We start from the raw sequence: 57,671 nt of genomic DNA, 5'->3' as shown, positions 1-57,671 counted from the left end.
CTTGTACTGTCCATAAGAATGTTTCTTATGGGCAGATTTTTAATTTTTTAACAGTGTACCCGAAAATTGTATGGCACATTATCATAGATAGTAAGGAAGTGCAGAAAACTGGATAACATCGACACTCTAGGTTATCCAGGCTTTAAGTTTGCCTTTATAACGGGAAAAAAGTGCTTTTTGAGACCCTAAACGATTGGTCTCTTCCTAAAGATAGGAAAATAACTCACTTCTTTCCATTATAAAAAACGGCGAGCATACATATACTCCCCGTTTTACTCTATTATTTACCAGCTTGCTTTTTTCAAGCCGGGTACTTGACCTTTATATGCATATTCACGAAGGCAGATTCGACACATATCAAATTTCCTTATAACACTGTGTGGTCTGCCGCAATGCTTACACCTGCTATATTCGCGAACTGCAAATTTTTGAGGCTTTTGTTGTTTGACGACTAAAGCTTTTTTTGCCATGCGGCATTCTCCTTCTATATTTGAAATAGACAATCATTATACCATATTTTATTACTCAATGTGGGATCCAATTTATGGTAAAACTGTCATCCGGCTATGAAAGAATAAAGAGATTACCTTCCATTTTTTGAAAAAAGTATTGAAATAAGTGAGTTAACAATGGTATAATATTCTAATGGAAAATGATCAGCTATAAAATGTCACCTGGAGAGATTTCAGTAACTAACATCGAAGCAGACGGCTGTCACGGGAGTTCGTTTATTTATTTTACGGATTTTCGGGCGGTCTTTTTTACTGGTTAGGAACTGTGTTATTATGTTGGAATTTGAAAAATTTAATAGTGAAGGAGAAACGATTTCAATTGAATATAGAAAAAAATAAATATCAAGAACAGTCGTTGTTTAGTATTACGTGGCCGCTTTTTATTGAAATCTCTCTTCATATGAGCGTGGGCATTCTTGCAACATTAATATTAAGTAGTTACTCTGACCAGGCGGTAGCTGGTGTCGGTGTAGCGAACCAGATTATGAATATCTTTATCATCCTTTTTAACGTGACAGCAGTCGGAGCGACAATCTTGATTGGTCAAAACCTTGGAGCAAACCAGCTTAAAACGGCGAGGGACTATGCAAGATCTGCTTTCGGGCTGAATTTCTGGATCGGTATCGTGATGACGATTATTGTAATTGCATTTGGCGGTATATTCTTAAATTTTTACGGATTGAGTGGAGAGATATATGATTACGCGTATTCTTTCCTCGCAATTACAGGGCTTTCCCTCTGTATAGAGGCTGTAGCTTTAGCGCTTAGTGCTGTACTAAGAAGTCACGGATATACGAGAGAGACGATGTTTGTCACGGTTATCATGAATATAATTAGTATTGCCGGATACTTTATTGCGGTTCACGGATTGTTCGGTCTTCCGGTGACGGGAGTTGTCGGAGTTTCCGTTACAATCATTGTGGCCCGTATCTTCCTCGTCCTTGCTTTGTTAGGATTTGTATATAAACGGCTGGCGATTAAATTCAGCTTGCAAGATATTTTTAAAATAGATAAGACAAACATCAAAAATCTGATGGGGATTGGGATACCATCTGCTGCAGAACAACTATCCTATCAGTTTTCACAAGTGGTTATTACAAGTTTTGTTGCAATCATAGGGGACGCGGCACTTGCTGCGCGGGTTTATATTTTAAATATATCGATGTTTTGTTTTATGTTTACGATGGCAATATCTCAAGGTACACAGCTTCTCATTGCTCGCTATGTCGGAGCAGGGATGTATGAGCGCACATTGAAACGAGGCCTGAAAACGTTGCGGATAGCAGTTTCCGTTTCACTTGTCATTTCGCTTATCATCGCACTAACCGGCAAAGGACTCCTTGGAATATTCACGAGTGACCCGGCAATTATTGCGGTTGCGATTCCGGTCCTCTGGGCGATTGTGTTCATCGAGCCTGGCCGGGCGGTGAATATGGTCTTGATGGGGTCATTAAAATCAGTAGGGGACGTTCGTTTCCCTGTTGTAATTGGTGTCATCTCCATGTGGGGGCTTGCGGTTGTCCTAAGTTACGTATTCGGTATTCATTTCGGACTTGGCTTACTTGGTGTATGGATTGCGCAAGGTGTGGACGAATGGTTCCGTGGCATCTTCGCCTACCGTCGCTGGAAATCCCAACCATGGTTGAGGAAAAAGTTAGTTAAAACAAAAGCAGAGACAATATGATCAAAGGCGCAAGCGCCCTTACCGGCTAAGAACGCGACGTCCTGTCGCAACGCCTGTACTAGCACATCCTGTGCGTCGTAGCAACGTACAAACTGGAGCACTCTGGAATGAGATAAAGGAAACATGCCCCTTTAGGGGTATGCCGCTGTTGGGCTTTAGCCCGTACTTAAGCGGCCTTCCTTTAGTTTTGAGTTGATGTTGACTTATCGATTGGAGGAGTGTGAAGTTTGATAGTTGCTGGGCGCAGAGCGGACGTGGCTAGCCCTGGATACCTAAGTTATCACAGCTTTTTATTTTATAGTTTCTTATACAATAAAAAAGAGGGGAGCAGTACCCCTCTTTTTTTATATTTTAATCGGTGCTCTTTTTGTCAATGTCCGGATAAGGATTAATGGAATGAACATGATGACTACAAGAAGAATATAGGCAACCCGGCTTGGTACTGCATCAAAGAAGGCATAGGTTTCAAATAACGGCAAGTCCATTGCGATACGCTGCATGGAGTCTTTTGCAACAATTAGGACGATGCTGATGGCGATAAATAAAATCCCACCAATCACCCCAAGCCGATAAAATGCTGCACCAATCAACCAACCGATTAAATAAAAGGCAAAGATATTTAAACTAAATACAGCAAAAGACAGCAATACATTCGCCTCCATATCAACATAGGGCGTAATTAAAATGCTTTGTAACAGATCGCCAATGAAATTGCCATCTGCAGCAGATTCGATATTGAAATTCGGTTCTTTAAAATTACCCAATATCAATTTCTCGAAAATAGTGAGTACATAAGCGAAAACTGGAATCAATATGGAAAGGCAGATACTTGCGATTGCATTCCCGTAAAAATAATTTTTTCGCGTTACTCCCATCTCAACGAAATAGGGCATAAATGAAATGACAATGATTCCGATAACAAGCATATATACATTACTAGCAACGAAGCTACTATTGTAAAAGGTATCTATCCCGTCTGCACTGAATATCAGCCTAACGATATTTACAAGTAGCAGAATCCCCATATACCAAAGTGTCCAAGTAAGCTGTGCTTGTAACATGATGAAGGCCGCTTGACCGATTTGTACTGGCTTATTCATTATCTTCATCCTCCTTTGTCAGCTGTATAAACAAGTCTTGCAGTGAGATATTGCGAACTTGCAGACCTCTTTCTCTCGCTTGTTGCCGCTCCATATCATTAAATTCTCCGTATAAAGTCACCGAAAAGGTATCTCCCAATTGCTCATGATGAACAATTTCCTTATTTTTGCTGAAGGCATCTATTGCTTCTTTGCTGCCGATCAGATTAACCCCGCGAGAGAGCAAATCTTCATATGCTTCATGAAGAAGGAGTCTACCTTCTTTTAAAATAAGCACTTCATCAAACAGATAATCCATTTCAGAAACAAGATGTGTGGAGAGAATCATAATCCGTGGATGACGTTCCTGTTCCTTTAGCAACTCTTTATAAAATAAGTCTCGTGCCGGTGCATCCATTCCAAGATAGACTTCATCAAAGATTGTAATCGGTGTTCTGCTAGCAAGGCCAACAATCACATTGAAAGCAGACTGTTTCCCAGTGGACAAATTGGATAAATTTTCCTTTAAATCCAATTTAAATTTCTTTACTAATTCAAGCGCGTATTCATAATCGAAATAGGGACGATAGATTTGTAAACCTTTTAACAATGTCTTTACAGAATCCGTTTCTCCGCTATTATCTTTATTGTAGAGGAAAGCAACCTGCTGCATGATTTCCGCATTTTCAAATGGTGCTTCTCCGTTAATGAGCATTTTGCCGGAGGATGGTTCCCGAAATGAGCCGATGATGGAAAGAAGTGATGTTTTCCCAGCACCATTTCTACCTAGGAGACCATAAATCTTTGGTTCGTTCAGCTCAAAATTAATATCTTGTAACACTACATCTCCACCATAAGAGAAATGAAGGTTTGTTGCCGTTATATTCATTATTTCTCACTCCCTTTAACTTGTTTAATAAACTTTAGTATTTCTTCTTCTGTAATTTCCAGCTTCTCGGCCTCTTGTACGAGGGTGACTATATAATCCTCGACGAACATTTGCCGCCGTTTTTCAAGCAACTGTTTTCTTGCTCCTTCTGCAACGAACATACCAATCCCTCTTTTCTTAAAAAGAATTCCGTCTTCCACAAGTTGATTGATTCCTTTCGATACCGTCGCATGATTTATTTTATAAAAATTCACAAGTTGATTCGTGGAAGGGGCCTGGTCTCCCGCTTGTAATTGTCGATTGATAATTTGGTCTTCGATTTGTTCACGGACTTGAAGATAAATTGGTTTATCATCCAGTAACAGATGTTTCAATGCCAGCCCTCCTTTTTATGTTTTAGTGTTACGGTTATATACTAATGTATATAACCGTAACAGCGATTAATTATTTTGTCAATAAACTATTTGAAATAAAGAACATTGGCAGAAGCCCCTTTACAGTAAGTTTCGCGATTCGTTTCACGGGCGCCTAGGACTGCGATTACTCATCCCGCCAAAAGATCTGCTCGTTGGGGCGTGTTGTAAGCTTATTCAGTGAAGAAAACTCCTCGCAAAGTGACAAAAGGATTGGTCATGGAAGCTAACTCAAGAACTATTTTATATTGGGCTATGCTGGACGTGGCTAGAGATGGATCCCTAAGTATCTACAGCATTTTTTCCTATGCAATAAAAAAATCCTTCCTACACTTAAGTAGAAAGGATTTTCATATCTTAAATTTTTATTTTTTATTTACAGAAGCGTCATAAATTGTTTCCACTGCATCGTCTAGAGTTTGGTTAAAGCTTTCATCACTTTGATTGACATTGAGGTTTTGCGTGAGGGCTCTTGAGAAGCTTGCGATGATACCCTCATTCTCTTTCAGTTTCTCATTCGCCTCAACGAGTGGGTAACCTCCTGATAAAGCGACAATTCGGATGACTCGTGGATGGTCAACAATTTCTTTATAGAGATTAGCTACAGTCGGGATTGAGAGTTTCAGCATAACATCTTGTCCATCAGCTAATTCATTCAATTGCTTCAATAATTCTTCTTTCAAAATCTCCTCTGATTGGGATTTGTCTTCACTGAAAATATCTACTTCAGGCTCAATAATTGGAACTAATCCAGCAGCAAGAATGTCTTTACCGATATCGAATTGCTGTTTAACGATTTTTTGGATACCTTGCGCGTTCGCTTGCTTAATGACAGAGCGCATCTTCGTACCGAAAATATTCCGCTCATTTGCTCGTTGCAGTAATTCATCCAGGTCTGTAATAGGCTTCATGAGCTGGACTCCATCTGCTTCATCAGCAAGACCTTTGTCCACTTTTAGAAATGGAACGATTTCCTTCTCTTCTGCTAAATAGTCAGCGGTATACTTCCCTTCAATGTGACGGTCCATCGTCTGTTCAAATAATATGGCGCCAAGGATACGTTCAGAGTTAAAGGCTGGTGAAGTTATAATCCGGGTGCGCATGTCGTGAACAAGATCGAACATCTTGTCTTCATTATCGTACGCGTCTTCCGCTATGCCATAATTTTTCAAGGCTTTCGGTGTACTTCCGCCACTTTGGTCAAGTGCTGCAATAAAACCTTTTCCATTTCGAATTCTTTCCAAATGTTTTTCCTGCATGCATTCCACTCCTCTTTCCATTGTATTAAGCGCTAGAATATTCAGCTACTATCTATTGTATCATTAATTATTGTAAACTTTTACCCGTTTGCAAAGTTTTCTTTTCTTTTTCAATTTGCAACCTGCTATTCTCAAAGGAAGGAGACCTATGCCAACTCACTTTAGGGAAAATGAATGTCCAAGGCATGCTCGTCTTCCGCTGAATATTCACCTGCGGAAAGGTAAAATCATGTTCGGCGATTAATTCATCAGCTTCTAGGTACGAAGCATAAACATTTCTAAGGGGAAAATCCTCATTCGAAAAGTTATGGATGAGCACAATAACAAGTAAATCTTCATTATGATTAATTGCTTGGCTTATCGGAATAATTTCCACATTTTTCTTGTTTTCATTCGTTGTCTTCTGGAATAGAGACGTAATATTATCTCTATCAATCGGAGCAATCGTCTTATCCCAAGCTGCTTCAAATATAAGTTGTTGCATGTAAACATCGCCTCCTATATTTAACGTAACAAAAAAAGGAGTGGAGAGGAACTAATAAGTATGCATTGTCAATGAAAATTAAAGCTAGTACGATAAAGGAAGTAGAGATGGAGGGGTTAGAATGGAAGAGATTCTTTTAGCACATCAAAAAAGGTATGCTGAAATGGAAGCAATAGATTACTATAAATTAATCTATCAACAAACATTTGGTAGTTACGATGATCAGATTAATGAAAAAGATAGTTTGGAAAAGTTAACCGAGGAGTATAAAGGAATAGACAAAACGAAAACCCGAGTATTTCATGAACCGATTGGGAATGGCTATGTCCGTGTTCATCTTGGTGCAGAAAAGATAAGCGAGACGACATTATCCCTTTTAAACAAATTTTTTATCCGGTCAACAAATAGGCGATCGGGAACCATTGAGCAACTGGAAGAAAGACTAGAACGTGCAGTAGAATTAGCTGAAGAAGAGAAGCTTACGGTTGATGCACAAGACCTAGCAGGAGTGTTCCAGTTTTATAAAGAGAGGTGCTATCCGCCGGTAAGTCATAGTAAAGTTTATCACGAACAATACGATCCACATTACCGTGTTCTTGCTGCTAGTTATCTCGAATATTTGCCGGTGCTAGAGTACTTGGTAGAGCTTGCAAAGGGAGATACACCGAAACTCATTGCAATTGATGGAAGATGTGGCAGCGGGAAAACCACTTTTGCTCAGGTTGTAAAAGAAGTACTGGATTGTAATGTTTTCCATATGGATGATTTTTTCTTGCCTATCGAAATGAAGACAGAAGAACGGCTCGGTGAACCAGGAGGAAATGTCCATTATGAACGGGTACTTGAGGAGGTCATCCAACCGCTTATGAAAAGAAGGGAAGTGAAGCTTGTTCCATTCGATTGCTCCATTAATGATCTAGACAAACTGACAGTTATTCCGTATAAGAAGTTCAATGTCATTGAAGGAGTATATTCCTTCCATCCGGCACTCGAGGAATACTATGATGTTAAGATTTTTGTCACAACGGATCCGGGAACACAGATTCAGCGGATTAAAGAGCGGGGACATGAGGCTAAGCTTCACCGTTTCATCAATGAGTGGATTCCACTTGAAGAAAAATATATTGAAAATTTACGAGTGAATGAGTTGGCGGATTTCGTAATCCACACCGGCGATAAAAGAATGAGAGCTGAAAAATAAGAAATACTACGACTTTTCACCAGTCAAATCCATTTTTATTTTATAGTTTCTTATATTTCTAACAAATAGGTATTCTGACCTGTTGTTATTAAAAACAACAATGTATATCATTAATATCGAATATTTACTATATTTAGGAGGGACAGTTTAGTGGTCAGACGCAACCGATTATTAATGGTAATTTTAGCACTAATGATTTCGATTTTAGCTGCTTGTAGTAATGGTGAAAATGAAAAACAAGTGGAAACGGAAAATCAAAACAATGCGAGTGCACAAAAGGAATCAGAATCAAAAACTGAAGATGAAGAAGATTCAACAGATAGTACGGAAGAAGAAGTTTCCTTTGAAGTGAATCAAGGACTAGAAGACCAAGGTGATTTGGAAGTGAAATTTGAAGGGGATATCCATGTTGAAAACAAAGTTGTTTCTGTCAAAGGAACAACAAATCTTTTACCAGAATCACAACTTACCCTTTTGGTTGATTCAGAGGATGGTGTACTAATTGGAACGAGTGATCGAGCTCGAGTTAATGAGAATGGATCCTTTGAATTAGAAACTACTTTGCCGGATAACGTAGAAGGAATATTACATATTGAAGTAAAATTTGAGCCAACAAGTCAGGATGTAGAGGAAATAAAAAATCATTATTTAAACGAGCTTAGTGGGGGCTTTGTACGAAACTATGTAGAATTAGATGAGACCTATCAAAAGGCATCTTTCCAACAAACAATCACTCTAGATGAGGGTGAAGAACAGACATTTGCGATTACGGAACCAAGCTGGGAAATACCGGATGATTATGGAGAAGCAACGGTATGGATCGAGCCAGAAATAGAGAAGCAAGGAGATTATGTTGCTGTAAAAATAAATAGCAATATTATCGATGGAACGTTTATTCAAGCAAGAGCTTCCATTCCTAATTATATTACATGGGGAATACAAGGCACCGGTTATATAAATCCTGATGGCTCGGCAGTCCTATATTTTGAAGACCCAGAAAAAGACAGTAGAATTAAAAATCTAACTGAATATGATATTATTATTACAATGGAGCCATCCAATGGCAGCAATGGTCCGCATGTTACAGAGGTATATGGGGAGAATGGACAAAATCTGGCAGGCGATTTTGTTGATGATACTGAAGATGGTTCGAAAGTGATTAGGCAAACCATAACAGTTACGGTGGAAGAGTAGAATATATAAAAGGCAATCAACACTATCATGCGGGGAGTGTAGACATCCCCCGTATGATAGTGTTTTTTTGCTTACTGATAGGGCAGAGACGAGAATAAGGTTTGGTCCTAATAATTTTGACCTAGTGAGGGATTGTCCTATTAGTATTACTAGTAATTTCACCATTTAAGTTACTTCTCCATCTCGTGATTTAGCACTTTACTACTGATTCTATGATAAGTATAGCAGTACATTATGAAGCCAATGTAATATTTCCGTAAATATTTTTTTGATGTTTTCACAAAATGTAATAATTATGAGTTATAATAGAATAGATCTTATGTTTAGGAGGATTTAAGAATGACAACCATTAAAAAAGCCGGAAATAAGTTTTATGTAGGCGAAGATGTGAAAACACCGCTTGCTGAGATAACATATGTGGAATCTAATAGATCATTAGTAGTCATCGATCATACTTATGTCTCTGATGAGTTAAGAGGTCAGGGGATTGCTGGGGAATTATTGGAACAAGTCGTTTTATACGCTCGTGAGCATAATAAAAAAATTAAACCCCTTTGTGTATTTGCCAAGAAACGAATGGAAGATACAGTAGAATACCATGATGTTCTTGCTCAATAATAGATAAGACATCGTAATAATATAAAAGAGGCGAGCGCTGACGCTTGCCTTTTGTGTGTTTGTTTAAATGGAAATATCCGTGTTTGTGAGATAAACTTAATAGAGGAAGAGTAATGAACGGAGGTTGAATCATGAATAAGCTGTTAGTTACGCAGTTAGGTATGATAGCGGTCGTTTGGCTTGGAATGTTTTTCTTCTATAATGAGATGACAGGTACAAGTAAAAACATTTTTTATGTTGTAACGTCATGGTTGTTGTTTTTAATTGTAATGGTCGTCAAAAACCTGTTGAAAGTAAGAAAAGAAAAAACCGAATAGGAAGGATTTTTTATGCTAACTGCTGAACAATTATATAAGTCGTATGGAGATAAAGTGCTTTTTGATTCGATCCATTTTACCATTTCCCCATCTGAAAGAATTGGTCTGATTGGTGTAAATGGGACTGGAAAATCCACACTCCTTCGTACGATTGCTGGGCTTGCAACCTTGGAAAAAGGGACGATCGCTCATGCGAAAGATTACGAAATAGAATATTTAGCACAGGATCCAGAACTAGATCCAAACCTTACCGTGATTGAGCAAATCTATTACGGGGAATCCGCACTTATGAAGTTGCTCCGGGCCTATGAGCAGGCCCTGTTAGAGCTTCAAGCAGAACCGGAGCAGGAGAGACTGCAAGAAAAATTATTGAAACTGCAGCGTCAAATGGATGAACAAGATGCCTGGGAAGCGAATACGCAGGCGAAAACAATTTTAACGAAATTAGGGATTACCGACTTCGATAAATTAACAGGAGAGCTTTCCGGAGGCCAAAAGAAACGGATCGCTTTAGCGAAAGCACTAATTCAACCAGCAGAATTATTGATTCTCGATGAACCGACAAACCATTTGGATCATCTGACAGTAGAGTGGTTGGAAAAGTATTTGCAAACTTATCCGGGAGCGCTTTTGCTCGTAACGCATGACCGTTACTTTTTAAATCGGGTGACGAATCGAATTTTTGAATTGGATAAAGGGAATCTATATTCGTATGAAGGAAATTATGAAGTTTTTCTCGAGAAGAAAGCGGAACGTGAAGAACAGGAACGGGAAAGTGAAGCAAAACATCATAATGTCCTCCGCCGTGAACTTGCTTGGCTAAAGCGCGGTGCCAGGGCCCGCTCAACAAAGCAAAAAGCGAGAATTGGACGAATAGAAGAATTGCAAGAGAAGCAGTTCGACACGAAAAAACAGGGAATAGAAGTGCAAATTGGTTCTCATCGGCTTGGTAAAAAGGTATTGGAACTCGAAAATATTTCGAAATCTTTCGTTGATAAACAAGTTCTTAATGATTTCAATGAACTAATTATCCCTGGAGACCGGATCGGTATCATCGGACCGAATGGTTCTGGGAAGACAAGCTTGCTTAACATTATGGCCGGGCGTCTTGCGCCTGATGCTGGAAAAGTAGAAGTAGGGGAAACAGTTAGAATCGGTTATTATACACAAGGTGACGAGGAACTGGATGGTGAACAGCGAGTTATCGATTATATTAAAGAGACAGCTGAAGTCGTCCATTCGGTAGATGGTAACGTTATTTCGGCTGAGCAGATGTGTGAACGATTCCTCTTTTCCCGCAGTGAGCAATATACGTATATTAGGAGACTTTCTGGTGGGGAGAAGCGTCGCCTTTATTTACTCAAAATCTTAATGGAAGAGCCGAACGTCTTATTCCTTGATGAGCCGACGAATGATTTGGATACACAGACATTAAGTGTCCTAGAAGAATATCTCAGATCTTTCCCAGGTGTTGTCGTTACGGTTTCCCACGATCGCTATTTCCTTGATCGGGTGGCAGATCGGTTAATTATTTTTACCAATACTGGAAAAATAGAGCGGTATATTGGAACATACAGTGAATACTTGGAAAACGTCCGAGAGACTGAGCCGGTAGAAAAGTTACCAAAACAACGGGAAAAACAGAGCGTGGAAGAAAGAAAACAAAAGAAGCTGACTTACCGTGAACAGAAAGAATGGGAAACGATTGAAGATGATATAATGGGATTAGAGGAACGTGTCTCCGTGTTGGAACAACAGATTGCAGATGCTGGCAGTGATGCAGGAGAAGTTCAGCGTCTTTTCGCGGAGCAGGAAGATGTACAAGCGGAACTTGATCAGAAAATGGAACGTTGGGAAGAATTATCTTTAATGGTTGAAGCATTTGAAAATAGATAGGTAAAGGTTTAGAAACATTGATTCTAGTGAATCATGAACAAATATAAGCGTTTTTTGACTAAAAAAATCAGGAGGTTGGATATGAAGTTATATCAGGTTCGTAAGGGACAGTTTGTTTTTTATAAAAATGAGTTGCATAAAGTATACTCCGTTAAGCCGATGTTCAGACAATCCGTCCACTTATATCGTCTGAAAGATATGGAACAGATTCTTACAAGGGCAGCTGATATCGAATTGTATCGACCAAAACATAATGATACATTTATTTTCTACGGACAACGGTATACAATCGATCAGTATAAAAAGCCGGAACCGGGTGATTACATTTTAATTACGAAGCCTGCACCAGACTTATTTGATCACTATTCATTAAATGAAATTGAAAAAGTTGAAGAAGTTCATGAAAACAGTGTAACGACGACAAAGGATAATGGTGTAAAGCATCATGAATATGTCATGCTCGTTCCTGGTAAGAGTGAAGCGAGTCAAGAGATTGCCTACTATGATAAGGAACTGGTGCCAGAGGAACAACGCTTGAAAGATGAGTCGATTTCTTATCTAGCTGAGAAAGATGTAACACTGCAGCCTTATGTTGGGGATATTTATCTTGATAAACGAAATAATACGAAGGCAATGGTTGTCGCAGTGACAGAATCAGAAGTAACCTTTGGTCATGGAATCCACGTCCACATTGCAGAACTGCTAGACGAAGAAAGCTTTGAACTCATCTATCGTTACAGTACGGATTAATACGCAACTCATTGGAACGAATAAAAGGCTCTAGCTAGTAGCCTTTTATTCGTTTTTTTGTAAATACGCGTCTGCAAGTAGTTCGATCACTTTTTTGCGGAGGGTGATATGTGGAAGCAGTGGTACGATTAAAACTTCATCGGCCTGAAATAGACGGATGAGATCGTCTAATTGTTTGGTCACTTGTTTCACATCCCCAGTTATCATCCGTTTGCGGTTTGCCTGGATGCGCGCTCTCTCCTCGTCTGTATAGTTGTAGTTCCTTGCAGTTTCAACAGATGGAAACTGTTTAAACTGGCTGAACCGGTCATTTCCGAGCAACCATAAGTCCAAAGCTTGCCGGTATTCATTTGCTATCTTTTCTGTTTCAGCTGCAATAACAAAAGAGGCAAGAGAAACTTTAGGCTCTTGCATGAATCTGGATGGGGCGAATTCGCGCCGGTATGTCTCGACAGCTTTTATTCCGATATCAAGCCGGTCCGTACCCCGGAGGAAAAATCCGTAAGTGAATCCTACTCCAAGCTTTGCAGCTATCTTTGCAGTGCGGATACTCATAGATAGGAGCCACATTTCTGGAACAGTTGGGATAACCGGATTGGCTGAGAGTCCATGGAAGCGGTGATCGTTATTTACTTCATCGGTTAAATACGTTGCAATGTCTGTGATACTCGCTTCATAGTCGAGCTTCTCTCGTTTATTTTCATTCATCGCCCGATTGACGAGAGCCGTTCCTACTGTATTGCCAATACCTAAATCAATACGGTTAGGGTGGAATGCTTCAAGAATCCGGAAATTTTCAGCGACTTTTAACGGACTGTAATGGGGGAGCATCACTCCACCCGAACCAAGACGAATACGCTTTGTAGCGTTTGCTAAATGCATCATAATCATTTCGGGTGAACTGCCAGCAAACGCTGGAACATTGTGATGCTCTGCCATCCAAAAGCGGTTGTAACCTAAGCTTTCAGCTAACTGAGCAAGTTCGACTGTTTGCTCCAGCGCTTCTTTTTCGTTACTACCTTCATCAATTTGTGCGTAATCTAATATTCCTAGTTTAACCAACTTCATCCTTCTTTCCATATACTTTGGCTATCCATTTAAAATAAAGCTAACAAATTCATCTTTAATTCTCAAATCATACAATCCGTAAATTCTCAGACGGTCATACATGGCTTCATAGTTCGGATCCTTTAAGAGTAACCTGCATATACCCGTCCCTGTTGTACGGTCATTGCGCGACCGGATATTTTTTTGCTGTCTAAAACAAAATTATTCCGTATGGAAGTATCATTTCGTTTAGTTTACACAAAACTCATTATTTAAATAATGATGTCTAGCTACATACTTCAAAGACTACGGGCGTTTGTTATAGATGATTAGCTTTCATATTTTAGGTGAAATCAAATGTTGATTAGTCGAAGTCATCCCATAAATTGGTGTCCATATCAATTAGCCAATGGTTTCGGAGCGTGAGAGCACGTTCAAATGCTGCCAAGGCCCCGGAGATAGCTAGGAACGTATTTAACCAGCCTGGTAGCATAATAGGAGATTCGAATGTCCCGATATATTCCTGGACAAAGGGAATTTCAGTAATAAGGGCGATAAGTTGAGGTAATCCAAGTATAATTGATGCAAGCAAAATAATAATAGCTAGGATTCCAATTGTCTTGCTTATCCTTGGAAAGCGCTGATCAAACCTCATCCGGAGTCCTTCTGTAGAGCCGGGGTATGGACTAAGTTGTTGTTCGCTTCCTTCCTCAGGAATAAAATGCATACGGCTCAGTCCATAAGTCGTCGTTGCAACTTCAATAAATCCCCCGGGCACTGGAAAAGCTGCAGGCAGCTTAGATGTAGCGATATGTTTACCATCGCGGTACATATCGGCTTTCGATTCTTCACTAAAATAATTGACGTCAACCGTATAGGTGTGAGAATTCCCATCAATTTCATCTAATCGGATATAAAAAAGTGACCGGGAAAGCAAGTGATAAAAGCGGTAGGCTTTTAAAGCGTGTCCATCACCGGGTTTAACTTTACCTATTTTCCGCTGGTGACGCCAATTCCGTAATAGACGCAACATAATAACAGCCCCTTGTATTCAATCAATTTTGGAGGATAATGATCGTTATCTTTCTCTTTTGAATACGAAAAAAAGAGTGGATTGGTTTCAATAATAAAGAATCTTTCCATGAAGTTTCAGGATATAAATTCATTCAACGTAAGTATCTTGCTCGGCTATTATTTTAGTGCCCTGATTACCGTTCAGTTGCCCGGCGGACGGATACTTTCCCAATTAAGTAAGATAATCATACGTATGGGAAAATAGGAATCGTTTGTTTTCTTATTAGAGCAAGGTAAGCGCGCTAATAGGAAAATAATTCCCTATTGTTTTCCCGTTAAAGTAAGAAGAACATCCTAATGGGAAAATAACCCTCAGTTGTTTTCCCATTAAGCCAGATGAAACGGTAATGGGAAAATAAAACTGACAGTTGCCAGAGGAGGTGAGGCTCACCAGCCGCTCAGCAGGTGCGAGAGGTTTCGGGACTGCGGACCTCCAGAAATTAGTTATTATATTTTTCAATCAAAATTATTAGTTTGTGTATTTTGGGTAAAAATGTGGTATTATAATAGTAACAGAACATATAATAAAAAATGACCACAGCTGTAACTGTGGTCAAGTAGATATCCATTCTCTTAACAGGGAGTGGCGTTATCTAATATACAAAGAAAAAATAGCCCTTAGCCATTTGGCGAACAGGGGGCTATTTTTTTGTGTTAAAAATAGCGACAAGGACTACGATTAACGCAATGATCATAGTAGAAAAAGAAATCATTAAAGATTGGAATGTTGTCGTAGAAATCCCCCTTTTTCGCGGTAACTCCAACCGCCCTGTCCTTCATCAAAAAATTGATAAAGTGAAGAAATGTAAGTTTCCATTATACCACAAAAACCCCTAGACTATCTTTCTATCAAGAAAATCCTGTTACATCAAGGCTTTTTCTTTAACTAAAACAAAAACTTCAGACGTTAAAAATTCAACTTCATTTCCCTTTCCAGTCAAGCATTCATTGCAGTATAATAAGTGTATGTATTTTTAGAAAAGTTTAAAAAGGAGGAATCATATGCTTGATAAGACATTAGTTGAAAATGTAATTTCTGCCGCACTTACAACGGGTGGAGACTTTTCTGAAGTATTTGTGGAAGACCGCTTTACGAATAACATGCATCATCAAGGCGGGAAATTAGAAAAAAGCTTAGCTGGACGTGATTTTGGTGTGGGGATTCGGATTTTTAAAGGGCTTCAGAGTGTCTATGCATATACAAACGACTATTCCGAGGAAGGGCTTGTAAAAGCTGCAAAAACAGCAGCAAAAGCACTTCAAGGGGCGAACAGTAAAAAGGACATCATATTACCACTGGAAAAACAATCGTTTGAAACAGCACATCCGATTCAGTTGATGCCGAACAGTGTGGAGAAAAACCGTAAATTAGCTGTATTAAGGGATGCAAGTGAAATTGTAAGCAATTATGATCCAGCTATCGCTCAGGCAATTATCAGGTTGATCGACGAAGAACAACATGTATTAATCGCTAATTCAGAAGGGATTTTTGTAGAAGACAAACGAGTACGAAGCAGGATGGCGATTGCAGCTGTTGCAACGGACGGAACTGACATGCAGACAGGATTTTATGGGCCGGGTGCATATCAAGGGTTTGAATTCATCGAAGGACTGGATCTCAATCATTATGCAAAAGAAGCAGCCCGGATAGCTGTCACAATGCTTCATGCAGACCCTGCACCAAGCGGGAAATTCCCGGTTATTATCGATAATGAATTTGGCGGTGTTATTTTCCATGAAGCATGCGGTCATGGATTAGAGGCGGAAGCTGTTGCGAAAAATAATTCGGTATTTGCAGGTAAGATTGGTGAACAAGTTGCCTCAGACCTTGTTACATATATTGATGATGGTACGATACCGAATGAATGGGGATCCATTAATATCGATGATGAGGGGGAAAAGGCAAGAAAGAACGTACTGATTGAAAATGGAATTTTAAAAGGATATATGATTGATAAATTTAATGGCAGAAGAATGGAAGCGGAATCGACCGGTTCGGGACGAAGGGAGTCTTATAAATTCGCTCCAACGTCTCGAATGACGAATACGTATATCGCGCCAGGAGAGTCTACACCTGAAGAAATCATTGCAAATACGGAGCATGGCATCTATGCGAAATATATGGGTGGCGGCTCGGTCAATCCAGCAACGGGTGATTATAACTTTGCTGTAAATGAAGCATATATGGTGAAAAATGGAAAGATTGACAAGCCAATACGTGGAGCAACCTTGGTTGGAAATGGGGCAAAAACGATTCAAAAGGTAGATATGGTTGGCAATAACCTAGGCCATGGTGCCGGTATGTGCGGTGCATCAAGCGGAAGCATTCCAGTTAATGTTGGCCAGCCGATGCTACGCGTAAGTGAGATTACTGTCGGTGGAAGGGAGGCAAACTAAATGGATTTAACAACATTTCGCAAGCAGCTTTTTACAGAAGGTGAAAAATTAGGGTTTACAGATTTAGAATTATATTATGAGAAACAGGAAAAATTCTCTGTGAAAATCTTTAAAGGTGAAATAGACGGGTATGAATCATCGACTGTAAACGGTGTTTCTGTGCGTGGGCTCTACAACGGGCAGATGGGTTATGCCTATACTGAGAAGCTGGATGAGGATTCTATTGCCTTTTTATTAAAAAGTATTCAGGAAAATGCGCCGTTACTAGAAGGTGAGCCCGAAGAACTTTTTACAGGTGAAGGTGCAGATTACCAAAAGACAGATTATTACTCTACAGCATTACAACATGTAACAGCGGAAGAAAAAATTGCATTCCTAAAAGAAGTTGAAAAGAAAATTTATGCCTATGATCCCCGGGTTTCTCAAACGGATTACGCTGCGATACAGGATGAATCGATTGAAAAAGGATTGTTTAATAATAAGGGATTAACGCTACACGATCGAAATAATTTCTTATCCGTCATCTTTTCTGTCGTCGTAAAAGAGGGCGAGGAAATTAAGTCTGATTTGTATTTTAAAATAACAAAGGACTTTGCTGCACTAGATGCCGAAAAAATAGCGAAAGAAGCAGTTGAAAAGAGCTTAAGCCAGCTTGGTGAACAGGCTTATCCTAATAAAAATTATCCAGTCATTCTAAAAAATACTGCTGCAGCTTCACTCGTCGCAACCTTTGCATCCTCTTTCTCTGCAGAAGCGGTTCAAAAGGGCGAGTCAAGATTAAAAGGAAAGCTGGATGAAAAAATAGCATCAAAACAAGTTACATTATTGGATAATCCCTTTTTACCGGAGGGAACGCATAGTGGGAACTTTGATTCAGAAGGTGTGCCAACAAATGAACTGAACTTAGTAGAGAATGGGAAACTGGTATCCTTTTTCCATAATTTAAAAACAGCAAAAAAAGATGGTGTTAATTCTACAGGGCATGGGTATAAATCATCTTATAAAGAAACGATTGGTGTCAGTCCATCGAACTTGTATGTCGTGCCAACGGAAAAAATGTATGAAGCGTTATATGGAAATCTGGAAGAAGGTATCATCATAACTGATTTAGCCGGACTCCATTCTGGGGCCGATCCAATTTCTGGTGATTTCTCCCTTGCAGCTAATGGATTTTATGTAAAGAACGGAAAAATCATTGGCCCAACGACACTTATGACGGTTGCTGGAAACTTTTTTGAAGTTTTACAAGATATTGAAGAGGTCGGGGCGGATCTTGAATTTTCACCAATGAGTAGTTCTGGTTATATTGGATCCCCGTCCCTTAAACTTAAGGGCTTGGCAGTTACGTTTGATTAGGATGTGAAGAGGGAAAATGACCGCTCCATACGAGGCTGAAGTATGGACGGTCTTTCTCCTTTCTGTTCTATTAATTCTCTCCAAAAATCGGCCATTGTTTCGCTTTGGCCACTTCACGCATCCCATCCTTTGGGTTAACGATAATCGGTTTATCGACAAAATGGAGGAGGGGAATATCACTTTCACTATCTGCATATGCCCAAATCTCTGTTTCTTCGGGATCAAGTTGAAGTTTATCCAACCAATTGGCGACTGCTCGTACCTTTTCTTCTCCGTTAATGACAGGACCAGTTGCCCCAGTGCATCTTCCATCTTGATCAAAGAGCAATTCTGTACCGATTGTTGTAACGGTAAGCCCAAGTTTTTCAATCAATGCATCTAAAAATGGCTTTAATGCCCCGGATAAAATAATGACTTGTTTGCCGCTTTCTTGATGTTCTTTTATTTTATGTACAAGCGGTTCATTAATCTGATTTCTTCCAGCTGCAATCAACTCATCGAAAAAGCTAGCAAGCTCTTCTTCCGTTTTACCTTTGAAGGTTTTGGCGAACGCTTGGAAGAAATGAATCCGAAGCGCATGTTTTCCTCTTGTTATTCCTAGAAATAAGGCTTGGGCTGTGCCGATTAATACGGTTGCCAATTCCTTAATACCGAACTCTTTCCTTCCTGCCTGGAACATTAGTTTAAAAGAATCCCCTTGAAATAAAGTTCCGTCAAAGTCTACCGTAACAAGCTGCAACATTATTCCTCCCTTGAACTTGAATAAGCGTGATTTCCGTATATTTCCGTTAGGCTTATTGGTAATTTTACACAGGAAACAGGAAAAAGCAAAGAAATATCGAATATAGTATATAGGGTTGTAATCGCTTTCAGTTGAGGCTGCTAAAAAAACTAAAGTTTGAAGCATGCTTTCCTATTATAAAAGTAGAATATAGAAGGAGGTTTTTTAACATGGAAGAAAAAGTATTGCAAAATTATATTGCTGGTGAATGGGTAGATGCGGAGAATCGGACGTCTGTATTTAACCCCGCAACAGGTGAGGAAATCGCCCAAGTGCCTCTGTCGGAAAAAATAGACGTTGACGAAGCGGTAGCAGCAGCGAAACTCGCCCAGAAAAAATGGGCGCTCGTCCCAGCACCACAGCGAGCCGAGATTCTTTACCGGGTCGGTTCACTCATGAAGGAGAAAAAGGAGCACCTCTCCCGTCTCCTTACAATGGAAAATGGTAAGGTGCTGGAAGAGGCAAGAGGAGAAGTCCAAGAGGGAATTGATATGGCGTTTTATATGGCGGGGGAGGGAAGACGATTATTCGGTCAAACGACCCCAGCGGAATTGCCGGATAAATTCGCGATGAGCGAGCGGGCGCCAATAGGTGTTGTAGGCATTATTACGCCGTGGAATTTTCCGATTGCGATTGCGACATGGAAGTCCTTTCCGGCGATTGTCGCAGGAAATGCCGTCGTCTGGAAACCGGCAACAGAGACACCAATCATGGCTTATGAACTGGCGAATATTTTTGATGAGGCTGGGTTACCTAAAGGGGTGATCAATGTTGTGTTTGGGACAGGTCGTACAGTTGGGGATGCAATGGTGCATCATGAAGATATCCGGGTGATTTCCTTTACGGGATCGAATGAGGTTGGTCGTAATATCGCTGTTGATTGTGGAAGGCAACTAAAGAAAGTGTCTCTTGAAATGGGCGGAAAGAATGCGGTTATTGTGATGGATGATGCCGATCTTGATTTAGCAGTTGAAGGGGTCGTTTGGAGTGCATTTGGGACAAGTGGCCAGCGCTGTACAGCATGCAGTCGGGTTATTGTCCATGAAGCGGTGAAGGAAGAATTTGAAACACGCCTTTTAAAGGCGATGAAAGGTTTGACGATTGGTGACGGTTTGGAAGAGGGTATTAAAGTCGGACCGATTATTAATCAAGCAGGTCTTGAAAAGATTGAGCGTTATATCGAGATTGGAAAAGAAGAAGGGGCGAGGTTACTCGCTGGCGGGCGCGTACTTACAGGGAATTCCTATACGAAAGGATATTATTTTGAACCGACATTATTTACAGATGCTACTAGTTCGATGCGCATTGCCCAGGAAGAAATATTTGGACCGGTTGTTTCCATTATACCTGTAAAAAGTTTTGCGGAAGCGATTGAGGTGAATAATGGGGTAACGTACGGGCTATCAAGTTCAATTTTCACTCAGGATGTTAATCGAGTCTTCCAGGCGAAGCGGGATTTGGATACAGGAATTGTTTACGTGAACGCAGGAACAACAGGTGCTGAAATTCATTTACCGTTTGGGGGAACAAAAGGAACGGGGAATGGTCACCGTGATTCTGGTGTCCAGGCTTTAGATGTATTTACCGAATGGAAAGCGGTCTATGTTGATTACAGCGGGAAATTGCAGCGTGCCCAAATTGATGTGGAAGAATGATAGTTTATAACACCTACAAACGGGGGGATGCAGATGAAAATCGGTGTTCTTGGTTCTGGATTGATGGGGACAGAAGCAGCAAGGGATTTAGTGAACAATAAAGACGTACAAGTTGTAGGACTTGCGGATGTTGATTCGGGGAAGCTGAAGCGAGCGGAGCAAACAATTGATTCGAAAAAACTTGCTACGGCTAAGGTTGATGCAAGTGACTCCGGTGAATTAGGCAAGTTTATGAAGCGGTTTGATGTCGTCATTAATGCGCTTTTTTATTCCTTTAATGAAATGGTTGCCAAGACGGGAATAGATGTTGGTACACATGTGGTAGATTTAGGTGGGCACATTGGCGGGATGACAGACCGGGTTTTAAGTTTAGATGACAAGGCGAAGAGTAAAGGAGTTACAATTATTCCTGACCTAGGTGTCGCGCCAGGGATGATTAATATTCTTACGGGCTACGGGGCAAGCAAACTTGACCAACTTAAGGAAATTAAGCTTTACGTGGGCGGGATTCCAGTTCGTCCCGAGCCGCCACTTGGATACAATCATGTATTCTCGATGGAGGGAGTTTTTGACCATTATACAGATCCGTCACTCATTATCCGTGATGGAGAGCAAAAATTAATCCCTTCCTTATCAGAAGTGGAGGAAATATATTTTGAAAAGTTCGGTCCATTAGAAGCATTTCATACGTCAGGGGGAACTTCGACGTTAACCCAGTCGTATTCGGATGTGCAGACATTGGAGTATAAGACGATTCGCTATCCTGGTCATGCGGAAAAGTTCAAATTACTCGTTGACTTGAATTTGACAAAAAAAGATATGGAAGTGGAAGTAGAAGGGAAAAAGGTGAATCCGCGCAAAGTTGTCTTACAAGCGATTGATCCAATTGTGGATCTTCGGGACAAGGAGGATGCGGTGTTACTCCGGGTTGCCGTTACTGGAATGAAAAAAGGGGAGCCGCGAACGTATCAGTATGAAATGCAGACGTTCAAGGATACGAGCAGAAATATAACCGCGATGGCACGGGTGACAGCAAGTACGATCTCGATTGTCGCTCAGCTAATCGCTGCAGGAACGATTGCAAAGAGGGGAGTCTATCCGCCTGAGCGTGCAGTCCCTGGTGAAGTGTATATTGCTGCGTTAAAAGAAAGAGGGATAGAAATAAAGGAAATGCTCCTTTAAGTAATAGAATGAAAAAGCCTTCCAAGCGTAATCTGCTCGGAAGGCTTTTTATTTTTCGAGTGGGACAAATGCTCTGACCCCCATGTCCCGTTATTTTGCTGCTTTTTGTAGTTTGTTGATGATTTTTAGGGATTTGCCTGTGCCGATTGCGACTGCTTCAAGCGGGTTTGGTGCCATGTGTACTGGGACATTCAGTTCGCTTGCAAGCCATTCTTTCATACCCTGCAGCAAGGATCCTCCGCCTGTTAAAACAACGCCGTGATCGACAATATCTCCACTTAACTCCGGTGGACAGTTTTCAAGTGTAGCCTTCACTGCATCAAGAATTTTAAGGAGTGGCTCTTTAATCGCCTCATGAATCTCGGTTGACGTAATATCAATTGTTTTCGGCAAGCCTGTCACCATATCCCGGCCGCGGATACTCATCATGTCCTCTTTATGGTTCGGATGAGCATAGCCGATTTCCATTTTAATATTCTCGGCTGTCCGTTCCCCGATTAAAACATTATAGGTTTTCCGGATATAATGAATGATTTCTTCATCTAAATTATCTCCTCCGACCCGAATCGAGTTCGAGGAAACGACTCCACCAAAGGAAATAATCCCGACCTCCGAAGTACCTCCGCCGATATCAACGACAACACTTGCAAGTGGTTCGTCTACTGGGAGGTCCGCCCCGATTGCGGCTGCAACTGGTTCTTCAATTAAGTGTACTGTTTTTGCGCCGAAGCTTGTGATTGCATTATGAATTGCTCGTCTCTCAACAGCAGTGCTGCCTGCTGGTGTACAGACGACAACAGTTGGCTTCCGCATGGAGACGCCGATTTTCTTACTTACTTTCTTTAATAATACTTTAAGCATCTGGGCGGTAACATCATAATCAGCAATGACTCCGTCCCGGAGCGGGCGAATTGGGATTATGTTTTTCGGTGTTTTCCCGATCATTTCTTTCGCTTCTGTACCAACTGCAACAACATCTTTAGTATTCACATCAATCGCTACAACAGACGGCTCATTTAAAACGACACCTTTTGTTTTTGAATAAATAAGGATATTTGCGGTTCCTAAGTCAATTCCAATTTCTGCATTTGAAAACATGTTAAATCCTCCAATGTGTAATTTCATCTATTCTTGTTGAATTAATCAATACATTAATGAGATAGTCCTCTTGCAATTATAAACTGCCTCTCTTTAACGTAAAACAGCTTAGGGGGGGAAATCAAGTAACATTTCAATTACATTTTCTCATATCTTGTAATAAAAAATCATCTTTTTTGTAATAAAAAGTCGATATTTGGAGGGTGTCAAGGGTGTATTTCTAGCAAAAATTGCCATAGCACTTAGCAATTTCCTTTATTCCAATTTTTATACGGACTCTAAAACGATAGGAATCTTATGTTTTTCGCAAATTCTATAACCTCTAGTAAAATGGAAGAATCAATTGGAAATCTCTCCCGTAAATATTACAAAAAAGCTGTGATATGATGATTTTGCAAGCAAGGCAACACAAAAATAAACATACAAGGAGAGGTAAACATGCTTCGCAAAATAACAATCATTACTGCAGCAACTGCAATCTTGACATTTGGAGGTGGTGCGTTCACATCTACTGCAGATGCCAAGTCTGTTGAGCAGCAGTCACCATATAAAATCCATTACACTATTAATGGAGAGTCAGGAAGCCTAACACAGGAAGAAGTTTCTAATCTATTAAATAAAGCTTTCGATAAAGTTCAAGCGAAATGTCTTACAAACTTCGATTGGGAGCGAATTGAGAAACTCATTGGAGTAGGGAAACAAGAAATAGAGAAAGAACAAGTTGAAGTGGAAGAACCTGCTAAAGAAGCAGAGCAGCCGGAACAAGAACAGCCAGTTGAAAAGAATAAAGAAGTAAGTAAGCCACAAGAGAAGGCACCGGTCCAAGAACAACCGGAAACACCTGAGGCACCAAATGCGACACCACAACCGCAACCAGAGCAGCCGCAGGAGTCCCAGCAGCCAGCAGAGGAAGCAGGACAGCAAAATGAATTAAGTGAATTTGAAGCTAAGGTCGTTGAACTTACAAACGCAGAACGGGCAAAACAAGGACTTGCACCGTTACAAATCGATAATGAACTAAGTAAGGTAGCTCGCGACAAATCAAAAGACATGGCTACAAATGGTTACTTCGATCATAATAGCCCTGTCCACGGTTCACCATTTGATATGATGAAGAACTATGGCATCAACTATAACGCAGCTGGAGAGAACATCGCTCAAGGTCAGCGTTCACCAGAAGAAGTAGTAAATGCTTGGATGAACAGCCCCGGCCACCGCGAAAACATTATGAACAGCAGCTTCACCCACATTGGAGTTGGCTTTGTTGAGCAAGGAAACCACTGGACACAGATGTTTATTGGTAAATAACATAAGAGGAAAAATGAGGAGGCTGGATGCAGTCTCCTCTTTTCTTTGTCTTAAATGATGGAAACTTGCTACAATAGAGGTAAAATTGTCGCAATGTATCTGTCTGTTTCACTCCCGCATTTAGAGGAACTAAGGTGTTGGAGCCGGACGTGACTAGCCCTGGATACTTATTACAGCATTTTTATTTTATACTTATCTTTTAAAAAAGGTCAAAAAACGAAGCGGGAGATTAACAAATAGTAACGACCTGATTCGTTCAACTAATAATCAGTGGGGAAGGAAAAAAGCACCCCACTGCCTGAAATTTTGCTTTATGCTAAATGATGGAGACTTTTGCAGCAGATCGCGTAAAATATAGTAAAGAAGAGGTGATGGTGATGGTGCAAGGTTCTACAAATCTAAATACAGAGCTGACCCAGGAATGGCTGCAGAATTATGTCGACGACTGGGTTAAATTTTACCGGAAACATACAACGGACGGTAAACTTGCTTCCTATATTCCACAGTTAGAAAAAGCAGATCCAAATGCCCTAGGAATCGTTATTATCGGTAATAATGGAATGACCATACAATCGGGAGATATCGATACAACATTTTCTATCCAAAGTGTTTCGAAGGTCTTTGCTTTTATTGTTGCCTGCATGCAACGTGGTATGTCTTATGTACTGAACCGGGTGGATGTGGAGCCGACGGGGGAGGCATTTAACTCTATTATGCACTTGGAAATGAAAAAAATCGAAAAACCATTCAATCCACTAGTGAATGCTGGTGCAATTACGGTTACTTCTTTACTGGAAGGCAAAACGTCAGATGAAAAGTTGGAAGGTATTTTTCAACTGTTTGAAAAAATTCTTGGCCACCGTCCGGAATTGGATATTGAAGTGTACGAATCTGAACGGGAAACGTCAATTCGCAATCGGGCCATTGGTTATTTCCTATTAGAAACCGGTGTACTTGAATCGGATTTGGAAATAACATTGGAAACGTATTTTAAGCAATGTTCGATTGAAGTGTCAGCGGAAGACCTTGCAAGATTAGGACTGATTCTCGCTAATGACGGTATAGATAGGATGACTGGGGAAGAAGTAATTCCAACGCAAATAGCAAGACTGGCAAAAGTGTTAATGCTTACTTGTGGAATGTACGATGCATCTGGAAAATTTGCTGCCTATGTTGGGATTCCTGCAAAAAGTGGTGTCTCGGGTGGTATAATGGCTACAGTACCACCGCGGGCAAGGGATGAGTTACTGCCATTTATGGATGGCTGCGGAATCGGGGTATATGGTCCAGCTCTCGATAAACAGGGAAATAGTACCGCGGGTATCCGCTTGTTGCGCCATATTGCGAGCCACTGGGATTTGAGTATATTTTAAGGAGAGGATCTCTATATGTGCGGCAGATATACACTACTAGGGGATCAATTGGAGCTTCTAGATGAATTTGCATTGGAACAACCGATAGATGATTTTCATGAAAGTTATAATGTAGCACCAGGTCAACAAGTGCTCGCAATTATCCATGACGGAAAGAGAAAGCGGGCCGGCTATTTACGCTGGGGACTTGTACCTTCTTGGGCAGATGACCCGAAGATTGGTTATAAAATGATTAATGCAAGAAGTGAAACAGCTCATGTGAAACCGAGTTTTAAACAGTTGATGGCGAAAAGACGTTGTTTGATCATTGCGGATAGTTTTTATGAGTGGAAACAAACGGACAAGGAGAAAATTCCGCAACGGATTCAAGTGGAAAATAGGAAGTTCTTTGCTTTTGCCGGGCTTTGGGATAAATGGACACAAGGTGACGAGACGTTATTTACTTGTACAATTTTAACAAAGGATTCCCATGGATTCATGAAGGATATCCATCACCGAATGCCAATCATTCTACCGAAACATGCAGAAGATGAATGGGTTCAGCCGGTGCAATTCGCTCCCTCCCAAGTAAGTGAACTTTTAAAACAATTTGAAGACCCAACACTCACAGCCTACCCCGTCTCCACCTACGTTAACTCCGCCAAAAACAACGACCAACAATGCATTGCGTCATTAGCTTAGTGGGACATGGGGTCAGAGCATTTGTCCCATTCCGAACTGGGACAAATGCTCTGCCCCCCATTAGTACATATGGTATGGAGGTGTATAGATTGAGGAGTCGAAATTTATTCTGGATTGGTTTATGTCTGCTCTTACTCGCTGCTTGCGGGAATAACGAAGATACAGTTGCAGCTAAACATAATACGAATGATGAAATCGATCAGCAAATACAAGAAAAGCTTCCTATCGATTGGGTAATCGAGGAAGATGAAGAAGAGACGATTGAAGAGGAGAAGAAGGCGAAAAGTGCTTCTATTACAACTGAGATGGAAGAGAATTCGGCTTCAGATACAGAGGAAGATGACACGACACCAGAGGACGAGAAGACGGATTCACTCGCATCTTACACGAATGAAGAGATTGAATATGCACGCATTTGGTTGCAACTTGGACCGGATCATGAGATCGATGAATTAAACGTCCGCCATATTGCAGAAGGGGAACCACTTAATCCAAATTGGGAATCAAGTGCTACTTATCCGGAAGATGTCATTCAGTTGACGGGTAGTCGCTTAGTTGACGGTTCAATAACTTATAGCGGAAATGGCGATGGCACGATTAATCGCTACTATGTTCCGTTACGCTGGGAAACGAACATTCCAAATGATTTTAGTGAAGAAGATATAAAGATTTTCACGGAGTCGTTTATCACAACTACAAAATTAATCACCATCGATCCAGCAGAAGGGCAAGAAGTCATCTCCCTCATTGAAAAAATAAACTATGGTTCTTAAAAGCCAGATAGAGGGGCGGAACCACAATTTCGGTTTAACATGAAATGGCAATTCCATCAGATGGTCATACGGATGGAATTGCCATTTTTTAAATTAACACTTATTAAGAAACTTTTGCCCTTTTCTCTGCTGCCTTTTCTTCTTTCGCAACTTTGAGGAATCGTTTCGTCTCGTATGCAACTACCCCAGACAATCCAAGCAGTCCTATCAAGTTAGGAATAGCCATCAGTGCATTGAAGATATCCGAGAAAAGCCAAACGATATCAATTAGCGTAATGGAACCGAAAAGTACGACAAAAACCCATACCGTGCGATAGATCGTGATGGCCTTTGTACTTTTAAAGAGATAGTTAAAGCATTTCTCACCGTAATAAGACCAGCCAATCAGTGTGGAGTAAGCAAATAAAATTGTTGCGATACCAACGATATACATGCCAGGCGTCCCGAGAAAGACGGCAAAAGATTCACTTGTTAGAGCACCGCCATCAATCCCTGTCTGATGCAAGTCAGCCATAACAATTGTAATTCCAGTAATACTACAAACGATAATCGTATCGATAAATACTTGTGTCATAGAAACAAGTCCTTGTCTACCCGCATAATCGGTCTTGGCTGCAGCAGCTGCTATCGGTGCAGAACCAAGGCCTGCTTCGTTGGAGAAAATACCCCGGGCAACACCATAGCGGATCACCGTACCTAAAATACCTCCTCCAATCGCATTTGCCGTAAAGGCATCGGTTAAAATGATATTGAAAGCAGTTGGTACTAAATCAACGTTCAGAATCATAATAATTAAACCGCCAAAAACATAAAATACAGCCATAACCGGTACAAGGTAAGCTGTTACTCGTCCAATGCTTTTAATCCCGCCAAGAATAACAATCGCAGTAATAATAAAAAGAACAATACCAGTAACCCATGTCGGGATATTAAAAGTGTTTGAAGCAGCAGCTGAAACGGAATTCGCTTGAACCATGTTTCCGATACCAAACGCAGCGATTGAACCGAAAATTGCAAATAAAATTGCAAGCCACTTGGCATTTAATCCACGTTCTAAGTAATACATCGGACCACCGGCCATTTCACCTTTCGCATCTTTCACCCGATACTTTACTGCAAGAACCGCTTCCGCATACTTAGTAGCCATCCCAAAAATCGCCATAACCCACATCCAAAATACAGCTCCGGGTCCACCCGCGATAACTGCTGTGGCAACTCCAACGATATTTCCTGTTCCTACCGTTGCCGCCATTGCAGTTGTTAATGCTTGATAATGGGTGATATCCCCTTCAGATAATTTGTCTTGCTTCCTACGGCTAAAAGCATTAATTAAAGCAGTCGGCAGTGCTGTAATCTGGACAAATCCAAGTCTAAAGGTGAGGTAGAGCCCTGTACCAACAATGAGAATCAAGAGAGGCGGTCCCCATACAAAACCACTTACCTTGTCTAGAAAATCTACCATTTCATCATCCCCCTATCCTTTTTGTAATTCAATTTATACTATCTAATATTCCGAATATTTATAAATAAGTCAAGACTTTTTTGAATTTTTATTTTAAATTTTATAATGGTGTAATAAAACGGTGTAGTAAAACGAAGAACTTCGATAAAAAAACAGAGATTATTACAGCTTTCATTGATTCATCTAAATTAATTCGCTTATAATATAAGATAATGATAGAACATGGTATGATAGAAAAAGAATTGGAAAAGGAGAGAACAAAATGGGACAAAAGAAATTAATCGCTGGCGTTGTAGCAGGAGCGTTACTTGGTGCCCTCGCAATGCAATTTGATAAGGATGCACGCAACTATACGAAAACCTGTCTGAACAAATTAAAAGACAACTCAGGTGACCTGTTAAGCAATCCGACGGAAACGGTGCATAAATTACGTGATTCATTCGATAAATTGAATGCGAATATTTCTGTTGGGGCTGAAAATACGATCAATGCGCTTGAGCAAGTAGAATCCACACTTGACCGCTTAGTTAGTAAAAAATAATACGATTACGGAAAATAAAGAACATAGAAGGAATACCCCATCTCAAATCTTGTGATGGGGTCATTGTCTTTTATCGGTGGAGGATAAGAAATTGAAAAATCTCATCCCAGTTTTAAAAGAATTTTATGCACGAATGGAGAAAGTCGACGTTTTTGGCTTGGCGGCACAGCTGGCTTATTTTTTCCTTTTGTCGCTTTTTCCCTTTCTGTTGTTTTTATTTAACTTAATCGGTTATTTCTCTTTGGACGAAGAGGTTATTTTACAAACCATTGTCAATTATGCTCCACCACAAGTATATGATTTAATCGAGTCAAATATTGAATCAATGCTGCAAATTCAAAGTGGTGGCCTCCTATCCGTAGGAATCATCGGTACACTCTGGGCAGCTTCTAACGGGGTAAATGCAGTCCGGAAAGCATTGAACCGCGCTTATGAGATAAAACCGAAGAGAATATTCATCATCTACCGTCTCTTATCCATACTGCTTACCATTGGGATGTTTTTTGTCGTCATTGTTGCATTATTATTACCGGTGTTTGGAAAGATGATCGGAGAATATTTCTTCTCTTGGTTCGGTTTTTCAGCTGAGTTCTTGCAAATATGGGAGACGTTTCGTTGGGTGACTTCTTCTATCATCTTTTTTATTGCCCTTGTTGCACTGTATCGGCTTACTCCAAATCGGAGGGTGTACTTTAGGCATATTGTTTGGGGAGCGCTATTTTCCACGGTCGGCTTCCAATTGGTATCTTGGGCTTTTTCCTTTTATGTAGGAACACTTGGGAATTATTCAACAACCTATGGAAGTCTAGGAACAGTTATTGTACTTATGATCTGGTTTTATTTATTTGGAATGATTGTGCTGATTGGTGGAGTATTAAATGCTTCTCTGCATGAGCAGGCATGGAGCAAAAAGACGTTCGAATGAGGCGGTTAGGAGTCTGACTGCCTTATTTTAATGTGTAGACTGTTTGCACTATATTAATCGCCAACTATAACAGACTTTACTCCTGAATATTTAAATAGGTTACATATCTGTTGTAAAAGAAGGAAATGTGTTACAATCAAAAATGAAAAAACATTATAACAGGAGGGGTATATGTGAAGCGATTCGTATTATTGTTGGCTATTGGTTTGATCACTCTCTTAGCCGCGTGTGGCGGAGATGATAAAGAAAGCACTTCTGCGGGCGTTTCAGAATCTGAGGTGACGGATGAAGTTTGGGAGAAGATTCAGGATGAAGGTGTTTTGACAGTTGGCACTGCAGGAACGCTCTATCCATCGACTTATTATCCAGAAGACTCAGATGAACTGACGGGTTATGAAGTAGAAATCCAGAGGGAAATCGCCAATCGGTTAGGTGTTGATATCGAATTTGAAGTCATGGGATTTGATGCAATTCTTACAGCACTTGATTCAGGACGTATTGATATGACGGCGATGGGACTTCGCGGGGAGAGAAAAGAAAAGTTCTCTTACACACAACCGATTAAATATTCTTATGCAACGATGATCGTTCGTAAAGATGATCACTCGGGCATTAACAGTCTGGAAGACCTCGAAGGAAAAATTGCCGGGGGGGCTGCTACAACGGTATATAGTGAAATCGCTGAGAAATTTGGGGCAGAAGTAAAAACATACGGAAACGCGACTAATGATGCTTATTTAAGAGACGTACATAATGGTAGAACAGACGTCGTTATTAATGATTATTATTTACAAAGTCTTGCAATCCAGGCATTTCCTGAGTTTAATATTGAGCTCCATCCGGATTTAAAATTCCACACATCAACAGCAAGCATTGTTATGCCGAAACACGCAGATAAGCTGCATCAAGAGGTAGAACAAATAGTTGCGGACATGCTAGAAGATGGAACTTTAAAGAAAATATCAGAAGAGTTTTTTGATGGACAAGATGTGTCTGTAGAGCCGGAAGAAGATATTATAGAAATTGAAGGTATAGCGAAATAAGTAGGGATGCTCATGTTTGAAATAGATTATATCCAATTGAGTAGTTTATTTGACCTCGAATTGGCGCTTGAAAGCTTGCCTTTCTTGTTAAAAGGTGTGCCGATGACATTGTATCTCTCCGTGCTTGGCATGGTGTTCGGTCTCGTGCTTGGTTTCTTTCTAGCCCTTGGAAGGGGTTCTGAAAGATTTATTTTAAGATTCCCATCAAGAGTTTATATTTCATTTATACGCGGGACTCCAATGATCGTTTTTCTTTTTATTCTTTATTTTGGATTGCCTGTAATCGGAATCGAGCTTTCTGCATTTACGGCAGCAGTACTTGCATTCGGTCTGAATAGTGCGGCATATATAGCTGAAATTAATCGTTCCGCGTTAAATAGTATTGATGTTGGGCAATGGGAATCAGCAAAAGCGCTCAATATCCCTTACTGGACGACGATGAGGAAAATCATTTTGCCACAGGCGGTGAGGATTGCAATTCCGCCGTTATCGAACGTATTCTTAAGTATCGTAAAAGGAACTTCGCTTGCCGCGATGATTACGGTGCCTGAACTATTTCAGAAAGCTCAGATTATAGCTGGAAGAACGTTCGACTCGATGACAATGTATATATTAGTTGCTTTAATTTACTGGCCGATATGCGGACTAATATCTGTTCTTCAAGATCGTCTCGAAGACAGGTTTAGTGAATATCTATAAAAAAGTGAAACTTCATTCAGTGGGGTATCCTTACCTCCCCACTGAATGTTAGTTGAACCGAATTAGGGATTTACGGCTGTATATCCCCACCTTCACATATTGGGAGCATATCAAATTGAGGTGTGTGGACTTTTTTTACTTTCTAATGATACCCAGCTTACTACAAAAACTTGACTTACTGTTGCTTTCCTTCCCTATCGAAGAGTAAGGCACTGACAATGCGAATGAAAACATGCGGGCCTCTACAAGAACGAACGGATCCGCATATTTTTTGTGCTGCCCGCGCGTATATTTTTCCATGAAGCGAAAAAACTATAGGAAAAGAAAGGATGGAGGTCCATGAACATTAAGCGTTTATCCGGTATGATTGCTGCATTTTTCATCCTGCTTACATTTCCTGTAGTATTTTTTGCTGAGGAAAAAAAAGAAACGGAAGAAAATTTTGAAATACCGAGTCATGTATTAGATATATCAAAGGAAAACACGGTGCAAAGTGACGATTCCGATAATGAAGTCGTTGAGCCGAGCAAGGAGACGAAGGAACTTCTGGACAGTGCCTCTGTTGCAATTGAAAACTCGGAGTTGATTCAACAGCTGAATGAGACAAGTATCGATCCGTCTCCAATTGGTTTCGGGTATCGTGGAGAGATTTATCTTGGGCGCTGGCCATTAAAGTACGAATCATTGGAAACAGGAGTGAATTGGGAATACCAGGCTATTAATAAAAATGAGTTCCAAAACGGTCCCGATGGTCAGCAGGAGATGAACTATATTCAACAGGAACATAAGGAAATTAAAGGAATGCTCACGAATAAGATTGCTAATGCAGAAACGGTAAGGAAAATGTTACTGCAAAAAGCGAAAGATAAAACCAAGCTTCCTCTTTCCTATGAAGTGGAGATAGGGCGGAATACAAAAATGGCTCATGGTTATCCTGTTCCTCCAGAAAAATTAGGAATTCTTGAAGCGTATACACCAGCTGTTCATGAAAAGGGCCGGGTAACTTTCGGAGAAGTATATATCCAATTAAAGGGAACAAAAAAACAACTAACAATTAAAAATGTAACAAAACAGGGAATCGGAGCATGGATTCCTGTCCAAAACCACCTATCCTATTCCTTCCAAGTGAAGTAAACAGGCGGGACACGGGGGTCAGAGGCAATGTCCCAATGAAGTGGGACATTGCCTCTGACCCCCGTGTCCCGTTTCTCTTTTAAAAAACTGTTGCTTTTTTATCTTTAATGCTTTATTATGATGAAGTATTAAAGTGGTGAAAGAGTAAAGATTTTAAGGGGGAAGAAATAGGTGGAATGGGTTGTTCTTGTTTCCGTTCTTGTGCTGACTATCCTCAGCTTATTACGACTTAACGTTGTGTTAGCGCTGATTGCAGCTGGAATTGTTGCAGGCGTCATGTCAGGACTTTCATTTGTAGATACGATTGATTTACTTGTAAGTGGAATGGGTGGTCAGGCGAATACGGCTTTAAGTTATATTTTATTAGGAGCGTTCGCGATTGCTATTAGTTATACGGGAATAACAGGCTTTCTCGTGAATTTTGTAATCAATAAATTGTCTGGGAAGAGAGCGACGATTTTGCTTGTTATCGCTGGAATCGCTTGTCTATCTCAAAACGCGATTCCTGTGCATATCGCATTTATTCCCATTTTAATCCCACCGCTTCTGAAGTTGTTTAACAAGATGCGGATTGATCGCCGGGCTGTTGCTACAGCACTGACATTTGGGTTAAAAGCGCCGTATGTAATGCTTCCGTTAGGCTTTGGCGCTATTTTCCACGGTATCATTGTTGATGGCTTAGCGGAGAGTGGCATTGAGTTAACTGCATGGGACACAGCATTTGCTATGTTAATTCCTGGACTTGGAATGGTAGTTGGACTATTTGTCGCAATCTTTATTACGTACCGGAAAGAAAGAGACCCGGTGAAAGGATCTGGAGGGAGTGGCACTATAAATGTTGAGACGATAGGTGAAGAGGACCTTACCTTCAATAAGAAACATTTATTTACGATCTTCGCAATTGTAGCGGCTTTAGTCGTCCAAATTATAACACAAAATTTAATCCTTGGTGCGTTAGCTGGGCTGCTCGTTATGTTTGCCTTTCTCGTTGTTCCCTACCGGAATCTGGATAAAATTATGGCTGACGGGATTGGACTAATGGGAATGATTGCCTTTATTATGCTTGTTGCTTCCGGTTACGGAACAGTTTTACGCGAAACTGGAGCAGTCGATGCATTAGTTGAGGCATCTGCTGGTTTTATTGGCGATAATCAGGCTGTCATTGCATTTATTCTTTTATTAGTAGGACTTCTTGTAACTATGGGAATCGGTTCTTCGTTCGGTACGATTCCGATTTTAGTTGCTTTATATGTTCCAATATGTGTAGCGGCAGGATTTTCGCCATTAGCAATCGCTACACTAATCGGAACGGCAGGTGCTCTTGGTGACGCAGGATCACCAGCTTCTGACAGTACCCTTGGACCGACATCCGGTTTAAATGCGGATGGCAATCATAACCATATCTGGGATACAGTTGTACCAACATTCATCCACTACAACATCCCACTGATCATATTCGGCTGGATTGCAGCAATGATCCTGTAGTTTTTTCGGGACACGGGGGTCAGAGCATTTGTCCCGCACGAAGTGGGACAAATGCTCTGACCCCAACTGTCCCACTTCCGCATAATTTCGTCCTTACAGGTTATGCTAGGAAAAAAAGGGTGTTGTTGATGAAGCGTTTGTTAGGGTTTTGTTTCATTTTTGCACTGCTTCTTGGATTCAGTTTAGAGAATGAAGTTGATGCAAAGGGTTATGGCTGGGGCTATAAAAAAGGTCAGGGCGGAGAAATACCGGAAATCGGCTCCTATAATCCGCTTTTACAGGAATATGGCGCATATTTCGCCGATCAATCTGGCGGGAAATATATTTATTTAACGTTCGATAATGGCTATGAGGAAGGGTACACCCCGCAAATTTTAGACGTATTGAAAAAGGAAAATGTTCCAGCTACCTTCTTTGTCACCGGACATTATGTTGAGACCGCCCCTGAATTAGTAAAACGGATGGTTGATGAAGGGCATATTATTGGAAATCATTCCTATCATCATCCTGATTTCTCCATTTTAACGAAAGAAGCTATGCAAAAAGAACTTGAAGACTTGGCGGAAAAAGTGGGAGAAGTTTCCGATCAAAAAGATTTGAAATATCTACGCCCCCCAAGAGGCATTTTCAGTGAGCAGACATTGGAATGGGCAAATGAATTAGGTTACATTCATATCTTTTGGTCGCTTGCATTTAAAGACTGGGAGACATCCAATCAGAAAGGCTGGCGTTATGCGTATGAAGAAGTGATGGAACAAATCCATCCAGGTGCAATAGTTTTACTTCATACAGTTTCTAAAGACAATGCTGAAGCGCTTGCTGCATTGATAACGGATTTAAAAGAGGAAGGATATCAATTTAAAAGTCTTGACGACCTTGTCCTCCGCGATCATATACCAGAGGTTATTTATGGCTATTAAGCATAAGAAAAATCGGGAAGCAGAACTACAGCTGCTTCTCGATTTTTTTAGATTAAAATCATACCAAACTTTCTGATTCTTTGTTATAATAATGAAAACTCATAAGAAAGTGGTGGAGTCACGATGATGAGAGAGGATTTAATTGCACCTAAACAATATAATATTGCGATGGAAGTCGAGAAATATGCGAAAGATAAAAACAAGAAAGCACTTATTTGGCTAGATGAAAACAATAATAAAAAAGAGATTACATATCAGGCCTTAATACGGAATGTAAACAAAATCGGGAATGTATTCCTGAACAGTGGTTTACAGCGAGGAGATAAAATTCTCATCATCATGCCACGACTCATTGAAACGTACGAAGTCTATTTAGCAGCATTAAAAACAGGAATCATAATTATTCCAAGCTCCGAAATGCTGAAGGCCAACGAATTGGAATATCGGATCCAACACGGGGAAGTTAGTGGCGTTGTAGCTTTTCATGAATCTACAAGCGAGGTAGGGAAAGTGCCTAATTTTGCGGAACTAAAGAAATTTTCTGTGGGACATACCGTTGATGGATGGGATTTTCTCGATGAAGCAAAAGCGAGTGCCAGTGATGAACTTGAAATGGCAGATACGACCAGGGAGACAATCGCATTTTTGCCATATACCTCGGGAACAACAGGAAATCCAAAAGGTGTTGTGCACACACATGCTTGGGGATTTGCTCATTTAAAGACAGCGCCAGAAAATTGGCTTGGCGTGGAAGAGGATGATTTAGTGTGGGCAACGGCAGGTCCAGGCTGGCAAAAATGGATCTGGAGTCCGTTTCTATCCGTACTAGGAACAGGAGCGACTGGATTTATTTATAGCGGTAAATTTGAACCGTCCAAATATCTGGAGCTCCTTCAGGATAATGAAATCAATGTGCTCTGTTGTACACCAACAGAATACCGTTTAATGGCGAAAGTCGAACATCTTGAAGATTATAAGCTGCCACATTTACGTAGTGCCGTCTCTGCTGGAGAGCCGCTAAACGTGGAAGTAATTGATACTTTCCGCAAGCATTTTGGGATTATGGTACGTGACGGCTACGGTCAGACAGAAAATACTCTACTCCTTGGCATTACGAAAGATATGGAAGTAAAGCCAGGTTCCATGGGCAAGCCAACGCCAGGTAATGAAGTGGAAATTATTGACGAAGATGGCAATATTGCAGATGTAAATATAGTTGGGGACATCGCAGTCCATATCGACAGTCCAGCTCTTTTCCGTGAATATTATAAGGATATGGAACGGACAAAAGCATCCCGACGAGGAGATTTTTATATTACCGGAGATCAGGCGCGCAAGGATGAGGACGGCTATTTCTGGTTTGAAGGCCGCCGGGATGATATCATTGTCAGCTCGGGGTATACGATTGGACCTTTTGAAGTAGAGGATGCGCTTGTGAAACATCCATTTGTTCAAGAATGTGCGGTAGTGGCAAGTCCAGATAAGGTTCGCGGAAGTATTGTAAAAGCATTTATCGTATTAAAGCAAAATGTGGACAAGAACGACCCAGGTTTGATTAAAGAATTACAAGATCATGTGAAACGTGAAACGGCACCATTCAGGTATCCGAGAGAAATAGAATTTATTGATGAACTTCCGAAAACATCTTCAGGGAAAATAAGAAGAATCGAATTACGTCAGAGAGAAATGAAGAACTTGTAAAATCTGATTTCTAGAATCATTAGTTTCCCAGGCGCACATTTTGGGTATACTACTATAGAATACTTAGAAGTGAGGGATGATAGATGGCTGCTAAAAATATCTACTCAACCTTCTTGACGAATTGTCAATTGTTAGTTTTACGGAAGAAATAAAGGAATCAATTTTTGGGATAACGATTATAAAAATGATGCTAAAAATATGAAATGAAAAAAGCAGATGAGATGAAACGACTCTCAATCTGCTTTTTCGTTCTATCGGAAACTATAAAATAAAATTGCTGTGGGTGATTTAGGTGTTCAGGGCTAGCCATGTCCGCTCTTTTCCCACGATAAATTTTTTTAGAAAAAGTTAGGCAAAACACTTGAAAGTCAAAATAGGTCAGAGTATAATGTAGTTAAAGTCAAAGATAGTCAAAGTCAAATTTGATCAATATAAAACTACTTTAGGAGGAATGTAAGATGAAATGTCAACATTGCGGTCAGAATGAAGCAAATGTAAATGCGTCTGTTTTTGTGAACGGACAGCGTATGGAAATGCATCTATGTAACTCCTGTTTACGTGAAATACAAGGAAATATGATGAACCAGGCAAATAATTTCTTCTCTAATTTTAATCAAGGGCAAAATCCGTTTGAAAATCAATTCTTCCAAGCTGGAGGAAATGGACAAACAGGTGCACGTACAAAACAGCAAACAAGAAAACGTGAAGGTCTACTTGACCAATTAGGGAAAAATCTAACTGATTCAGCACGAGCAGGAGAAATCGATCCGATTATCGGACGCGATCAGGAAATTAAACGAGTCATTGAAACATTGAACAGAAGAAGTAAAAACAATCCGGTCCTTATCGGGGAACCAGGTGTAGGTAAAACGGCAATTGCAGAAGGTCTAGCACTACGAATTGTCGAAGGTACTGTTCCAAGTAAGTTACTCTCTAAAGAAGTATACTTGCTGGATGTCGCCTCTTTAGTTGCCAATACTGGTATTCGTGGTCAGTTCGAGGAACGAATGAAGAAACTGATCACAGAACTCCAGGAAAGAAAAGATGTCATCCTATTCATTGATGAGATCCACTTAATTGTAGGGGCAGGTACAGCAGAGAGTTCACAAATGGACGCAGGAAACATTCTTAAACCCGCTCTTGCCCGTGGGGAAATGCAATTAATTGGGGCAACGACACTTAAAGAATATCGTCAAATTGAAAAAGATCCGGCACTCGAACGTCGCCTGCAGCCAGTTATTGTAAAAGAACCGACGCTTGAACAAACGGTACAGATTTTACATGGAATTAAAGATCGCTATGAAGCGTTCCATGAAGTGAATTATTCTGATGATGTTATTGAAGCTTTTGCTACATTATCAGATCGCTATATCCAAGATCGTTTCTTGCCGGATAAGGCGATTGATTTAATGGATGAAGTCGGCTCCCGCTTGAATTTAAAAAATTCACAGCAAGATGCAAACTCCTTGCAACAACGCTTGGATGAAATTGTGAAGGAAAAACAAGAAGCAGCCGAACGCGAAGATTACGAACTTGCGGCAAATCTCCGTTACCAAGAAATCCAATTACAGAAACAATTGGAGAAAGCGGATGACAATGAAAAAGTTACCGATGTAACAGTAGCAGATATTGAATTGATCGTTGAAGAAAAAACAGGGATCCCGGTAACGAAAATGCAAGCAGAAGAACAAAAGCAGATGAAGGGCCTTGCAACCCATTTACGTGGCAAAGTAATTGGACAAGATGAAGCGGTGGACAAAGTTGCTAAAGCAATCCGTCGTAGTCGTGCAGGCTTGAAATCGAAAGAACGTCCAATTGGTTCCTTCCTCTTCGTAGGTCCGACTGGTGTCGGTAAAACGGAACTGACGAAAGTTCTTGCAGAAGAATTATTCGGTAAACGTGACGCACTCATCCGTCTTGATATGAGTGAGTACATGGAGAAACATTCCGTGTCCAAGATTATCGGTTCACCACCAGGATATGTAGGCCATGAAGAAGCAGGCCAGCTAACCGAGAAAGTCCGTCATAATCCGTATTCCATCATTTTGCTGGATGAGATTGAAAAAGCACATCCAGACGTGCAAAATATGTTCCTGCAAATTATGGAAGATGGCCATTTGACAGACTCCCAAGGTAGAATGGTGAGCTTTAAAGAATCCGTCATAATTATGACAAGTAATGCTGGTACAGGTACGAAGAAAGTCAATGTTGGTTTCAATAACACACATGACGCCGTTTCGACCTTGGAAAACTTAAGTGATTTCTTCAAACCAGAGTTCTTGAACCGTTTCGATGCGATTGTAGAGTTCAACGAATTAACAAAAGAAAACTTATTATCTATTCTTGACCTTATGCTGCATGAGCTTGAAGAAACGATTGAGGAAAATGATATTGAAATCACAATTACAAGTGCAGCGAAAGAAAAACTGGTCGAACTTGGATACGACCCACGCTTCGGTGCAAGACCATTACGTCGTGTCATCCAAGATAAAATTGAAGACCAACTTACTGATTTAATTCTTGAGTCCGAATCCGTGGATAAGGTTCATATTGATGTAAAAGAAGATGAAATAATAGTAAAACAGGCTTAAAACTTGTTAATCCCGCCGCCCTAGTGCAGCGGGATTTTTTTCATGCTCATAAGCGGAATATTTCGGAGCAAAATAAGAGGAAGAAAGGGTGGTACCGATGAAAAAAGTACTCCATTTATTCTTCCTTTTATTACTTATGATCCCGCAAATTACATATACAGCACCAAACAGCGGCTTACGCGTCCATTTTATTGATGTTGGGCAAGGGGACAGTATGTTAATTGAAACTCCTGATAATCGGGCAATCTTAATCGATGGCGGTGTTCCTGAAGCGGGAAGTAAGCTCATATCATACTTAAAGGAGCAACACATCGAAGAAATTGATTTAATGATTGCGACCCACCCGGATTATGATCATATTGGCGGATTAATCGATGTGTTGGAGCATTTTCCTGTACGGAAAGTCTTGGAGAATGGAGAGGTTCAATTGACGAAAACCTTTGCCAAATATCGGTTCTATCTTTTCAAAGAACAAGTTCCCGTACAAATCGCTCAAGCAGATGACAAAATCATGTTAGCAGAAGATGTGCAACTGCACATTCTACATGCGGCAGATGAACATGCGGAAAATAGGAATCAATCAGCCATAGCGTTCAAGTTGTCCTATAATGAAATAGACTTTCTCTTTATGAGTGATGTGGAAGCGGAACAGGAAGAGGCAATTGCTGAAAAGTATGATGTCAATTCGGAAGTTTTAAAAGTCGCCCATCATGGCTCGAATTCCAGTAGTACATTAAAATTTCTCAAAAAAGTAAATCCAGAGGTGTCGATTATTACGTATAGTGCTTCGAATGATTACGGACATCCAGTCGAACGGGTAATTAACAATTTGGCCAAAGTTGAGAGTCAAATCTTCTCGACAGCCGGCTATGGTAATATAATAGTCGAGACGGACGGTAAACAGTATATTGTGATTCCTGAAATGCAGCCGATAGAAAGGTTCCTGAAAAGAATTAAGGATAGGGAATAAGAAAAAACCAGCAAATGATGCTGGCTTTTTTCGTGTTTCTTGAAGTGTGCAGGCTACTTGATTGGAATAAATCCAGTTTACTTTTCCATTGTAAAGAGCATGTGGCTTTATTGAGAAAATAAATCCCTTTTATTTTCCCATTGTATAGAGCAAGCGATTGGATTGGGCAAATAACTCTCGTTTATTTTCCCATTGCATATAGCATGCGACTAGATTGGGCAAATAACCCCTGTTTCCTTTCCCATTACATAGAGCATTCGGCTAAATTGGGAAAATAAATCCTGTTTCCTTTCCCATTACATAGAGCATTCGGCTAAATTGGGAAAATAAATCTCGTTTATTTTCCCATTGCATAGAGTAAGCAGCTTAATTGGGCAAACAAACTCCATTTACTTTCCCACCAAGGCGAATAATCTGCCTGTTTAGGAAAATAAAAACCTGGTTTCTTCCTACTCTAACATTTAACTTCAATTATGATAGACGCGGTTTAGGATGCGTGTTCTTTTGTCTGGAAGATATAAATACTCCAGACAAGCAGGAGAGCGCAGATGCTAATCGTTGTTACTGCTGAGCCGATGAGCGCTCCTGAGATGTCGCCGGTTTGCAAATAGTGCAAGGCGTGGTTTGAAAGATTGCTCGGGCTGTAATTCAATTTTTGTCCGAACATGCTTGTTACAACGCTCAAAACTATAATTGTTGCAATGGTACTGAACGCGACAAGTCCAGGTGATCTGAATACCGTATTATAAAAAATCGATAGTGTTACAACGAGGACGAACCAGAGTCCGTAAAAGAAAAGAAGGAGCAAAAAATCCCCGATTGGTATGAACTCATAGAGCATCCCGATATAATACCAGGCGAACAGCATGCTTACGATATAGGATACGAGTACGAGTGCGAGCAGAGCTGTCCATTTACTCATAATATAAGCCGTATAGGATACGGGCTTTACAAGAATCAGTTCCGCAATTCCGGATTTTCTTTCACCAGCAATCGTGCCCATGGAAATAAGAACGAAAATTAATATTCCTAAACTGCTGAGCTGACTTATACTCATCATGATGGCGTCAATCCCGGTGACTTGAGGCATCTCGAAAATCGCTCCGTCGGGGAGTCCACCGACTGCATCGAGAATTTGCGGTAAATAATAGTTTGATACAGGATCCATGACGGCAAGGAGAATGAGAACGATGGGTACCCAAATCCATTTCCTATCCCGAAAGTTACCAAGCAGTTCTTTCTTAACAAGCGTTTGCCACTGTCTCATTTCTTCACCGCCTTCATAAATAGGTCTTCAAGAGAAGCACGATTTAAATTAAAACCGATAATTGGCCAATTCTCTTCTGCTGCAGCTTGGAAAATCTCTTTCCGAGCTTGAGCAATATCAGCTACTGGAATTTTTATAATTTGCCGTTCGAGCGTACAGTCAGTTATACCCGGAAGTTGTTTTAGCTTCTCTAAATATCTTTGAGGATTTTCTTGAAATTCAACTTCAATGACAGACGTTTGATATTTTTCCCGTAACGCTTCCATTGAACCCGCCTCATTGATTTCTCCATCATGAAGCAAAAGAAGCTCATCACAAACTTCTTCGGCATCATTTAGGATATGGGTTGAGAAAAGAATCGTCATTTCTTTTTTCAACCGTTCGAGTAAGGTTAATACGTCGCGCCGGCCGATTGGATCAAGGGATGAAACTGGTTCATCAAGCAGCAGGAGTTGTGGAGAGTGGATAATCGCTTGGGCAATTCCGAGACGCTGCTTCATCCCTCCGGAAAAATCGCTAATCCGTTTGTCAAGTGCATTTGTAATCCCAACTTGTTCTGCTAAATCTTCTGCACGTCTCGCTGCTTCTTCTTTTGTCAGGCCAGCGATTTCTCCACTGAAAAGCAGAAATTCACGTGCGGTCATCCAACTAGGGAAAACAGGATACTGTGGCAAGTAGCCGATAAATTTACGAATATCCGCATTTGTTTCTTTACCGGAAAAAGTAACAGCACCATCCGTCTGTTTCAGCAGTCCAGCAAGGATCCGTAAGATTGTCGTTTTCCCGGCGCCATTCGGTCCAATTAGTGCAATACACTTCCCTTCAGGAAGAGAGAAGTCCACACCACGTACAGCAGTCATATTTTTGTACTCTTTACGTAAGCCTGTTACGGATAGGATGCTCATCATTATTTTCTCCTTCCAAAGATAAAGTATAGAATCGGTCCAATCATCGTGAGGACTAGGATGATAACAAGCCATACCCAACGGTTACCCCGGACATTTTCTTCCTGTTTGATCCAGTCGAAAACTGCTACGACTATTAAGATTCCTTGGATAAAAAATATTGGCAAAATCAATCCCAAATTAATAGATTCCATCGCAAATTCATTCATATTTATCCCTCCAATTTTAACTGAATAATAGTGGAATAAGAATCGCAAACCCGATAATTAGAATAAGTGTCATCCATGCTAAAGGACGAGCGAAATTAATCGTCCATCCGACACCGAATCTTTTTTCAAGAAATAATGCAGGATCATTCCTGTTGAAATAGATGACCCCAAGCTTCCAATATTTATCGTCATCGCGATTAATTGTTTTCCCATCATTAATCATTGTTCCATACTTTATTCGGCTCCCACCTTGACCCGTCGTAAACGAAAGGTAAATGGCTCCACCGATGAGCAAGACTGTGAAGCTCAACGTGATCATCAGAAAGACTTCAGGGCTAAAGTTAAAAAATAGGCTGATCTGCGCAAAGGCAAGGAGTAAGGTTAAGGCAATACCGCCGATAATGGTAAAAAGTGACCACCTTCTACGGAACATTGCATTTTGTTTCAATGATTTCTCCGGATTTTCACTATCTATCTGCTGCTTTGCCCAAGATATAATTGTATTTACAAATAAAAAGATTAGAGTCATATAAAGCATTAGAACTGGAAAAAGCAGTGCAGAGCGATATGATTTGTCCGTCCAGGTTGTTACTTCACCAGAGAAATTATATTGCATTGGAATTCGTTCAGGAAGTATATGATAATTTTTAAAGGTGAAAAATATAACGATAAATGTAGTGAAAAACGAGATTAAAAACCAGAGATTTGAATATCTTAATTTATCCTGGTAGAAATTCGTGCTAATAAAAAGACGCTCGCTTTTTCCTTCATTCCAATTTCTTTTTTCTTTCAGCTTTTTCATCTCAAGGTGGAATTTCAAATAAATGAGAAAGCTGACTAGTAGATATAAGATAATGGTAATGGCTAACTGGATTCCCAACACCTGTTCAGATACGTTCCAGTCTAAAGCGAATAAAACAATTAATAGAAGCAGGGCAAATATACTTGTGTATCCTGCATACTGCTTCCTCATTTTCTTTAACTCAGCGCTAGGATAAATTTTCTGGGGAATCGTAACTCCAAAGCTTTCCGTTCTCCGCGTCCAGTAAGGGATGAACGTAATCGTTACTACTACTGGAATAAAAATCGTTAAAACGATGATTGGAAATAGGAACTCATTCATCTTCTCCACCTTCTTTCGTTAAAATTTGTTCATATACTTCTTGAGATAAACGGGCAAATTCCTCTGCACTAAAATCATGGACGATCGCTTCCGCAATGAGGGGCCGTAACGTTGCTTTAAGATTTGTGCGGTACGTTTTATCAGCCTTAAGAAAGCCGTCCGGATGAATCATCACTCCCCGGCTGCGGTGAATCTGGATATATCCTTCTTGCCGCAGCTGTTGATAAACTTTATTCACCGTGTGCAAATTAATTCCAATATCAGCAGCAAGTGCCCGAACAGAAGGCAAATCATCCCCAGGCCGCAAACTCCCCCGCGCAATCCCCTCAATAATCTGCTCCTTCAACTGAACATAAATCGGCTTATCCCCAGCCATATCTAGCTCTAAAAACATACACCCACCCACCTTTCACTGGGACACGGGGTCAGAGCATCTGTCCCACCCGTTTGTCTGTTATACTACTAATATAACAGACAAACGAATTTTAAACAATAGGCATAAGCACCCTTTGCACCATACGTGAGAATGTTGAACAACAAAAAAGAGAGCAGTCTTCCTGCTCTCTTTTCAAATTTGTTCATATTGATCGATTATGCTTGCTAATAGCTTTTGAACCGATATTTGCTTTTTAATGGATAATTGCTGTAGACGATAAATTTGTTCTTTCAATTCAGGGAACTTCATCATATATTCCACAAGTTTAACAGCCTCATCATCAAATTCAACCGATTTGGAACGGTAAATCCGTTTAAATTCCTTCATCAATTCCTCGTGGTATGTATAATTGCCTACAAGATTATCGAGTGTAATGTTAAATACACTGCTAAGTTTAATTAAACTCTGTATATCAGGGGTCAGCTGGTTGTTTTCCCATTTTGTCACGGTAGAACGGGAAATCATTAATTGATCAGCAAGTCTTTGCTGTGTCCATTTTTTCTGTTCCCTTAAAAATTTTATATTGTAAGCGATTTGTTCAATCATTTAAGCATCACTACTTTTTTTAGAATCATATAATCGTTTAGACAATACATATGGTATCACGCAAAAAGACAATAAGTTCCACTACGCTTGTTCATTTAGTTAACATATGATAATATGTTCCTGATTAGAACGAAGGAGGTGATACTTTGTCACTAGGTTGCATGGTGTTATATCATCCATTAATCTCAAGTTATACAAAGAGCTTGCTATTACGAAGTGTGTTTAACAATCAGAGAATTGAAATAGAAGTGTTGGATAAGAAAACGACAATCATCTATCTTGAAGGGGTGGAGAAGTGTCAGGTTTGGCAGGCGACAATGGATTTTGAGAGCTCGGGTATCCAGACGGTGTATGCTTTCGAACATACAAAGGAAAGAGCATTGGAAGAAGCACTGAAGCAGTTTAAGACAGATAAGGAGAATCTAACTCAGTAACGGTGTATAGGAGCAAATAAAACACCAAAGCTGCCAGATATATCTGAACCAGCTTTGGTTATTTTAATATACGGCCTTTATTAGGGGGGAAGGATCCCCCACTGAATGAAGTTTCACTTTATGAAACCTCTATACCACTCGCTGCTGTTTCTACAGGTACGAATTGTTTGTAGGAGACATAGCTTTCCTTTGATATAACGAATAAATCATAAATCTCCTCATCTGGATTGACTTTCGCGAACACTTCAGGATAGGTTTCATTAGCTAATGCGATATATGGAAGCTTTAATACGGCTTTTAAGGAGCGGATATTCGTTTTACGAACCTTCATGAATATACCATCTATCCCTTGGGTGAAAAATAACTCGTCAAAAAACATATCCTTTGCCTGACGGTTATACCCTTTGCCAAAATAAGGCTTCCCAATCCAAGTGGCGAGGAATCCGTGATTCTCTTCAATATCAAATAAATTGATTGTACCAATCGGCTGCCCGAATTCATCTAGAATCGTTCGCGAAATCAACTCTTGGTTTTGTTCGGCTTCGATCGTCTGTCTTGTTACAAAATAAAATTCATCCAATGTGTCGGCTTTTTGTCTAACGTAGGGAAATACTTCAGGATGTGTCATCAATTCATACAGAACTGGCACCTCTTGTAATTCACGCATTTTTAGCATAAAAAAACCCTCCTTTATTCCAGGTGGGTATTATTCAAGGTGCAGCCACTAAAACAAGCGGTCCTCCTGAATCCTACCCACGAATTTTTATCCACGATATTACGTTAAAACTTGCGATAAACAAAAATTCGGGGTGGGAATCGAACCCACTAGAACCAGTATGAACATACCGGTGGCGCACCATTTGCCTTCCCTATTAAATTTCTTAATCGTACGGAATGCTGTAAGCCGTCATCTCTTTTCTACATGATGTAATCAATTTACTTAACTCATTCTACAACGGATTTTACAAAATGTGAATGGGTTTTTTAAAAAAATATTATTAAAAATTTTTTACTGATTTTGTTTCTTTTTCGTCTGATTTTTCTGCCGGGATTAAAGTATCCAAAGGCCCTGTGTCAAGCCTTCGAAAGCAACTTATGATCGGTTAATGAAAAACAAATTTGGGTGGATGCTGAACATTCACTGCCCCTTCTCTTTTCATGATAAAATAGGATGGAAGGGGTGAAGGATTTTGAAAAAAATTACCCGAATCACAACGCAACAGAAAAATACGAGCCGTTATAACATATTCCTTGATGATGGAAATGGTGAAGCTTTTGCATTCGGTGTCGATGAAGCAGTACTAATCGAATTCAGGCTGCGTAAGGGATTGGAACTAGATGAAGAGACAATCAAGAAAATAACGCAAAAAGAAAGGCTCCATCAGTTCTATACCCAATCTATTCATTTTTTAAGCTATCGAATGCGGACAAAAAAAGAAATTTATGACTATTTAATGAAGAAGGAATTAGAGCCTGAGTATATAGAGAAAATCATCGAGCGCCTGACGAAAGAAAAACTGCTGAACGATCGGGAATTTGCCGAAATGTTCATCCGCACCAGAATGAACACCTCGTCGAAAGGTCCAAAGCTGATTGAGCAGGAATTAAAAGAAAAAGGTGTCAGTGCGGCAATTATTGCAAGTGTCATTCCGATGTATGGGTATGAGGAGCAATATGATAAGGCGTATAAGTTTATGGAAAAGAAACTTCGGCAATCCACAAAGCATGCTTTTCGTAAACGGATGGAACAGCTTCAGATGAACTTGATTCAGAAAGGTTTTGCTAGCGATGTTGTGAAAGATGTTGCCTCGGAGTTTTTCGGTGAATTGGATACAGATGAAGAATGGGATGCTCTTGTTTTCCAAGGGGAGAAATTGGTGAGGAGACATGCAGCGAAGTTTTCCGGTTATGAGCTCCGAAACAAGATTAAAGAGGGATTGTACCGGAAAGGATTTCCCTTCGATTTAATTGAGCGGTTTATTGAAGAACAGATCGAACAGGAATAACAAATTTTCCCGCGAGGAGTTTGATTATTCCCTTCCTGGTGAAAAGTTGGTAAGCTAGAAGAAGGATAGGGGGAAACGACATGAATTATCGATATAGTGATTACTCCGTGGAGCAACTATATAAAGAAATTGGGGAATTAAAAGAAAAAGCACTGAAAGCGGAGCAGCAAGGGAATATTTCCGAAGTACAGATTAATGAAAGGAAAATGCAGGTTGCCATTTCCTACACGATGACCCCAGATGAATTCAAACCAGAAGAAATTTATCAATTGAAGATGGAGCCAGGTTTCCGATTTCAGATTGAGTACATAAACGGTATATTTGCTTGGGGATATCGAATTAATTTGCTTGATGAACGATATGAAGCGATAGAAGCATTGCCGATTTCACTACTTGGCAAAAAGGTGGATAAATAAAAGAACAACAGGATAGCCTGCTGTTCTTATTTGGTATTATTATCTACATAAGGTTGTCACCTAATAGCTTGGTGACAACCTTCGTTTTCTAACGATAAATCAATTTAGGCGAGCGTGTCACTAGCATATAATTTCCGCTGCAGCTTATGCTCAGAGAAGATCCAACCTGTGTAGGAACTGATAACTTCAAGGTCTGGGTTGATTTTCACTACAGCGACAAATGGATAATAATCATTCGAGCGGTAGCGAAGGTCAATCAGTCTTACTTCGGTATAGGCATCGAACTCATTGATTTCCCAGCGGTAAACGGGGGAGAAGTTCAAGAATGCAGCAATATTTTCATCCGTCTTCGCTGTTTCAATAAGTGGAATTTCCGGTAAGGATATTTTCTCGAATTCATCTACAATTTCAATATGACGATTTTCCACTTTACCTACATAGAACCGATTTTTCGTCGTAATTGCGACCCGCCAATAATTTTGCTTTAATGTTGGTGAAGTTGTAATCTCTACTGTATCAGGAAAATGTTCTTTGATTTTATGAACGATTTCCCGTTTATCCAAGTATCGTTTAATATAGTAGAGGATGATGACCGTATAAATCGTGATCCACGTATAGGCGGGATTTGCCCCGAGTGACCAGGCGATGATTCCGACAACGTTCAATGTGAAAATATATGGATCGAACGTGTTGATGAAGCCTTTTGCAATCCATTTATTCGTAAACGGCCGGAAAGCTTGAGTTCCGTATGCATTGAAGAGATCAACTGTCACGTGAATGATCACGGCAAGGGCAGTCCAGAGCCATAAATGAAGAAAGCTTACTTCTGGGACGAATAAGTATATACCACCGGAAACGAGTAGCCCCCATAGGATAACGGCTGGGATCGAATGGCTTGCTCCTCTATGGTGCCGGATGTAGGTGGCGTTATCTTTCATTTTAAATACGGTATCAAAGTCTGGTGCATGGGACCCGACAATTGTTCCGACGAGTACAGCGTTAAAGAGCATTGGATCGCTCTGTACAACGGGGTCTAATGTTGCAAGTCCTGCAAGTGAGACGCCCATTACAATATGTGTAGCGGTATCCATAATTAAGGACACTTCCTATCGTTTTAATTATTATTAATCAATGTTCATAGTCAAAAACAGCAATAATTTTTTAGGTTACTTTTAATCGTATACATCAATTGTACCAAAGGAAGGTGGCACAATGGTAGAAGATATTTTACAAAATTTTAACATAAAAGCATTCGAATCTGATTTATTAACTTGGTATCATGAAAATAAGCGCATGCTCCCTTGGAGAGAGTCGAGGGACCCTTATCGTATTTGGGTATCTGAGATCATGCTGCAACAAACCAAAGTAGATACTGTTATCCCTTATTTTAAACGTTTTATGGAGAAATATCCAACCGTATACTCACTCGCAGAAGCCCCAGAAGAAGAAGTATTGAAAGAGTGGGAAGGGTTAGGATATTATTCACGGGCGAGGAACTTACATACAGCGGTACAGGAAGTCGTGGAAAATTATGGGGGAACCATTCCGGATGAAAAGAAGGAGTTGGGAAGCTTAAAAGGTGTCGGCCCCTACACTCAAGGAGCAATTCTGTCTATTGCATTTAATCAGCCAGAACCAGCCGTGGATGGAAATGTCATGCGCGTATTTTCCCGTTTGTTATTAATTAATGATGATATCGCTCGTCCGCGAACGAAAAAACATTTTGAAACAGTCGTTAGGGAAGTGATTTCAAAAGAAGATCCATCATCTTTTAATCAGGCGATTATGGACCTTGGTGCAACAATTTGCACACCGAAGTCACCTGCTTGCCTCGTCTGTCCCGTACTAGAACATTGCCGTGCCTTTGAAGTCGGTGCTCAAGCCGAATTACCAGTAAAATCGAAGGCGAAAAAACAAAAGCCAATATTTTATGCAGCACTAAAGGTGAAAAATGCGGACGGCAATTATTTAATTGAAAAACGACCGGAAACGGGATTGCTTGCGAATATGTACCAATTTCCAATGGTTCCGCTCAGCGAAGTTGCTCTAATCGATATCCCGAAGTGGTTTAAAAAAGAATATGGTGTTGATGTTAGGCTTGGGAAACGGGACGGCGATTTGAAACACGTCTTCAGCCATTTAATATGGGATATCGAAATTTACGAAGCCCAAACAGATGCGATCGAAGTGGCAGACAACCGCCTCCGTCTGGCGAGCCCAGACGAAATGAAAAAACTACCATTTCCTGTATCGCATTTAAGAATCCGCGGTTTTTAGACATTTTGGTGCCTAGTGCCTCTCCAAGCTTTCCAGAAGTAATATTTTCCTCCGTATAGTCCTGCGAGAAATGGATAAATTAACAACTACGGAGGTGATATTGATGGCTAACAACAACCCTAAAAACTCTAAGGCGGGCACCAATGTACAAAAAGTAAGACAGCAAAACCAAATGGCACAGCAAGGTCAATATGGGACAGAGTTTGCTTCTGAGACTGATGCACAAGAAGTAAAACGCAAAAACCAAAAGTCTCAACAAAACAAAAAATAACTTGGATAAAAAAGAGCTTCCGTTATAGGAGGCTCTTTTCCTTTATATTTTATATCATTCCCTTTATAATAGATAAGATATAAAAAGAAAAGAGTAATTAACGTAAAAGGAAGGTTGATCCAAGTGGTTGCTCCGGAGCCTGGTTCTAGAATAGAAATACAAAGCTATAAACATAATGGGACGGTTCATCGCATATGGGAAAGCAGCCTAGTTTTAAAAGGTACGGAGTCAGAAATAATCGGGGCAAATGATCGGACAAAGGTGAAGGAAAGTGATGGTAGAGTATGGTTGACAAGGGAACCGGCAATCTGTTATTTCCATTCCGAACACTGGTTTAATATTATCGGCATGATCCGAAATAACGGCATACATTATTATTGCAATCTTAGTTCTCCATTCATATATGAAGATAAAGCCCTGAAATATATTGATTATGATTTGGATGTGAGAGTGTTTCCGGACATGACGTATGAGCTGCTTGATGAAGATGAATATGATCTCCATAGGAAATTGATGAATTATCCGATTGAAATCGACCGGATCTTACAAAAAAACTTAAGATTATTGAAACATTGGATCCATCAGCAGAAAGGTCCCTTCGCACCGGATTTCGTCGATAATTGGTATGAACGATACCTTACATACCGTTAGATTGAAATCGATCTAAATGCTTTGTTACAAATTGTAGCAAGGCATTTTGTTTTACAAGTGAAAGGAAAAAGGTTAACAATAGATGGGTAACTATTATTTATAGCACGTATAAGAGGAAGATGACTGCATGAGTAGTATTAGACAATATATGGAATTTGTAAAGCCATATAAGTGGAAGATTTTCCTGACGATTTTAATCGGGATTTTAAAATTCGGAATCCCTTTGTTAATGCCACTGATACTTAAATATGTCCTTGATGATATTATTTATGTGGAGACATTGACAACGGATGAGAAAGTAACCCAACTTTTATGGGTAATGGGAATCGCCTTTCTGATATTCTTAATCATCCGTCCACCGATTGAATATGCCAGACAATATTACGCCCAGTGGGTCGGAAATACGGTTCTTTTCGATATTCGTGATAAGCTTTTTGACCATATTCAAAAGCTCAGTTTAAAATATTATTCGAAGACAAAATCCGGTGAAATAATTTCCCGGGTAATAAATGATGTCGAACAAACGAAGAATTTCGTGATGACCGGGTTAATGAACGTGTGGCTGGATTTAATTACTATATTTATTGCACTTGGCATCATGTTTGCTATGGATATTCCGTTAACACTCGTCGCTATTGCGCTCTTTCCGTTTTTCGGATTTGCAATTAAATATTTTTATAGTCGACTCAGGCAGCTTACAAGAGAACGGTCACAGAAATTGGCAGAGGTTCAGGGCCATCTCCATGAACGAATTCAAGGAGTACCTGTCACCCGTAGCTTCGCGTTGGAGGATTATGAGCAGGAACAATTTGGTAAGCGAAACTCTGGCTTTCTGAATAAAGCCCTAGAACATACAGACTGGAATGCGAAAACATTTGCCGTCACGAACACAATCACAGACCTTGCTCCACTGCTCGTGATTGCTTATGCAGGTTACCAGGTGATTAATGGGAATGTGACAGTCGGTACGATGGTTGCCTTTGTCGGGTTCATGGACCGGGTGTATAGCCCGTTACGCCGTTTAGTCAACTCATCCACTGTCCTAGTCCAATCAATTGCTTCGATTGACCGGGTATTCGAATTCATGAATGAAAAATATGATATTACGGATAAAGAGGGCGCCGAGCAATTGGACCGAGTGGAAGGTACGGTGGAGTTCGAACATGTTTCATTCCATTATGATGAGGATGAATTGCAAGTACTGAAAGATGTGAACCTCAAAGTGGAAAAAGGGGAAACCGTTGCCCTTGTTGGAATGAGCGGTGGCGGGAAATCAACACTTATTAGCTTGATTCCGCGTTTTTACGATGTGACCGGTGGAGCAATCCGAGTAGACGGTACAGATATTCGGGATGTAAAAGCACGCTCTTTACGGAATAATATTGGGATGGTTTTACAGGACAATATTTTATTTAGTGAATCGATTGCAATGAATATCCGAATGGGGAATCCGTATGCCTCGGATGAAGAGGTAATTGAAGCGGCAAAAGCAGCGAATGCCCATGATTTTATTATGAGTCTCCCGAAAGGCTATGATACATTAGTCGGTGAACGAGGAGTGAAATTATCCGGTGGTCAGAAACAACGAATCGCAATCGCCCGTGTATTCTTGAAAAACCCACCAATTCTCATATTCGATGAAGCAACATCAGCTCTTGACTTGGAGAGTGAATCATTGATCCAGGAAACGATGGAAAAACTTGCTGCGGAGCGGACAACTTTTATCGTTGCCCATCGCCTTGCTACCATTACCCATGCCGATACAATCGTCGTTATCGAAAACGGGAAAATCGTGGAAAAAGGTTCACATGAAGAGTTAATGAAGAAACAAGGAAGTTACTTTGATTTATATGAAATCCAGAATTTAGATAATGGTATCAAGATATAAAAAACAGGAAGAAATCCGTTAAAAGATTTCTTCCTGTTTTTGTTCTATCTCATCCAGCTCCAGTGCCCAGCGACTATCGGATTTCCTTTACCTCCGTACGATAAGTCAACATCAGCTCCCTTTGGTCGCTGTGTTTCCTTTATCTTCTCCGGCTCAGTCCAATCCGTACGTCGCTAAACGGGCGTTTCCGCTCTTGATTATCTCATTTGTTCAAAGGCTCGGTCAACAGCTGCGATTGTGTCATCAATATCTTTCTCTGTATGCTCCGTCGTTAGGAACCAGGCTTCGTATTTCGATGGGGCCAAGTTTATTCCTTCATGTAGCATCAGTTGGAAGAACTTCGCGAAAGCCTCACCGTCGGTTGCCTCGGATTCCGCGTAGTTTGTTACTTCTTCTGTACCGAAGAACACGGTTAATGCTCCGCGCAGACGATTGATTGTAATATCAATTTGATGTTTCGCTGCTTTTTCTAAAATACCTGCTTCAAGCTGTGCACCAAGCTTCTCCAACCTGTCGTAAACACCTTCTTCTTGAAGCACTTCCAAACAGGCAATCCCCGCAGCCATGGATAACGGGTTACCTGACATCGTGCCTGCCTGATAAGCTGGACCGAGCGGGGCAACTTGTTCCATTATATCTTTGCGCCCGCCATAAGCACCGATTGGCAAGCCGCCACCGATGATTTTACCCATTGCTGTCATATCCGGTTCGACACCGTACACTTGCTGGGCACTTCCATAAGTGAAGCGGAATGCAGAAATGACTTCATCATAAATAACGAGTGCACCTGCCGCGTGGGCAAGGTCATTTACGCCTTGAAGGAACCCGTCATGTGGTGTCACGATTCCAAAGTTCCCGACAATCGGTTCCACAAGAACTGCAGCTACTTGATCCTTCCATTTTTCTAATGCTTCTTTTAGTCCTGCTAAATTATTGAAAGGAACAGTGATGACATCATTGGCCGTTGTTTGTGGAACACCAGCTGAATCCGGTGTTCCTAATGTGGAAGGTCCTGAGCCTGCTTCAACGAGCACTGCATCAAAATGTCCGTGGTAGCACCCAGCGAATTTGATGATTTTATCTCGTCCGGTATATGCACGAGCGACACGGATAGTTGTCATTACTGCTTCTGTTCCCGAGTTATTAAAACGGACTTTTTCAAGGGAAGGAATTGCCTCTTTTAACATTTTCGCAAATTTATTTTCAAGACTCGTTGGTGCTCCGTAAAGCACCCCTTTTGCCGCTTGTTCTTGAATCGTTTTCGTTATATGTGGGTGTGCATGTCCCGTAATGATTGGACCATATGCCGCTAAATAATCAATATATTTATTTCCGTCGACATCGTAAAAATAAGGACCTTCAGCACGATCCATATAGACAGGTGAACCACCACCTACTGCTTTATAAGAGCGGGAAGGGGAGTTCACTCCGCCGACAATATGTTCTAATGCTTCTTGATGCAATTTTTCTGATGTTTGATGATTCATCGTTAAGCCTCCTTGTTCATGAGTTATTACAGTAATACATATAATGAATAGATGCCTATTTACTATATCAAATATTATCATTTCGTACATAATGAATTAAAGCATTTTTTAAGGAATCCAGTTACTGTCTATGATATAGTGGGTATAAAGTAGAACTTCATTCTGTGGGGCTGTACTTCACTTTCACGGAATGTTAGTCGAACGAACCGGGCAGTTACTGGTTGCTGCAACTCCCACTTAGAAACTGAAATGTCTGCTGGAGCTTGATGTGGGGGCTATACCCAGTTACACCGCGATAAAAGAGATGGAGGAATTTTCATGACAGTTGAATTAGGAAAAGAAGTTAACAATTTCATTATACAGAATCAGTCCGGAGAGGAAATCAGTTTGAGTGATTATAGGGGGAAATATGTCATTCTTTATTTTTACCCGAAAGATATGACGCCAGGCTGTACAACGCAGGCTTGTGATTTTAGAGATAATCATGAGAAATTCAGTGAGCTGGATGCAGTGATTCTTGGAGTAAGTCCAGATCCGGTGGAAAGACATCAGAAATTCATCGAAAAACATGATTTGCCGTTTGAATTATTGGCGGATGAGAACCATGAATTAGCTAAAGCCTTTGATGTTTGGAAGTTGAAGAAGAATTTTGGACGAGAATATTATGGAGTTGAACGCTCTACTTTTATTATTGATAAAGAAGGAAAGTTATTAAAAGAATACCGTAAAGTCCGAGTGAAAGGGCATGTGGAAGAGGCACTGGAATATTTACGTGATGAAGTTCATGCATAATAGAACATAATCTATAGGGATGAGGAGTGATTTCATGATTGTATTTTCAGCTAAAGTAGCAGACAAGCATCAAGAAAAATTGATAAAGACTTTTCCAGAGCAGCAATTTATTTTTGGCGAAACTGATGCAGAAGTGGAGAGGCATTTGAAGAAGGCAGAAGTATATGTTACGTACGGAAATGATGTGACGGAAGAGTTGCTTGAAAAAGCACCTAACGTAAAATGGATCGCTTGCTTATCTGCGGGAGTGGATGGCTTTCCGTTTGAACGCTTGAAAGAAAAGGGGATCCTGCTTACAAACGCGCGAGGCATCCATAAGACGCAAATGGCCGAATATGCAATTGCAATGCTTCTTCAAGTATACCGCAATTCGAAAACCATTATTGAAAATGAGCGTCATTCCAAGTGGGATAAAGGAGTAAGGGTTCGAGAAATTACCGGAAAGACATTACTCATCCTTGGAACAGGTGCAATCGGTGGCGAAACTGCAAGACTGGCGAAAGCATTTCAAATGAATGTAATAGGAATTTCCCGGAGCGGGAAAGCAGCTGAGCATTTTGATGAAGTATATAACACAGCGGAATTACTGCATATTTTACCTAAAGCGGATTTAATTGTTTCTGTTCTACCGAGTACAGAGGAAACGAAACAGCTTTTAACTTATGAACATTTTAAAGCAATGAAAGAATCCGCCGTGTTTTTAAATATGGGCCGAGGAGATGTATTGGTTGAAGAAGATCTGCTGCGGGCGATACGCAACGAAGAAATTGGCCATGCTGTTCTTGATGTCTTTAAAGAGGAGCCACTCCCTAAAGAGCATGGCTTCTGGAAAGAAGAGAATATTACAATCACCCCACACATCTCTGGTCTATCTCCAGAATATGTGAAACGGGCATTGGATATCTTCCATAAGAACCTTGCCGTATATGTAAGTAATAAGGGTGAATACATCAATAAAATTGATTTAACTCGCGGTTATTAATTAATATTAGCAGATAATTGATAAGTTTTCACTATTCTCAAGCTACTTATATTGACTAGAATTGAGAATAACGGTACACTGATTATAAAGATTATTAATTAATAATATAAGTTGTATGTTATATTATCTATTAGATTGAATATTTAATTGAAAGCGAGGTTGCTGTGATGTCTGAAAAAAGACTGCGAGATGCGATTGATACATTAAAAGAATCAGGCGTCCGGATTACTCCACAACGTCATGCAGTTCTCGAATTCCTTCTAAGTTCGATGACTCACCCTACAGCGGACGAGATTTATAAAGGGCTGGAGGGGAAGTTTCCTAATATGAGTGTTGCAACAGTTTACAATAATTTACGTGTGTTGAAAGAAATCGGGCTCGTACGTGAACTAACCTATGGAGATTCCTCCAGCAGGTTTGATTGCACTACAACCGACCATTACCATATTATTTGTAACAGTTGCGGTAAGATTGTAGATTTTCATTACCCATCATTGGATGAAGTAGAATCTCTGGCAGAACAAGTAGCGGGCTTTAACATTAGCCACCACCGCCTGGAATTGTATGGAACTTGTGAAGAGTGCAGTAAGGTAGCAACAGAGAAACATTAATTTAAACTAAAGTCACCTGGGATGATACCCCGGGTGACTTTTTTAATCGGTTGATTGATTTTTTTGTTTGGCATATTTACGTTTATTGTATTTCTCGTCAAACTCCATACCTTCTAAATCTTTATCTAATGTGAGCGGTTGTTTGCAGTGCATGCACGCATCAACCCGTCCGAGCATTTTTGTCGGTTTCTCACAACTGGGACATATTATCGGGACGGCTCGGAGCGAGAGTGTACCGATCCATAAATAGACAATTAAGCTCGCGAAGATTGCTAATAGACCAAATATGAAGAAGATAACCATCAACCATTCTCTACTTTTGAAAATCAAACCTACATACATAAGAAGAATTCCAGCAAAAATCAAGATTAAAGCAAATGAACGGATTTTATTTATTTTACTCGAATAGACTAATTGTGACATGTTTTTTCAGATTCCTCCCTTAGTATTCCATTTGTAGTATAGCATATTTTCTTTGAAATTGAGGATTAAAAGGTTAGGGATTCGTGACAGGTTCGGATTCTAGTAAAATAAAAATGAGAAATGGAATCATGATGTCATTTTACTACATAATAGAAGCGTTTATTTTCTTGTTTTGAACGTAATTAAAAGATAATTTAGATTTTCTTTATTTCGTTGACTTCCAATTTATATCATGGTACATTAATAATCGTCGTCAAAAGCGAAAGAGATTCAAATGACTTAGCGACAATAAATAAAAAATAGTCGTTGACAGGATATTACATTCATGTTATATTAGATAAGTCGCCGTTAAGAAAACGGCAGAAAATTTGCTCTTTGAAAACTGAACAAAACAACCAGTATGAAAAAAGAGGTAAGAAGAAACGTTGGATTTATCTAACGAGTGCTTTTTATAT

The 57,671-nt window shown here is 40.3% G+C and carries 57 protein-coding genes; 35 read left to right on the top strand and 22 right to left on the bottom strand.

Going from position 1 to position 57,671, the window contains the following annotated elements; genetic code table 11:
* Positions 1-284: 284 nt before the first annotated feature.
* The gene (locus SPD53_RS07665; RefSeq protein WP_156856645.1) at positions 285-470 is read right to left on the bottom strand and encodes a type Z 30S ribosomal protein S14; all 186 of its coding nucleotides are present in this window, start codon (positions 468-470) and stop codon (positions 285-287) included.
* Positions 471-831: 361 nt separating this feature from the next.
* On the opposite strand from SPD53_RS07665, the gene SPD53_RS07660 reads away from it, so the two are divergent.
* Positions 832-2,196, top strand: a complete 1,365-nt coding sequence (locus SPD53_RS07660) for an MATE family efflux transporter (RefSeq protein WP_336252153.1) — start codon at positions 832-834, stop codon at positions 2,194-2,196.
* 344 nt (positions 2,197-2,540) lie between these two features.
* Here SPD53_RS07660 and SPD53_RS07655 read toward each other — a convergent pair whose 3' ends face one another.
* The 5 genes from SPD53_RS07655 to SPD53_RS07635 form a co-directional block, all read right to left on the bottom strand.
* Positions 2,541-3,296 (bottom strand): hypothetical protein, encoded by a 756-nt coding sequence (locus SPD53_RS07655; protein WP_336252152.1) that lies wholly within the window; start codon positions 3,294-3,296, stop codon positions 2,541-2,543.
* Positions 3,289-4,164: an ATP-binding cassette domain-containing protein gene (locus SPD53_RS07650; protein ID WP_188856384.1), complete on the bottom strand. Its 876-nt coding sequence runs from the start codon at positions 4,162-4,164 to the stop codon at positions 3,289-3,291. Before SPD53_RS07650 ends, SPD53_RS07655 begins: the two co-directional genes overlap by 8 nt.
* Positions 4,164-4,538, bottom strand: a complete 375-nt coding sequence (locus SPD53_RS07645; protein ID WP_188856383.1) for a GntR family transcriptional regulator — start codon at positions 4,536-4,538, stop codon at positions 4,164-4,166. Before SPD53_RS07645 ends, SPD53_RS07650 begins: the two co-directional genes overlap by 1 nt.
* A 404-nt stretch (positions 4,539-4,942) precedes the next feature.
* Positions 4,943-5,836 (bottom strand): fructose bisphosphate aldolase, encoded by an 894-nt coding sequence (locus SPD53_RS07640; RefSeq protein ID WP_188856382.1) that lies wholly within the window; start codon positions 5,834-5,836, stop codon positions 4,943-4,945.
* Between the two features lie 67 nt (positions 5,837-5,903).
* A complete protein-coding gene (locus SPD53_RS07635; protein ID WP_188856381.1) occupies positions 5,904-6,320 on the bottom strand; it encodes an SLAP domain-containing protein in 417 nt (138 codons plus the stop codon).
* Between the two features lie 121 nt (positions 6,321-6,441).
* On the opposite strand from SPD53_RS07635, the gene SPD53_RS07630 reads away from it, so the two are divergent.
* From SPD53_RS07630 to SPD53_RS07605, 6 genes are all read left to right on the top strand, one after another.
* A complete protein-coding gene (locus tag SPD53_RS07630; protein WP_188856380.1) occupies positions 6,442-7,521 on the top strand; it encodes a uridine kinase family protein in 1,080 nt (359 codons plus the stop codon).
* 150 nt (positions 7,522-7,671) lie between these two features.
* Positions 7,672-8,715 carry a hypothetical protein gene (locus SPD53_RS07625; protein WP_188856379.1) on the top strand — a complete coding sequence of 348 codons (1,044 nt, stop codon included), beginning with the start codon at positions 7,672-7,674 and terminating at the stop codon, positions 8,713-8,715.
* 339 nt (positions 8,716-9,054) lie between these two features.
* A complete protein-coding gene (locus SPD53_RS07620; RefSeq protein ID WP_156856634.1) occupies positions 9,055-9,333 on the top strand; it encodes a GNAT family N-acetyltransferase in 279 nt (92 codons plus the stop codon).
* Between the two features lie 131 nt (positions 9,334-9,464).
* On the top strand, positions 9,465-9,650 hold the full coding sequence (locus SPD53_RS07615; protein ID WP_188856378.1) for a hypothetical protein: 186 nt from the start codon (positions 9,465-9,467) through the stop codon (positions 9,648-9,650).
* 12 nt (positions 9,651-9,662) lie between these two features.
* A complete protein-coding gene (locus SPD53_RS07610; RefSeq protein WP_336252151.1) occupies positions 9,663-11,546 on the top strand; it encodes an ABC-F family ATP-binding cassette domain-containing protein in 1,884 nt (627 codons plus the stop codon).
* 81 nt (positions 11,547-11,627) lie between these two features.
* Positions 11,628-12,296, top strand: coding sequence for a hypothetical protein (locus SPD53_RS07605; protein ID WP_156856631.1), 669 nt, complete (start codon positions 11,628-11,630; stop codon positions 12,294-12,296).
* 45 nt (positions 12,297-12,341) lie between these two features.
* On the opposite strand, the gene SPD53_RS07600 is transcribed toward SPD53_RS07605, so the two are convergent.
* From SPD53_RS07600 to SPD53_RS19805, 3 genes are all read right to left on the bottom strand, one after another.
* On the bottom strand, positions 12,342-13,358 hold the full coding sequence (locus SPD53_RS07600; protein WP_336252150.1) for an LLM class flavin-dependent oxidoreductase: 1,017 nt from the start codon (positions 13,356-13,358) through the stop codon (positions 12,342-12,344).
* Between the two features lie 349 nt (positions 13,359-13,707).
* The gene (locus SPD53_RS07595; protein WP_188856376.1) at positions 13,708-14,376 is read right to left on the bottom strand and encodes a hypothetical protein; all 669 of its coding nucleotides are present in this window, start codon (positions 14,374-14,376) and stop codon (positions 13,708-13,710) included.
* A gap of 682 nt (positions 14,377-15,058) precedes the next feature.
* Positions 15,059-15,130 carry a hypothetical protein gene (locus SPD53_RS19805; RefSeq protein WP_373290801.1) on the bottom strand — a complete coding sequence of 24 codons (72 nt, stop codon included), beginning with the start codon at positions 15,128-15,130 and terminating at the stop codon, positions 15,059-15,061.
* A gap of 289 nt (positions 15,131-15,419) precedes the next feature.
* Between SPD53_RS19805 and SPD53_RS07590 the strand changes: the two genes are divergently transcribed.
* Entirely contained in the window at positions 15,420-16,814 is a 1,395-nt protein-coding gene (locus SPD53_RS07590; RefSeq protein WP_188856375.1) for a TldD/PmbA family protein, read from the top strand.
* The gene (locus SPD53_RS07585) at positions 16,815-18,170 is read left to right on the top strand and encodes a TldD/PmbA family protein (RefSeq protein ID WP_188856374.1); all 1,356 of its coding nucleotides are present in this window, start codon (positions 16,815-16,817) and stop codon (positions 18,168-18,170) included.
* A gap of 70 nt (positions 18,171-18,240) precedes the next feature.
* Here the strand turns inward: SPD53_RS07585 and SPD53_RS07580 are convergent, their stop codons facing one another.
* Positions 18,241-18,909, bottom strand: coding sequence for an HAD family hydrolase (locus SPD53_RS07580; protein WP_188856373.1), 669 nt, complete (start codon positions 18,907-18,909; stop codon positions 18,241-18,243).
* 212 nt (positions 18,910-19,121) lie between these two features.
* Here SPD53_RS07580 and SPD53_RS07575 point away from each other — a divergent pair, with 212 nt between their 5' ends.
* Both SPD53_RS07575 and SPD53_RS07570 read left to right on the top strand, forming a co-directional pair.
* A complete protein-coding gene (locus SPD53_RS07575) occupies positions 19,122-20,606 on the top strand; it encodes an aldehyde dehydrogenase family protein (protein WP_336252149.1) in 1,485 nt (494 codons plus the stop codon).
* A gap of 33 nt (positions 20,607-20,639) precedes the next feature.
* Complete coding sequence (locus SPD53_RS07570) at positions 20,640-21,788, top strand: saccharopine dehydrogenase family protein (RefSeq protein WP_336252148.1); 1,149 nt, start codon at positions 20,640-20,642, stop codon at positions 21,786-21,788.
* 90 nt (positions 21,789-21,878) lie between these two features.
* On the opposite strand, the gene mreBH is transcribed toward SPD53_RS07570, so the two are convergent.
* On the bottom strand, positions 21,879-22,886 hold the full coding sequence (gene mreBH, locus SPD53_RS07565) for a rod-share determining protein MreBH (protein WP_156856625.1): 1,008 nt from the start codon (positions 22,884-22,886) through the stop codon (positions 21,879-21,881).
* A gap of 438 nt (positions 22,887-23,324) precedes the next feature.
* Between mreBH and SPD53_RS07560 the strand changes: the two genes are divergently transcribed.
* The 4 genes from SPD53_RS07560 (at position 23,325) to SPD53_RS07545 (ending at position 27,021) form a co-directional block, all read left to right on the top strand.
* Entirely contained in the window at positions 23,325-24,194 is an 870-nt protein-coding gene (locus SPD53_RS07560; RefSeq protein ID WP_336252147.1) for a CAP domain-containing protein, read from the top strand.
* Positions 24,195-24,571: 377 nt separating this feature from the next.
* Complete coding sequence (locus SPD53_RS07555) at positions 24,572-25,567, top strand: glutaminase (RefSeq protein WP_188856462.1); 996 nt, start codon at positions 24,572-24,574, stop codon at positions 25,565-25,567.
* A 15-nt stretch (positions 25,568-25,582) separates the two neighbouring features.
* A complete protein-coding gene (locus SPD53_RS07550; protein ID WP_188856368.1) occupies positions 25,583-26,248 on the top strand; it encodes an SOS response-associated peptidase in 666 nt (221 codons plus the stop codon).
* An 89-nt stretch (positions 26,249-26,337) separates the two neighbouring features.
* Positions 26,338-27,021, top strand: a complete 684-nt coding sequence (locus SPD53_RS07545) for a hypothetical protein (protein ID WP_188856367.1) — start codon at positions 26,338-26,340, stop codon at positions 27,019-27,021.
* 103 nt (positions 27,022-27,124) lie between these two features.
* Here the strand turns inward: SPD53_RS07545 and SPD53_RS07540 are convergent, their stop codons facing one another.
* Positions 27,125-28,483 (bottom strand): alanine/glycine:cation symporter family protein, encoded by a 1,359-nt coding sequence (locus SPD53_RS07540; protein WP_336252146.1) that lies wholly within the window; start codon positions 28,481-28,483, stop codon positions 27,125-27,127.
* A gap of 262 nt (positions 28,484-28,745) precedes the next feature.
* On the opposite strand from SPD53_RS07540, the gene SPD53_RS07535 reads away from it, so the two are divergent.
* The 10 genes from SPD53_RS07535 to SPD53_RS07490 all read left to right on the top strand — a co-directional run bounded on the left by SPD53_RS07535 (position 28,746) and on the right by SPD53_RS07490 (position 40,492).
* Entirely contained in the window at positions 28,746-29,024 is a 279-nt protein-coding gene (locus SPD53_RS07535; RefSeq protein ID WP_156856620.1) for a YtxH domain-containing protein, read from the top strand.
* A gap of 91 nt (positions 29,025-29,115) precedes the next feature.
* Complete coding sequence (locus SPD53_RS07530; protein WP_336252145.1) at positions 29,116-29,949, top strand: YihY/virulence factor BrkB family protein; 834 nt, start codon at positions 29,116-29,118, stop codon at positions 29,947-29,949.
* 173 nt (positions 29,950-30,122) lie between these two features.
* Entirely contained in the window at positions 30,123-30,992 is an 870-nt protein-coding gene (locus tag SPD53_RS07525) for a transporter substrate-binding domain-containing protein (protein ID WP_156856618.1), read from the top strand.
* Positions 30,993-30,998: 6 nt separating this feature from the next.
* Positions 30,999-31,691, top strand: coding sequence for an amino acid ABC transporter permease (locus SPD53_RS07520; RefSeq protein ID WP_156856617.1), 693 nt, complete (start codon positions 30,999-31,001; stop codon positions 31,689-31,691).
* Between the two features lie 339 nt (positions 31,692-32,030).
* A complete protein-coding gene (locus SPD53_RS07515; RefSeq protein ID WP_336252144.1) occupies positions 32,031-32,825 on the top strand; it encodes a YfkD family protein in 795 nt (264 codons plus the stop codon).
* A gap of 171 nt (positions 32,826-32,996) precedes the next feature.
* Complete coding sequence (locus SPD53_RS07510; RefSeq protein ID WP_336252143.1) at positions 32,997-34,310, top strand: Na+/H+ antiporter family protein; 1,314 nt, start codon at positions 32,997-32,999, stop codon at positions 34,308-34,310.
* Between the two features lie 128 nt (positions 34,311-34,438).
* Positions 34,439-35,230 (top strand): delta-lactam-biosynthetic de-N-acetylase, encoded by a 792-nt coding sequence (gene pdaA, locus SPD53_RS07505; protein ID WP_156856614.1) that lies wholly within the window; start codon positions 34,439-34,441, stop codon positions 35,228-35,230.
* 123 nt (positions 35,231-35,353) lie between these two features.
* Complete coding sequence (gene mbcS, locus SPD53_RS07500) at positions 35,354-36,931, top strand: acyl-CoA synthetase MbcS (protein WP_336252142.1); 1,578 nt, start codon at positions 35,354-35,356, stop codon at positions 36,929-36,931.
* 458 nt (positions 36,932-37,389) lie between these two features.
* Positions 37,390-39,522: an ATP-dependent Clp protease ATP-binding subunit gene (locus SPD53_RS07495; protein WP_336252141.1), complete on the top strand. Its 2,133-nt coding sequence runs from the start codon at positions 37,390-37,392 to the stop codon at positions 39,520-39,522.
* A 97-nt stretch (positions 39,523-39,619) separates the two neighbouring features.
* The gene (locus SPD53_RS07490) at positions 39,620-40,492 is read left to right on the top strand and encodes a ComEC/Rec2 family competence protein (protein WP_336252140.1); all 873 of its coding nucleotides are present in this window, start codon (positions 39,620-39,622) and stop codon (positions 40,490-40,492) included.
* A gap of 487 nt (positions 40,493-40,979) precedes the next feature.
* Here the strand turns inward: SPD53_RS07490 and SPD53_RS07485 are convergent, their stop codons facing one another.
* The 6 genes from SPD53_RS07485 to SPD53_RS07460 form a co-directional block, all read right to left on the bottom strand.
* Positions 40,980-41,759: an ABC transporter permease gene (locus tag SPD53_RS07485; RefSeq protein WP_156856610.1), complete on the bottom strand. Its 780-nt coding sequence runs from the start codon at positions 41,757-41,759 to the stop codon at positions 40,980-40,982.
* Positions 41,756-42,664, bottom strand: coding sequence for an ABC transporter ATP-binding protein (locus tag SPD53_RS07480; protein WP_156856678.1), 909 nt, complete (start codon positions 42,662-42,664; stop codon positions 41,756-41,758). The genes SPD53_RS07485 and SPD53_RS07480 overlap by 4 nt, the downstream gene beginning before the upstream one ends.
* Positions 42,665-42,666: 2 nt before the next feature.
* A complete protein-coding gene (locus SPD53_RS07475) occupies positions 42,667-42,873 on the bottom strand; it encodes a PLD nuclease N-terminal domain-containing protein (RefSeq protein WP_156856609.1) in 207 nt (68 codons plus the stop codon).
* A gap of 16 nt (positions 42,874-42,889) precedes the next feature.
* Positions 42,890-43,996, bottom strand: a complete 1,107-nt coding sequence (locus tag SPD53_RS07470; protein ID WP_336252139.1) for a DUF1648 domain-containing protein — start codon at positions 43,994-43,996, stop codon at positions 42,890-42,892.
* The gene (locus SPD53_RS07465) at positions 43,989-44,390 is read right to left on the bottom strand and encodes a GntR family transcriptional regulator (RefSeq protein WP_156856607.1); all 402 of its coding nucleotides are present in this window, start codon (positions 44,388-44,390) and stop codon (positions 43,989-43,991) included. The genes SPD53_RS07470 and SPD53_RS07465 overlap by 8 nt, the downstream gene beginning before the upstream one ends.
* 174 nt (positions 44,391-44,564) lie before the next feature.
* On the bottom strand, positions 44,565-44,978 hold the full coding sequence (locus SPD53_RS07460; protein ID WP_156856606.1) for a helix-turn-helix domain-containing protein: 414 nt from the start codon (positions 44,976-44,978) through the stop codon (positions 44,565-44,567).
* Positions 44,979-45,139: 161 nt separating this feature from the next.
* Between SPD53_RS07460 and SPD53_RS07455 the strand changes: the two genes are divergently transcribed.
* Positions 45,140-45,412, top strand: a complete 273-nt coding sequence (locus tag SPD53_RS07455) for a hypothetical protein (RefSeq protein WP_156856605.1) — start codon at positions 45,140-45,142, stop codon at positions 45,410-45,412.
* Between the two features lie 118 nt (positions 45,413-45,530).
* Here SPD53_RS07455 and SPD53_RS07450 read toward each other — a convergent pair whose 3' ends face one another.
* Positions 45,531-46,088 (bottom strand): GNAT family N-acetyltransferase, encoded by a 558-nt coding sequence (locus SPD53_RS07450; RefSeq protein ID WP_156856604.1) that lies wholly within the window; start codon positions 46,086-46,088, stop codon positions 45,531-45,533.
* A gap of 514 nt (positions 46,089-46,602) precedes the next feature.
* On the opposite strand from SPD53_RS07450, the gene recX reads away from it, so the two are divergent.
* Together recX and SPD53_RS07440 are read left to right on the top strand one after the other, a co-directional pair.
* Positions 46,603-47,418 (top strand): recombination regulator RecX, encoded by an 816-nt coding sequence (gene recX / locus SPD53_RS07445; RefSeq protein ID WP_156856603.1) that lies wholly within the window; start codon positions 46,603-46,605, stop codon positions 47,416-47,418.
* An 80-nt stretch (positions 47,419-47,498) separates the two neighbouring features.
* Positions 47,499-47,834 (top strand): YfhH family protein, encoded by a 336-nt coding sequence (locus SPD53_RS07440; RefSeq protein ID WP_336252138.1) that lies wholly within the window; start codon positions 47,499-47,501, stop codon positions 47,832-47,834.
* Between the two features lie 104 nt (positions 47,835-47,938).
* On the opposite strand, the gene SPD53_RS07435 is transcribed toward SPD53_RS07440, so the two are convergent.
* Positions 47,939-48,925 carry a metal-dependent hydrolase gene (locus SPD53_RS07435; RefSeq protein ID WP_336252137.1) on the bottom strand — a complete coding sequence of 329 codons (987 nt, stop codon included), beginning with the start codon at positions 48,923-48,925 and terminating at the stop codon, positions 47,939-47,941.
* 121 nt (positions 48,926-49,046) lie between these two features.
* On the opposite strand from SPD53_RS07435, the gene mutY reads away from it, so the two are divergent.
* From mutY to SPD53_RS07415, 4 genes are all read left to right on the top strand, one after another.
* Positions 49,047-50,111, top strand: coding sequence for an A/G-specific adenine glycosylase (mutY, locus tag SPD53_RS07430; protein ID WP_156856600.1), 1,065 nt, complete (start codon positions 49,047-49,049; stop codon positions 50,109-50,111).
* Positions 50,112-50,214: 103 nt separating this feature from the next.
* Positions 50,215-50,382: a gamma-type small acid-soluble spore protein gene (locus tag SPD53_RS07425; RefSeq protein WP_156856599.1), complete on the top strand. Its 168-nt coding sequence runs from the start codon at positions 50,215-50,217 to the stop codon at positions 50,380-50,382.
* Between the two features lie 123 nt (positions 50,383-50,505).
* On the top strand, positions 50,506-51,033 hold the full coding sequence (ntdP, locus tag SPD53_RS07420; protein WP_156856598.1) for a nucleoside tri-diphosphate phosphatase: 528 nt from the start codon (positions 50,506-50,508) through the stop codon (positions 51,031-51,033).
* Between the two features lie 127 nt (positions 51,034-51,160).
* Positions 51,161-52,921: an ABC transporter ATP-binding protein gene (locus tag SPD53_RS07415; RefSeq protein ID WP_188856351.1), complete on the top strand. Its 1,761-nt coding sequence runs from the start codon at positions 51,161-51,163 to the stop codon at positions 52,919-52,921.
* A 197-nt stretch (positions 52,922-53,118) separates the two neighbouring features.
* Here SPD53_RS07415 and SPD53_RS07410 read toward each other — a convergent pair whose 3' ends face one another.
* Positions 53,119-54,408, bottom strand: coding sequence for a glutamate-1-semialdehyde 2,1-aminomutase (locus SPD53_RS07410; RefSeq protein WP_336252136.1), 1,290 nt, complete (start codon positions 54,406-54,408; stop codon positions 53,119-53,121).
* 318 nt (positions 54,409-54,726) lie between these two features.
* Between SPD53_RS07410 and bcp the strand changes: the two genes are divergently transcribed.
* The 3 genes from bcp (at position 54,727) to perR (ending at position 56,793) form a co-directional block, all read left to right on the top strand.
* On the top strand, positions 54,727-55,200 hold the full coding sequence (gene bcp, locus SPD53_RS07405; protein WP_336252135.1) for a thioredoxin-dependent thiol peroxidase: 474 nt from the start codon (positions 54,727-54,729) through the stop codon (positions 55,198-55,200).
* 34 nt (positions 55,201-55,234) lie between these two features.
* The gene (locus SPD53_RS07400; RefSeq protein ID WP_336252134.1) at positions 55,235-56,182 is read left to right on the top strand and encodes a D-2-hydroxyacid dehydrogenase; all 948 of its coding nucleotides are present in this window, start codon (positions 55,235-55,237) and stop codon (positions 56,180-56,182) included.
* A gap of 167 nt (positions 56,183-56,349) precedes the next feature.
* Positions 56,350-56,793: a peroxide-responsive transcriptional repressor PerR gene (gene perR, locus SPD53_RS07395; RefSeq protein ID WP_156856593.1), complete on the top strand. Its 444-nt coding sequence runs from the start codon at positions 56,350-56,352 to the stop codon at positions 56,791-56,793.
* A 42-nt stretch (positions 56,794-56,835) separates the two neighbouring features.
* Here the strand turns inward: perR and SPD53_RS07390 are convergent, their stop codons facing one another.
* Positions 56,836-57,216, bottom strand: coding sequence for a YgzB family protein (locus SPD53_RS07390; RefSeq protein ID WP_156856592.1), 381 nt, complete (start codon positions 57,214-57,216; stop codon positions 56,836-56,838).
* Positions 57,217-57,671 lie beyond the last annotated feature (455 nt).

This window comes from Oceanobacillus sp. MO10714A (assembly GCF_037072045.1).
Lineage (GTDB): Bacteria > Bacillota > Bacilli > Bacillales > Amphibacillaceae > Oceanobacillus > Oceanobacillus indicireducens.
The sequence above is the reverse complement of the archived record's forward strand: the minus strand, read 5'-3'. Positions and strand labels throughout refer to the sequence as shown.

Bases quoted from the DNA above. Each gene is read 5' to 3' on its own strand.
- SPD53_RS07665 (WP_156856645.1), bottom strand. From the start codon at position 470: ATGGCAAAAAAAGCTTTAGTCGTCAAACAACAAAAGCCTCAAAAATTT.
- SPD53_RS07655 (WP_336252152.1), bottom strand. From the start codon at position 3,296: ATGAATAAGCCAGTACAAATCGGTCAAGCGGCCTTCATCATGTTACAA.
- SPD53_RS07650 (WP_188856384.1), bottom strand. From the start codon at position 4,164: ATGAATATAACGGCAACAAACCTTCATTTCTCTTATGGTGGAGATGTA.
- SPD53_RS07640 (WP_188856382.1), bottom strand. From the start codon at position 5,836: ATGCAGGAAAAACATTTGGAAAGAATTCGAAATGGAAAAGGTTTTATT.
- SPD53_RS07635 (WP_188856381.1), bottom strand. From the start codon at position 6,320: ATGCAACAACTTATATTTGAAGCAGCTTGGGATAAGACGATTGCTCCG.
- SPD53_RS07630 (WP_188856380.1), top strand. From the start codon at position 6,442: ATGGAAGAGATTCTTTTAGCACATCAAAAAAGGTATGCTGAAATGGAA.
- SPD53_RS07620 (WP_156856634.1), top strand. From the start codon at position 9,055: ATGACAACCATTAAAAAAGCCGGAAATAAGTTTTATGTAGGCGAAGAT.
- SPD53_RS07615 (WP_188856378.1), top strand. From the start codon at position 9,465: ATGAATAAGCTGTTAGTTACGCAGTTAGGTATGATAGCGGTCGTTTGG.
- SPD53_RS07610 (WP_336252151.1), top strand. From the start codon at position 9,663: ATGCTAACTGCTGAACAATTATATAAGTCGTATGGAGATAAAGTGCTT.
- SPD53_RS07605 (WP_156856631.1), top strand. From the start codon at position 11,628: ATGAAGTTATATCAGGTTCGTAAGGGACAGTTTGTTTTTTATAAAAAT.
- SPD53_RS07595 (WP_188856376.1), bottom strand. From the start codon at position 14,376: ATGTTGCGTCTATTACGGAATTGGCGTCACCAGCGGAAAATAGGTAAA.
- SPD53_RS07590 (WP_188856375.1), top strand. From the start codon at position 15,420: ATGCTTGATAAGACATTAGTTGAAAATGTAATTTCTGCCGCACTTACA.
- SPD53_RS07585 (WP_188856374.1), top strand. From the start codon at position 16,815: ATGGATTTAACAACATTTCGCAAGCAGCTTTTTACAGAAGGTGAAAAA.
- SPD53_RS07575 (WP_336252149.1), top strand. From the start codon at position 19,122: ATGGAAGAAAAAGTATTGCAAAATTATATTGCTGGTGAATGGGTAGAT.
- SPD53_RS07570 (WP_336252148.1), top strand. From the start codon at position 20,640: ATGAAAATCGGTGTTCTTGGTTCTGGATTGATGGGGACAGAAGCAGCA.
- mreBH (WP_156856625.1), bottom strand. From the start codon at position 22,886: ATGTTTTCAAATGCAGAAATTGGAATTGACTTAGGAACCGCAAATATC.
- SPD53_RS07560 (WP_336252147.1), top strand. From the start codon at position 23,325: ATGCTTCGCAAAATAACAATCATTACTGCAGCAACTGCAATCTTGACA.
- SPD53_RS07555 (WP_188856462.1), top strand. From the start codon at position 24,572: ATGGTGCAAGGTTCTACAAATCTAAATACAGAGCTGACCCAGGAATGG.
- SPD53_RS07550 (WP_188856368.1), top strand. From the start codon at position 25,583: ATGTGCGGCAGATATACACTACTAGGGGATCAATTGGAGCTTCTAGAT.
- SPD53_RS07540 (WP_336252146.1), bottom strand. From the start codon at position 28,483: ATGGTAGATTTTCTAGACAAGGTAAGTGGTTTTGTATGGGGACCGCCT.
- SPD53_RS07535 (WP_156856620.1), top strand. From the start codon at position 28,746: ATGGGACAAAAGAAATTAATCGCTGGCGTTGTAGCAGGAGCGTTACTT.
- SPD53_RS07520 (WP_156856617.1), top strand. From the start codon at position 30,999: ATGCTCATGTTTGAAATAGATTATATCCAATTGAGTAGTTTATTTGAC.
- SPD53_RS07515 (WP_336252144.1), top strand. From the start codon at position 32,031: ATGAACATTAAGCGTTTATCCGGTATGATTGCTGCATTTTTCATCCTG.
- pdaA (WP_156856614.1), top strand. From the start codon at position 34,439: ATGAAGCGTTTGTTAGGGTTTTGTTTCATTTTTGCACTGCTTCTTGGA.
- mbcS (WP_336252142.1), top strand. From the start codon at position 35,354: ATGATGAGAGAGGATTTAATTGCACCTAAACAATATAATATTGCGATG.
- SPD53_RS07495 (WP_336252141.1), top strand. From the start codon at position 37,390: ATGAAATGTCAACATTGCGGTCAGAATGAAGCAAATGTAAATGCGTCT.
- SPD53_RS07490 (WP_336252140.1), top strand. From the start codon at position 39,620: ATGAAAAAAGTACTCCATTTATTCTTCCTTTTATTACTTATGATCCCG.
- SPD53_RS07485 (WP_156856610.1), bottom strand. From the start codon at position 41,759: ATGAGACAGTGGCAAACGCTTGTTAAGAAAGAACTGCTTGGTAACTTT.
- SPD53_RS07480 (WP_156856678.1), bottom strand. From the start codon at position 42,664: ATGAGCATCCTATCCGTAACAGGCTTACGTAAAGAGTACAAAAATATG.
- SPD53_RS07475 (WP_156856609.1), bottom strand. From the start codon at position 42,873: ATGAATGAATTTGCGATGGAATCTATTAATTTGGGATTGATTTTGCCA.
- SPD53_RS07470 (WP_336252139.1), bottom strand. From the start codon at position 43,996: ATGAATGAGTTCCTATTTCCAATCATCGTTTTAACGATTTTTATTCCA.
- SPD53_RS07465 (WP_156856607.1), bottom strand. From the start codon at position 44,390: ATGTTTTTAGAGCTAGATATGGCTGGGGATAAGCCGATTTATGTTCAG.
- SPD53_RS07460 (WP_156856606.1), bottom strand. From the start codon at position 44,978: ATGATTGAACAAATCGCTTACAATATAAAATTTTTAAGGGAACAGAAA.
- SPD53_RS07455 (WP_156856605.1), top strand. From the start codon at position 45,140: ATGGTGTTATATCATCCATTAATCTCAAGTTATACAAAGAGCTTGCTA.
- SPD53_RS07450 (WP_156856604.1), bottom strand. From the start codon at position 46,088: ATGCTAAAAATGCGTGAATTACAAGAGGTGCCAGTTCTGTATGAATTG.
- SPD53_RS07440 (WP_336252138.1), top strand. From the start codon at position 47,499: ATGAATTATCGATATAGTGATTACTCCGTGGAGCAACTATATAAAGAA.
- SPD53_RS07435 (WP_336252137.1), bottom strand. From the start codon at position 48,925: ATGGATACCGCTACACATATTGTAATGGGCGTCTCACTTGCAGGACTT.
- mutY (WP_156856600.1), top strand. From the start codon at position 49,047: ATGGTAGAAGATATTTTACAAAATTTTAACATAAAAGCATTCGAATCT.
- SPD53_RS07425 (WP_156856599.1), top strand. From the start codon at position 50,215: ATGGCTAACAACAACCCTAAAAACTCTAAGGCGGGCACCAATGTACAA.
- SPD53_RS07415 (WP_188856351.1), top strand. From the start codon at position 51,161: ATGAGTAGTATTAGACAATATATGGAATTTGTAAAGCCATATAAGTGG.
- SPD53_RS07410 (WP_336252136.1), bottom strand. From the start codon at position 54,408: ATGAATCATCAAACATCAGAAAAATTGCATCAAGAAGCATTAGAACAT.
- bcp (WP_336252135.1), top strand. From the start codon at position 54,727: ATGACAGTTGAATTAGGAAAAGAAGTTAACAATTTCATTATACAGAAT.
- SPD53_RS07400 (WP_336252134.1), top strand. From the start codon at position 55,235: ATGATTGTATTTTCAGCTAAAGTAGCAGACAAGCATCAAGAAAAATTG.
- perR (WP_156856593.1), top strand. From the start codon at position 56,350: ATGTCTGAAAAAAGACTGCGAGATGCGATTGATACATTAAAAGAATCA.
- SPD53_RS07390 (WP_156856592.1), bottom strand. From the start codon at position 57,216: ATGTCACAATTAGTCTATTCGAGTAAAATAAATAAAATCCGTTCATTT.